Annotated in this window: 33 protein-coding genes and 3 pseudogenes (2 of these 36 running past the window's edge); 22 read left to right on the top strand and 14 right to left on the bottom strand. The window is 67.8% G+C overall.

The window, feature by feature from the left end:
* Nucleotides 1-787 carry the 5' portion of an aldo/keto reductase family oxidoreductase gene (locus tag CGL27_RS37330; protein ID WP_119992112.1) on the bottom strand. Its footprint begins 86 nt before the window's first position, so 787 of the gene's 873 nt are visible here — the first part of the coding sequence; its start codon is at nt 785-787; its stop codon lies off the left edge, out of view.
* A 208-nt stretch (nt 788-995) separates the two neighbouring features.
* On the opposite strand from CGL27_RS37330, the gene CGL27_RS37325 reads away from it, so the two are divergent.
* Complete coding sequence (locus tag CGL27_RS37325; RefSeq protein WP_119992111.1) at nt 996-1,859, top strand: LysR family transcriptional regulator; 864 nt, start codon at nt 996-998, stop codon at nt 1,857-1,859.
* 497 nt (nt 1,860-2,356) lie between these two features.
* On the opposite strand, the gene CGL27_RS37315 is transcribed toward CGL27_RS37325, so the two are convergent.
* Complete coding sequence (locus tag CGL27_RS37315; protein ID WP_119992109.1) at nt 2,357-3,055, bottom strand: FCD domain-containing protein; 699 nt, start codon at nt 3,053-3,055, stop codon at nt 2,357-2,359.
* Between the two features lie 601 nt (nt 3,056-3,656).
* On the opposite strand from CGL27_RS37315, the pseudogene CGL27_RS37310 reads away from it, so the two are divergent.
* The 13 genes and pseudogenes from CGL27_RS37310 to CGL27_RS37250 all read left to right on the top strand — a co-directional run.
* Nucleotides 3,657-3,922: pseudogene (locus CGL27_RS37310) on the top strand (transposase); the annotation flags it as partial.
* Between the two features lie 212 nt (nt 3,923-4,134).
* Entirely contained in the window at nt 4,135-5,109 is a 975-nt protein-coding gene (locus tag CGL27_RS37305) for a zinc-binding alcohol dehydrogenase family protein (RefSeq protein ID WP_162953150.1), read from the top strand.
* A gap of 10 nt (nt 5,110-5,119) precedes the next feature.
* Nucleotides 5,120-5,974, top strand: coding sequence for a fumarylacetoacetate hydrolase family protein (locus CGL27_RS37300; protein ID WP_119992107.1), 855 nt, complete (start codon nt 5,120-5,122; stop codon nt 5,972-5,974).
* A 33-nt stretch (nt 5,975-6,007) separates the two neighbouring features.
* On the top strand, nt 6,008-6,556 hold the full coding sequence (locus tag CGL27_RS37295; protein WP_119992106.1) for a nuclear transport factor 2 family protein: 549 nt from the start codon (nt 6,008-6,010) through the stop codon (nt 6,554-6,556).
* A 159-nt stretch (nt 6,557-6,715) separates the two neighbouring features.
* Nucleotides 6,716-8,242 (top strand): long-chain fatty acid--CoA ligase, encoded by a 1,527-nt coding sequence (locus tag CGL27_RS37290; protein WP_119992105.1) that lies wholly within the window; start codon nt 6,716-6,718, stop codon nt 8,240-8,242.
* A 202-nt stretch (nt 8,243-8,444) separates the two neighbouring features.
* Nucleotides 8,445-9,104, top strand: coding sequence for an NADPH-dependent F420 reductase (gene npdG / locus CGL27_RS37285; protein WP_119994746.1), 660 nt, complete (start codon nt 8,445-8,447; stop codon nt 9,102-9,104).
* A gap of 22 nt (nt 9,105-9,126) precedes the next feature.
* Nucleotides 9,127-9,588 (top strand): hypothetical protein, encoded by a 462-nt coding sequence (locus tag CGL27_RS53645; RefSeq protein WP_346345793.1) that lies wholly within the window; start codon nt 9,127-9,129, stop codon nt 9,586-9,588.
* Between the two features lie 400 nt (nt 9,589-9,988).
* On the top strand, nt 9,989-12,574 hold the full coding sequence (locus tag CGL27_RS37275) for a bifunctional FO biosynthesis protein CofGH (protein ID WP_276147932.1): 2,586 nt from the start codon (nt 9,989-9,991) through the stop codon (nt 12,572-12,574).
* Nucleotides 12,555-13,340, top strand: a complete 786-nt coding sequence (gene cofC / locus CGL27_RS37270) for a 2-phospho-L-lactate guanylyltransferase (RefSeq protein ID WP_346345756.1) — start codon at nt 12,555-12,557, stop codon at nt 13,338-13,340. The genes CGL27_RS37275 and cofC overlap by 20 nt, the downstream gene beginning before the upstream one ends.
* Nucleotides 13,341-13,882: 542 nt before the next feature.
* Entirely contained in the window at nt 13,883-15,235 is a 1,353-nt protein-coding gene (locus CGL27_RS37265; RefSeq protein ID WP_119992103.1) for an amidohydrolase family protein, read from the top strand.
* A gap of 40 nt (nt 15,236-15,275) precedes the next feature.
* Complete coding sequence (locus tag CGL27_RS37260) at nt 15,276-16,265, top strand: TIGR03619 family F420-dependent LLM class oxidoreductase (protein WP_162953149.1); 990 nt, start codon at nt 15,276-15,278, stop codon at nt 16,263-16,265.
* Nucleotides 16,266-16,294: 29 nt separating this feature from the next.
* Entirely contained in the window at nt 16,295-17,134 is an 840-nt protein-coding gene (locus CGL27_RS37255; protein ID WP_119992101.1) for an MBL fold metallo-hydrolase, read from the top strand.
* 87 nt (nt 17,135-17,221) lie between these two features.
* Nucleotides 17,222-17,632 (top strand): limonene-1,2-epoxide hydrolase family protein, encoded by a 411-nt coding sequence (locus tag CGL27_RS37250; protein WP_119992100.1) that lies wholly within the window; start codon nt 17,222-17,224, stop codon nt 17,630-17,632.
* A gap of 869 nt (nt 17,633-18,501) precedes the next feature.
* Here the strand turns inward: CGL27_RS37250 and CGL27_RS37245 are convergent.
* Nucleotides 18,502-18,573: pseudogene (locus tag CGL27_RS37245) on the bottom strand (recombinase family protein); the annotation flags it as partial.
* Nucleotides 18,574-19,072: 499 nt separating this feature from the next.
* Nucleotides 19,073-19,405 carry a helix-turn-helix transcriptional regulator gene (locus CGL27_RS37240; protein WP_119992099.1) on the bottom strand — a complete coding sequence of 111 codons (333 nt, stop codon included), beginning with the start codon at nt 19,403-19,405 and terminating at the stop codon, nt 19,073-19,075.
* A gap of 197 nt (nt 19,406-19,602) precedes the next feature.
* On the opposite strand from CGL27_RS37240, the gene CGL27_RS37235 reads away from it, so the two are divergent.
* Nucleotides 19,603-20,241: a DJ-1/PfpI family protein gene (locus CGL27_RS37235; protein WP_119992098.1), complete on the top strand. Its 639-nt coding sequence runs from the start codon at nt 19,603-19,605 to the stop codon at nt 20,239-20,241.
* An 82-nt stretch (nt 20,242-20,323) separates the two neighbouring features.
* On the opposite strand, the gene CGL27_RS37230 is transcribed toward CGL27_RS37235, so the two are convergent.
* Nucleotides 20,324-20,599: a hypothetical protein gene (locus tag CGL27_RS37230; protein WP_119992097.1), complete on the bottom strand. Its 276-nt coding sequence runs from the start codon at nt 20,597-20,599 to the stop codon at nt 20,324-20,326.
* Nucleotides 20,600-20,818: 219 nt separating this feature from the next.
* Here CGL27_RS37230 and CGL27_RS37220 point away from each other — a divergent pair, with 219 nt between their 5' ends.
* Complete coding sequence (locus tag CGL27_RS37220; protein ID WP_162953147.1) at nt 20,819-21,508, top strand: hypothetical protein; 690 nt, start codon at nt 20,819-20,821, stop codon at nt 21,506-21,508.
* A gap of 352 nt (nt 21,509-21,860) precedes the next feature.
* Here the strand turns inward: CGL27_RS37220 and CGL27_RS52490 are convergent.
* Nucleotides 21,861-22,010: pseudogene (locus tag CGL27_RS52490) on the bottom strand (IS3 family transposase); the annotation flags it as partial.
* A gap of 504 nt (nt 22,011-22,514) precedes the next feature.
* On the opposite strand from CGL27_RS52490, the gene CGL27_RS37210 reads away from it, so the two are divergent.
* Nucleotides 22,515-27,806, top strand: coding sequence for a hypothetical protein (locus tag CGL27_RS37210; RefSeq protein WP_119992095.1), 5,292 nt, complete (start codon nt 22,515-22,517; stop codon nt 27,804-27,806).
* Between the two features lie 725 nt (nt 27,807-28,531).
* Here CGL27_RS37210 and CGL27_RS37200 read toward each other — a convergent pair.
* On the bottom strand, nt 28,532-30,049 hold the full coding sequence (locus CGL27_RS37200; protein ID WP_119992093.1) for a serine/threonine-protein kinase: 1,518 nt from the start codon (nt 30,047-30,049) through the stop codon (nt 28,532-28,534).
* Nucleotides 30,050-30,207: 158 nt separating this feature from the next.
* On the opposite strand from CGL27_RS37200, the gene CGL27_RS37195 reads away from it, so the two are divergent.
* Nucleotides 30,208-32,361, top strand: a complete 2,154-nt coding sequence (locus CGL27_RS37195) for an AIPR family protein (RefSeq protein WP_240450767.1) — start codon at nt 30,208-30,210, stop codon at nt 32,359-32,361.
* Between the two features lie 312 nt (nt 32,362-32,673).
* Here CGL27_RS37195 and CGL27_RS37190 read toward each other — a convergent pair whose 3' ends face one another.
* From CGL27_RS37190 to CGL27_RS37175, 4 genes are all read right to left on the bottom strand, one after another.
* Nucleotides 32,674-35,970, bottom strand: coding sequence for a type I restriction endonuclease (locus CGL27_RS37190; protein ID WP_119992092.1), 3,297 nt, complete (start codon nt 35,968-35,970; stop codon nt 32,674-32,676).
* Nucleotides 35,967-37,283, bottom strand: a complete 1,317-nt coding sequence (locus CGL27_RS37185) for a restriction endonuclease subunit S (protein WP_119992091.1) — start codon at nt 37,281-37,283, stop codon at nt 35,967-35,969. Before CGL27_RS37185 ends, CGL27_RS37190 begins: the two co-directional genes overlap by 4 nt.
* Entirely contained in the window at nt 37,280-39,298 is a 2,019-nt protein-coding gene (locus CGL27_RS37180; RefSeq protein WP_119992090.1) for a class I SAM-dependent DNA methyltransferase, read from the bottom strand. Before CGL27_RS37180 ends, CGL27_RS37185 begins: the two co-directional genes overlap by 4 nt.
* Nucleotides 39,299-39,396: 98 nt before the next feature.
* Entirely contained in the window at nt 39,397-41,607 is a 2,211-nt protein-coding gene (locus tag CGL27_RS37175) for an N-6 DNA methylase (RefSeq protein WP_162953146.1), read from the bottom strand.
* Between the two features lie 227 nt (nt 41,608-41,834).
* Here CGL27_RS37175 and CGL27_RS37170 point away from each other — a divergent pair, with 227 nt between their 5' ends.
* From CGL27_RS37170 to CGL27_RS37155, 4 genes are all read left to right on the top strand, one after another.
* On the top strand, nt 41,835-43,502 hold the full coding sequence (locus CGL27_RS37170) for a PD-(D/E)XK nuclease family protein (protein ID WP_162953145.1): 1,668 nt from the start codon (nt 41,835-41,837) through the stop codon (nt 43,500-43,502).
* The gene (locus tag CGL27_RS37165; RefSeq protein ID WP_205587811.1) at nt 43,489-44,700 is read left to right on the top strand and encodes a hypothetical protein; all 1,212 of its coding nucleotides are present in this window, start codon (nt 43,489-43,491) and stop codon (nt 44,698-44,700) included. Before CGL27_RS37170 ends, CGL27_RS37165 begins: the two co-directional genes overlap by 14 nt.
* Entirely contained in the window at nt 44,693-48,232 is a 3,540-nt protein-coding gene (locus CGL27_RS37160; RefSeq protein ID WP_119992087.1) for a signal recognition particle, read from the top strand. Before CGL27_RS37165 ends, CGL27_RS37160 begins: the two co-directional genes overlap by 8 nt.
* Before the next feature lie 104 nt (nt 48,233-48,336).
* On the top strand, nt 48,337-51,117 hold the full coding sequence (locus tag CGL27_RS37155) for a DUF3962 domain-containing protein (protein ID WP_119992086.1): 2,781 nt from the start codon (nt 48,337-48,339) through the stop codon (nt 51,115-51,117).
* 554 nt (nt 51,118-51,671) lie between these two features.
* Here the strand turns inward: CGL27_RS37155 and CGL27_RS37150 are convergent.
* The 3 genes in view from CGL27_RS37150 to CGL27_RS37140 are tightly spaced (at most 7 nt apart) and all read right to left on the bottom strand, a layout consistent with a single transcriptional unit that may run on beyond the window.
* The gene (locus CGL27_RS37150) at nt 51,672-53,084 is read right to left on the bottom strand and encodes a DUF6177 family protein (RefSeq protein ID WP_119992085.1); all 1,413 of its coding nucleotides are present in this window, start codon (nt 53,082-53,084) and stop codon (nt 51,672-51,674) included.
* On the bottom strand, nt 53,081-57,088 hold the full coding sequence (gene eccCb / locus CGL27_RS37145; protein ID WP_119992084.1) for a type VII secretion protein EccCb: 4,008 nt from the start codon (nt 57,086-57,088) through the stop codon (nt 53,081-53,083). Before eccCb ends, CGL27_RS37150 begins: the two co-directional genes overlap by 4 nt.
* Before the next feature lie 7 nt (nt 57,089-57,095).
* On the bottom strand, nt 57,096-57,671 hold the 3' portion of the coding sequence (locus CGL27_RS37140) for a type VII secretion protein (RefSeq protein ID WP_346345755.1). Its footprint extends 240 nt past the window's final position; 576 of the gene's 816 nt are visible here — the last part of the coding sequence; its start codon lies off the right edge, out of view — the gene reads right to left on this strand; the stop codon is at nt 57,096-57,098.

The following is a 57,671-nucleotide window of genomic DNA, read 5'->3' as shown; positions in this document are numbered from 1 at the left end:
CTGACGAGGTGCCGGAAATGAGCAGGATGTTCGGCGACCGGTGCAGCAGCCAGGCCAGGGCGACCGACATCGGCGTCGCGTCCAGCCGGGTGGCCACGGCAGAAAGCGCCGTGGACTCCAGCGGGGTGAAGCCGCCGAGCGGGAAGAAGGGCACGTAGGCGATGCCCTTGTCGGCGAGTTCGTCGATCAGCTCGTCGTCCTGGCGGTGGGCGAGGTTGTACATGTTCTGCACGCACACGATCGGCGCGATCACCTGCGCCTCGGCGACCTGTTCCGCCGTCGCGTTGCTCACGCCCAGATGCCGGATCAGGCCTTGCCGCTGGAGTTCGACAAGAGCCTCGAAGGGCTCGGCGAGCGAACCGGGCCGAGGGCCCTGGGCGTCGCCGAGCCGGAGGTTGACCACATCAAGCACGTCGAGGCCGAGGTCCTCGAGGTTCTCGTGGACGGCGCGGCGCAGGTCCTCGGGCTGCCGGGCAGGCGGCCAGCCGCCCTGCTCATCGCGGACCGCGCCGACCTTGGTCACGATGTGCAGCGATTCGGGGTAGGGGTGCAGTGCTTCACGGATCAGCTCATTGGTGACGCGCGGCCCGTAGGCGCCGGAGGTGTCGATGTGGGTGATCCCGAGGTCGGCGGCCTCACGCAGGATGGTGAGTGCGCCGTCGCGGTCGGCAGGCGGGCCCATGACCCCAGGGCCGGCGAGCTGCATGGCGCCGTAGCCGAAGCGGGTGACGGTCAGATCGCCCAGGGGCCAGGTGCCGCCGGGGAGTGACGCAGAGAGTGTGTTCATGGCTGTGTCTTTCCTGCTGAGCCGGATACTTCATGGGCTGCGTGTCACGTGGTCCGCCGCTCGTCGACGGCACCTCGTCCGCGCCGGCTACCGGCGCGGATCTCGCTTCGCCCGTGCCGTTGATGTTCGCTCGCCGACCAGCGGCGCATCCAATACCGGCACAGTGCCCGGTGATACCCGGAAGGTATCACCGGGGTATGCTGTCGCCATGGACATCTTGGAGACCCGCGAGCTGAGGTACTTCCTGGCCGTGGCCGAGGAACTGCACTTCGGCCGTGCCGCCGAGCGCCTCGGCATGGCACAGCCACCGCTGTCCCGGGCGATCCAGCGGCTCGAGCGGCGCCTCGGTGTCTCCCTGCTGAGACGCAACCGTCGCGGAGTCGCCCTGACTGGCGCCGGGGAGATGCTGCTGTACGAGGGCCGCGCGGCCCTCGACGCGATCACCGCCGCCGCCCGCCGCGCCCGCCGCGCCGGTGGCGCTGACGACCCGAGAGGCCCCCGCAACCGCCTGGTGCTGGCGGTGAAGGCCGCCGCGTCCCACGAGTTGCTGCACAAGCTCCTCGACGCCTACGCGGCCGAGCCGGACGCCGCCGAGATCGACGTGCTGCCGAGCGGTACATGCGAGCAGGAAGAGATGCTGCGCGATGGCCGGGCTGACGTGGCGCTCATGCACAAGCCGTTCAACTCCCTCACTGGGTTCGACAGCGAGGAACTGATGACCGAGGGGCAGATCGCCATCCTGCCCGCCGGGCACCCCCTCGCCGCGCACAAGACTCTGTCCCTGGCCGACGTCAGCGACATCCCCGATCTTCCGCTCGCCCGTTGGTCCCGTGACGGCGTCTACCCACCCGGTCCGGGCCCCGAGATCCACGATCAGACGCAACTGGCCCAACTGATCGCCCTCGGACGCACCGTGGCCGTCTTCCCCGACTCCGCCCGCGCCTGGCTATGGGCCGAGCACACCGCCGTCCCCCTGACCGACGCACCCCCCGTCGTCACTCACATCGCGTGGCCCGCGCACAGCCGCTCCCTCGCCCTCGCGGGGCTGGTCCGCGCAGCCACACGGCTATGACCCCCTCGTGCCTTCCCACCGCGCCGTCACCCTGATGCCCCTCCGCCTGACCGTCGGCGCCCACACTTCACTGCCGCCCGCCCATGGGCGCGTGCACTGCCGACCTTCATGCCGGCAGAAGGCGTGCCGGGCTGGTCACGGGACGGGCGGGTCGGCGCAGCGTCACGGCCCCGGCCCGCGAGATGGCCACCGGAACCCTTCTGGGCTGCTGACCAGCACGTACGCCGTGAACAAGATGGTCACGACCACGACGAGCCGATGATGCCGTACGGCAGTGCCGCGTCACTCGTCGTCGGTGGCGTCCCTGTCGCGCAGCGGGCGCAGACCGCCGGGCAGGTCGGGGAGCTGGAAGGCATACCTGCCGAGCTCAGCACGCACGGCGTGCTGTGCTTGCTGCGTGCCGTGACGCTGGGCTGGAGGGATGGGTCCTCCGGCCGTTGAGGAGTGAGGAGTGCCCCTGCGTCGGAGGCGCTGAATGAGTCCCCGTCCTCGACCTGTCATTCCTCGGGTGGGGCGTGCAGCTCGTGAAGGCCGTCTGCTTGCAGCAGTCGTGCCGTGTGCTGGAGGTGCTCGCGGAGCAGGAGTGCGGCGCGCTCGGCATCCCGGTCGACAGACGCATCGAGGAGTGCCCGGTGTTCGGCTGCACCGTCGCGATCCGGTTTCCGCTGGAATGAAACCGACCAGAGCTGGTAAAGGCCCGCCTCCTCGCGAAGACTCCGGGCCACCTGCAGTATGCGTCGGTTCGGGCACCCTGCGATCAGGGCGAAATGGAACTCGGTGTGAACTCGCGCCCACTCGTCCGTTGGGCGGCTGGGCTGTTCAGATGAGGTGAAGGGTGTCCGGGCAAGCAGGTGATGTGCGGCGACCGCGTTGGCCTCCCACTGCCGGTCACCCTTCTCGATCGACATGCGCAGAGCCATGCACTCCAGCTCCACGCGTGCGGCCGTGAGATCCTCGAGATCTTCGAGGGACAGCGGTGTCACCATGTAGCCAAAATTGGGCTGCGAGCGGACGAGTCCCTCTGATGCCAGTCGGGTCAGTGCCTCGCGCGCGGCACCTACCGAGGTTTTGTAATCCTCACAAATCTGCTGGAACTTCAGACGTTCACCAGGGCGGAACCGTCCCCCTAGGATGTCGTCCCTCAGCCTCTGATGCACAGCGGCCGCGCGTGTCGCCGATCGACCTTCTTTCGCCATGGTCCATCATTTTACCTGGCTCATGGGTAAGCCGCGGTGACTTTCGAAACCTTAGTGCATATCGACTAAATGGAGGCATATAAACATGTTTCCGCGTCGCTACACTCAGGCTCGCCTGTCCGCCGAGGACCCGGCGCGCCCCTCGGCGGGCCATCACGTGTGGTTGGCCGCGTAACCGACCTACGTCCAGGCTGCCGCCGGAGACATAGCGAGCCTTGCCTGAAGGCCAGGAACACCGCAGCTTGTGCGATGTCCTCTGGTGGCAGGCCGCGACAGGCATGTGGTGCAACCCCAGCGACATAACCTTGCGGTCCACGTCGGCGTCGGTCGGGTGCGCCCCAATCGCGGCTTTCGTCATCCGCCATGTCCGGCACGCCGTGGCGAGCGGCACCGGAGGCGATGGCGATGATCCGTCCGGACTCGCGTTCCGCGCCGCCGACGGCTCACCGCCCGACTGCCGGCTGCTCGCCCAATGGCCGGCCGACGCAGCCGAGCCCACCGACTACTGGCTGTCCACGCTGCCTGCCGAGACCCAGCTACGCGAACTTGCCCGCATCGCCAAGATCCGCCGCCAACCCGCCCCCACTAGAAGGGCCACCACCTGGTCGTGCGCAACGGCTACCACCTGCCTCGCACGGTCACCACGGCGGCCGGGGCGGTCGAGGTGAAGGCGTCGCGGGTGAACGGTTCTCCTCGGCGATCCTGCCGTCCTGGTGCCGCAAGTCCCCCAAGATCAGCGAGGTGCTGCCGCTGCTCTACCTGCACGGCCTGTCCTCCGGCGACTTCGTACCGGCACTGGAGCAGTCCCTGGGCTCGGCGGCCGGTCTGTCGCCCGCGAGCGCCACCCGGCTCATCCAGCAGTGGCAGGCGTAACTTTCGAAAATTACATTGACATGCTCGAATGAGAAGCGTATGAACATATCAGTAGAGCGGAGCCGCCGCTCTCCCAACGACGGGAGAAGCAGTTGACGATGGGACGGCAGGCCGCCCGTGCTTCCGGCGCGGACCAGGCTCCCTCGGCCGGGACGCCCGCCGGTGTGATGCTCGGAGTCAGAGCGGTTTCCTCGATGGAGCCGGCGTTGCTCCAGGTCGAGGACATCCCGGTACCGAGCATCGACGGTCCGGACCAAGTACTGATCGAAGTTCGTGCCGCCGCGGTGAATCGAAGCGACGCACTCGCCTGCCGCGGAATCCTGCCGGGGCCGTTCCCTCGCGTTCTCGGGCGAGCCTTCGCCGGCGTTGTAGTCGCGGGCACGCGCGAGCTCCTGGGCCGTTCCGTCTGGGGAGCGGGCGGCGAGATCGGCCTGTCCTGCGACGGCGCCTACGCCCAGTACCTCGCGTCGTCGAGAACAGCGGTGACCCCGATGCCGGCAGGGCTGTCTTTCGCCGAGGCCGCAGCCTCCGCGCTGTCCTACCTCACTGCCGCTGCCGCGCTACGGCTGGCTGGTCCGGTCGGACGCGAGTCGACGGTGATCGTGACCGGTGCCGTGGGAGGAGTCGGAGCGGCCGCCGCTGATGTGGCCCGCTGGCTCGGCGCACGACGCGTGATCGGCGTCGTCAAAGGGGCCGACGAACTCAGCCTGGCAGTTGCCGCCGGAATAGACAGGGTGATCGACGCTGATCTGTCACTGGGAGATCGTCTTGTGGACGCCGCAGGACCGGCAGGCGCCACATCCGCCGTCGACGTCGTGGGTGGCCCCCTGACAGCGGACATCACCCGCGCCATGGGCGCGCGCGGCAAGATCTGCCTGCTCAGCAGCCCGCCACAGGACTCAGTCGCCGCCATCGATCTGCTGGATTTCTACCGCAAGGAACTGCACCTGCTCGGCCTGAACACCGGCCGACTGGCTCCGGCGTCGGCAGCCGCCCGGCTGCGCGAACTCGCCCCCGGTTTCGGGGACGGCAGCCTTCGGCCAACGCCTGTCTACGCCACCTACTCCCTGGGAGAGGTAGCACAGGCGTTCGCCGCGGCCGAGCGTGGCGTACGCGGACGGCCGGTTCTGCTTCCCCATGGTCCAACCGGTGCCGACACCGTCGGCATCGTCACCAAATGATCGGAGATCCATGCGTTTCGCCAACCACGATGGCCGAGCCACCATCGTCCTGAACGACACCACGGGCATCGACGTCGAATCGGCCAGCAAAGGCAAGTTCGGGTCCAACCCCGCGTCGGTCTACGGCGTCTGGGACGTGTTCGTCGACTGGGCAGCCACTGTGAACCCCACGGACAGCGTCCTGACACTCCATCGGTCGCGCCTGGGAGCCCCCTCCCCGGAGCCTCGGCAGATCTTCGCGATCGGCCTGAACTACCGCGACCACGCCGCGGAGTCCGGGTTCGACCTTCCGGACCGGCTGCCCCCGGTCTTCACCAAGTTCCAGTCGTCGCTGACAGGACCCGACACGACCGTCACGCTTCCAGCCAGCGGGAAAACGGACTGGGAAGTGGAACTCGTCGTCGTGATCGGGCGGGAAACCAAGGAGGTCGGTAAGGCCGAAGCCTGGGGCAGCGTTGCGGGACTCGCCGTCGGACAGGACCTCTCGGAACGAATCTCTCAGCTACAGGGACCCGCACCGCAGTTCAGCTTCGGCAAGTCGTACGCGGGTTTCGCACCGGTCGGCCCGTGGTTGGTCACGCCGGACGAGCTGTCCGATCCGGACGACCTCGAGCTCGGCTGCGCGATCGACGGCGACGTGGTCCAGCGAGGCCGCACCAGTGACCTGATCTTCGACGTGCCGGAGCTGATCTCATCGCTGTCGCACGGCGTGACCCTCTATCCCGGCGATCTGATCTTCACCGGCACACCCGCGGGAGTCGGCCTCGCCCGTCAACCGCAGCGCTACCTCCAGCCCGGGGAGGAACTCCGTAGCTGGGTCGAAGGCATCGGCGAGATCCGTCAGGTCTTCACCGCCGATCGCTGAACCGCCCACACTGCATCGCAAGGAGGAAAGACCATGACGACGAGCGAACACACCGCTGACATCGGCAACCTTCTCGAGGTCGATGTATCGACTCTGAGCCGCGAGGAGCTTATTGCGCACAATCTCCGGGTCGTCGAGGCACATTTCCACAACGAGAACCCGGAAAGTGTCGACAAAGCGATCGCGCTTTACACCGACGACATCGTTTGGGAAGCACCGTTCCGTGGTCAGGTGTACAAAGACGCTGCCACCGTGAAAGAAGCCTACCTAGCGATTTTCGAGACAGTGCATTTCAACCGGACCACGACGCTTCGCCGCTTCGCCACCGAGGACTACGTCTTCGACGACCAGATCTGCGACCTCACCGTGGTCGGGGACGGAATGCCGAACCTCGGGTTCAAGCCCGGTGACCGGGTGAGCATGCGCCTCGTTCATTGCTTCGAGATGCGCGGTGGCCGGATCGCGCGGGAGATCGCATACGAGATGTCCCGGGAGTTCCGCGGTCCCCGCGATGTCGACGACATTCCTGAAGGAGCTGTCGTCACCGACTACCCCGACGGCCCGCACTACGGGCAGTGGTGAGATCGGCTCTGTCACCCGTTCAGCCGCTCTCCGCCTTCAGAGCGAAATTACCAGTTGTCTCGTCAAGCTGACTGCTCTGGGCGAGCCCTCGAACCTGAGGGCTCGCCGGCCTGACGGCAATCCATTCAGCTATCACACAGTGAAACCACGGAGAACGCCTTGAACGTCGCCCACCTGCTCGTCGACGGCAGCCGCCGCGCCGGCGGCGCCGACGCCCTTGTCTTCGGGGGCCGCAGGACCAGTTACCCCGAACTTGTCGATCGGGTAGCAAGAGTGGCGGCCGGATTGCGCCGGCTCGGTCTGCGGCCTGGTGATCGGGTCGCGCTGCTCCTGCCCAACCGGCCCGAACTCGTCGAGATGCTCTGGGCGTGTTTCTGGGGCGGATTCGTCGCGGTCCCGCTGAACTGGCACCTCCACCCCGACGAGATCGCCTACATGGTGGAGCAAAGCGGCGCCGCGGCGATCCTCGTCTCGGCGGAGACTTCTGCCGCGGCGGACATGCTTCCGCCGCAGGTCCGGATCATTCGGGCCACGGCCGCCGAGGGGACGAACACGAGCACCGCGTATTCAGCCGTACCCACCGCTCGGCCGCTCGACATGGCGGCTGTCAACGACGCGGATCCAGCATGGCTATTCTACACCTCCGGCACCACCGGCAGGCCCAAAGGTGCCACGTTGAGTCACCGCAACCTGGCTGCGATGACCGCCGCCTACCACGCCGATATAGATCCGGTTGCTCCCGGCAGTTCTTTCCTGCACGCTGCCCCGCTCACCCACGGCAGCGGCCTCTACCTCCTCCCCGCGATCGGCCGCGGGGCGACGAACGTGATCTCGCCTTCCGGCAACTTCTCGCCAGGCGACTATCTCGGGCAGATCGAGAGGCACAAGATCACACACGCGGCGTTCCTCGCGCCGACAATGTTGAACAGGATCGTGCGCAACCCTCAGTTCGCAAAGTACGACTTGTCGGGCCTGCGCAGCATCGTCGTCGGCGGCGCCCCCCTCTACCAGGAGGACTTGCGCGCCGCGGTGAACGCTTTCGGGCCAATCATCACCCAGATGTATGGTCAGGGAGAGGCTCCCATGACCATCACGGTGATGCCCCCTGGGGACGCCCTCGCTCATCCCGGCTCCTGTGGCCGCCCCTTCGGTGGAATAGACCTCCGCATCGTCGCGCAGGACGGTTCTCCCGTCCCCGATGGAAGTGACGGTGAGGTCATCGTCCGGGGCGCCGTGGTCATGAACGGCTACTGGAAGAACCCGAAAGCCACCGCGGAGACTCTCCTGGACGGTTGGCTGCACACCGGTGACATCGGCCATCTCGACCCGGATGACGGATACCTCTACCTGACCGACCGCGCGAAGGACGTCATCATCACGGGCGGATCCAATGTCTATCCGCGCGAGGTCGAAGAGGTCCTGCTCACCCATCCGGCAGTGCGTGAAGTCGCGGTTGTCGGAGTTCCGGACAGCGAGTGGGGAGAGTCCGTCGTCGCTTTCGTCGTAACGGACCAAACCCTAGGCGCAGATGAGCTCGTCGAGCTCTGCAAAGCGCACCTCGCTTCGTTCAAGAAGCCAAGGTCGGTTGTCTTCGTCGAAGATCTGCCAAAGAACGCCACCGGAAAGATTGCCAAAAGGCAACTCCGCCAGGAGACACACCTGGCAGACCGCCAGATCATTCGGTGACGCCACGGGGAAACACCTCAGCACGACCAGGCCCCCTAAACACCTGAAACCAGTCACCACGAGCTGCCGCTTCCGCGCCCCAACTGGGACCAGCTCGCAGCCAGAAAGGACCCCTGGTTCGATGTCGCGAGAGAACCTGACCCGGCCCGTCCTCGACTCCGTCGGGCGACTCGAGAATCACGATGCGACATCAGAAGCAGGGATGGCCTCCATCACCGTCGGTGTGATCGGCGGGACGGGCCACCAAGGGCGTGGCTTGGCCTACCGGTGGGCGAACGCAGGCCTGTCCGTCGCGATCGGCTCACGAGACGTGGCTAGGGCAGCCGCGGCCGCCAATGAGCTGCGAGCGGAGTCTGGATCGGGCACCGTCATTGGTCTCGACAATGCCACGTGTGCGGAGATCAGCGATGTCGTGCTCATCGCAGTCCCCTGGGCCGCTCATGACGAGACCCTGGAGACGTTGCGTCCGGAACTGGCCGGCAAGATCGTGATCGACTGTGTGAACCCGTTGGGATTCGACCGGAACGGGCCCTACGCTGTCGACGTGCCCGGCGTCGCGGTGCGGGCCGCTGATCTGCTCCCAGAATCCCGGGTGGTCGCCGCCTTTCACCACGTCTCCGCGGTGTTGCTAAGCGACCCCAAAGTGTCCAGCATGGACCTCGATGTCCTGGTTCTCGGTGACGACCCCAACGCCAACGACATGGTGTGCAGGCTGGCCGACGCAATTCCCGGTGTCCGGGGCATCCATGGCGGGCGGCTTCGCAATGCGGCCCAGGTCGAGGCACTGACCGCCAGCCTTATCGCGATCAATCACCGATACAAGATACATGCGGGGTTGCGGATCACAGATTCTCACAACTGACCAACCAGGTCGGGGGCTGTCCATGCGTACCAGCGCACCGATCCGTAGGCCGCCCCGCTCGGTGACGGTCACCTCGCGCAGCGGCAGGCCGGTGATGTCCACCAGCGTCGGCGTCGCCCGCACCATCAAGCTCGACACCACTTACCTGGGAGTCGGCACCGGCATGACGGGCGAGCCCTGCGCCGCCTGCAAGGCCGACACCGAACTGCGCCGCGAGGACTTCACCCTCACCTGGCAGAAGATGCTCGCCCACCGCGTCGCGGCCATCGGCACCACCATCCGCGTCGAGCTGGACATCCAGGTCGTCCGCGGCACAGATGGACAGCCCGCCCGCGGCCAGGTGAGACCCCGAAGCGTCGCAACCGGTTCTACAGCCTTGTCCTTACGAGCGGGCCGTGACGGGGACGATGCCGTCATGGCGAGCCCATCCCCACAACTTGCCCCACACTCCAGCGGCTGCCGCAGCATCAAAGCCTGCCCCTGACCACAGAAAACGACTCGCCAGCATGCAACATGACAGTACCGCTGACAGGAGTTGGACGCTCCGTGAGCTTGTGGAGAGCATCCCCGAGATCCGCTTCGCCCTCGTATCGACCTGACCACCATGACACCTCACTGACTGGCTGAAGCCTGGGCAGTTCAGTGTTGGTCTGTCGGGCGGATCAGTTTGCGGCTCGCGCCGCTTGGCTGGCCCGCCGGCATTTCACCGAGGTGACCGACGCCAGCTCTCTCGTACCTCCTTCGCACAGGCCCGAAAGGTATCGCATCACAACGCCCCTCCCAGCAGCCAAGCCGCCTACACCTCAGTAAAGATCATTCGCAGGAAGCGCTTCACCCGGCAAGAGCAGTGCCCTTCACAGCAGACATGATCGCAATCTGGAGAAATACCAGTGGTCCTCACCGAGAACTCCATGCGTCGCGCTCTCAAACGCGCCCGGGACGGCGCCGCCCTGGACGTCACCGAGGCCGCCGTCCTGCTCCAGGCGCGCGGCGAGGCCCTCACCGGCCTCGCGGAGTCCGCCGCCCGGGTCCGCGACGCGGGCCTCGACGCGGCGGGCCGCCCCGGCGTGATCACGTACTCGAAGAGCGTCTTCATCCCGCTGACCCGGCTGTGCCGGGACAAGTGCCACTACTGCACCTTCGCCACCGTGCCCGGCAAGCTGCGCCGCGCCGGGCACGGGATGTTCATGTCGCCGGACGAGGTCCTCGACATCGCCCGCAAGGGCGCCGCCCTCGGCTGCAAGGAAGCCCTGATCACCCTCGGCGACAAGCCCGAGGAGCGCTGGCCGGAGGCGCGCGAGTGGCTCGACGCGCACGGCTACGACGACACCATCGCCTACGTCCGCGCCATCTCCGTGCGCATCCTGGAGGAGACGGGCCTGCTGCCCCACCTCAACCCGGGCGTCATGTCGTGGACGGACTTCCAGCGCCTGAAGCCGGTCGCTCCCTCGATGGGCATGATGCTGGAGACGACCGCGACCCGGCTGTGGTCCGAGCCCGGCGGCCCGCACCACGGCTCCCCGGACAAGGAACCGGCCGTCCGGCTGCGGGTGCTGGAGGACGCGGGCCGCTCCTCCGTCCCCTTCACCTCCGGCATCCTCATCGGCATCGGGGAGACCTACGAGGAGCGGGTGGAGTCGCTGTTCGCGCTGCGCAAGGTGGCGCGGGCGTACCACGGCATCCAGGAACTGATCATCCAGAACTTCCGCGCCAAGCCCGGCACCGCGATGCGCGGCATGCCGGACGCCGAACTGGACGAGCTGGTGGCCACGGTGGCCGTCGCCCGGCACATCATGGGCCCGAGCGCATGCCTACAGGCCCCGCCCAACCTCGTCGACGCCGAGTACGAGCGGCTGATCGGCGCCGGCATCGACGACTGGGGTGGGGTCTCCCCGCTGACCATCGACCACGTCAACCCCGAGCGGCCCTGGCCGCAGATCGAGGAGCTGGCGGCGAGGTCCGCGGCGGCCGGCTTCGAGCTGCGTGAACGCCTGTGCGTCTACCCGGAGTTCGTGCGGCGCGGCGAGCCCTGGCTGGACCCGCGGCTGCGCCCGCACGTGAGTGCCCTGGCCGACGCGCAGACCGGCCTCGCCCGCCCGGACGCGGTGGTCGAGGGCCACTCCTGGCAGGAGCCGGAGGAGGTGTTCGTGCCCTCCGGCCGTACGGATCTGCACACCGCGATCGACACCGAGGGCCGCACCTGCGACCGCCGCGACGACTTCGACGAGGTCTACGGCGACTGGGCCGAACTGCGCGCCGCGGCCGCCCCCGGCATGGTCCCCGAGCGCGTCGACACCGACGTCCGCCAGGCCCTGGCGACGGCGGCCGACGACCCCACCCGGCTCACCGACGCCGAGGCCCTGGCCCTGCTGCACGCGGACGGCCCGGCGCTGGACGCGCTGTGCCAGGTGGCGGACGAAGTGCGCAAGTCGGTGGCCGGCGACGACGTCACGTACATCGTCACGCGCAACATCAACTTCACCAACGTCTGCTACACCGGCTGCCGTTTCTGCGCCTTCGCCCAGCGCCGTACAGACGCCGACGCCTACACCCTCTCCCTGGACCAGGTCGCCGACCGCGCCCAGCAGGCGTGGGACGTGGGCGCGGTGGAGGTCTGCATGCAGGGCGGCATCCACCCGGACCTGCCGGGCACGGCTTACTTCGACATCGCCAGGGCGGTCAAGGAGCGCGTGCCGGGGATGCACGTGCACGCCTTCTCCCCGATGGAGGTCATCAACGGCGCGACCCGCACCGGGATGTCCATCCGCGAATGGCTGACGGCGGCGCGTGAGGCGGGCCTGGACTCCATCCCCGGCACGGCGGCCGAGATCCTCGACGACGAGGTCCGCTGGGTCCTGACCAAGGGCAAACTGCCCACGGCCACCTGGATCGAGGTGATCACGACCGCGCACGAGCTGGGCATCCGCTCGTCGTCGACGATGATGTACGGCCATGTCGACCAGCCCCGCCACTGGCTCGGCCACCTGCGTACGCTGGCCGGCATCCAGCAACGCACCGGCGGTTTCACGGAGTTCGTGACCCTGCCCTTCATCCACACCAACGCGCCGGTCTACCTGGCGGGCATCGCCCGCCCGGGCCCGACGATGCGGGACAACCGGGCGGTTACGGCGATGGCGCGGCTGCTGCTGCATCCGCACATCCCCAACATCCAGACGAGCTGGGTGAAGCTGGGCACCCAGGGCGCGGCGGAGATGCTCCGCTCCGGCGCCAACGACCTGGGCGGCACCCTCATGGAGGAGACGATCTCCCGGATGGCGGGCTCCTCCTACGGCTCCTACAAGTCGGTGCGGGACCTGATCGCGGTGGCGGGGGCGGCCGGCCGGCCGGCGAGGCCGCGTACGACGCTGTACGGCGAGGTGCCGGAGGAACGGCAGCGGGCCGCGGCGGCGTCCGACGGGCACCTGCCCGAGCTGCTGCCCGTCCTGGAAGGTGATCGTGCCCCACACTGACAGCACCCGCTGGACCGTGCTGCTACCGGTCAAACCGTTCGCCCTGGGCAAGAGCCGCCTAGCGATCTGGGCTGGTGCGAGCCGGGCGGAATGGGCGCGGGCCTTTTACTTGGACACCCTGGACGCGATCTTCCATACCCCGCTGGTGCAACAGGTCATTGTCGTGACGGCCGACAGCGAGGCACACGTTCTGGCTGCCCGGGCCGGAGCGAAGGTCGCCGACGACACCCCTGTCTGTGGCCTCAACGCCGCTGTTCACCGTGGCGCTACCCACGCTGCGAGCAGCCCCACAGGGGGCCCCGTGGCGGTCTTGACCGCGGACCTACCGGCCCTGCGGCCTGAGGAACTCATGCAGGTCTTGACTGACGCGCGGCATCACCCCCGAGCCTTCCTCACCGACCACACAGGCTCTGGCACCACGATCTTGACAGCGAGCACACCGCGAATGCTCCTACCTCGCTTCGAGGGTGCCTCCCGCACCCAGCACGCTGTCACGGGGGCCCACGAACTCATCATCGCCAACGTTCCCGGCGCCCGACTGGACGTTGACACACCGATGGACCTGGGTGCAGCGCTTAGCTTGGGCGTCGGTCCGTACTCCACAGCTCTGCGATCGAACATGCGCGAACTGCCCCTACCAGCCGGGTCTGTCAGGGTCACCCCGGGCCGGGGAGCCACCGTGGCGCCCGCCGTCCCCGTGCCGCCCTGGATACCCCCTGTGCTCGCCGCGGAGCTATTTTCGAAAGTAGCATTGACATGCTACTAGCGAGTCATTATAAACAAATCTAGCTGTGGCAGAACGGCCTGTCACCCCGACGGCGGGAGAGCTTCGTGATGACACGACGAGACGCGGTCTGCTCTAGTTGTCGGGGACTCGTCGAGGTGGTGGAGGCCGGACGGCGGGGCACCAGTCCTCGATCAGCTCACCCGGGCAATGGGTGCGGAGGGTGCGACCGGGGCGGTGGACACGGTCGGCGGTGCGCTCACCCCGGTAATTCTCAACGCGATGGGAGTTCGTGGCCGGGTCTGCCTGATCAGCATCCCACCGCAGGCGGCGGTAGCCGGTGTCGACCTCCTCGCGTTCTATCGCACTCGGTGTTCGCGACTTATCCGCTGGAGCGGGCGCCGATGCGTACACGGCAGTTGAGCAAGGGGCGCACGGCCGACCGGTTCTGCTGCCCCAGAAACCTTGAACGTTCCGTGTGGTCCTTCGCCATCGACCGGCTGTCAGAACCTTTCCGTCAGCGGCGATCGGCCGACGCCGGAACCCTGTTGCCCCTCTGCACACCGAACAACGGAGGCTGAACGATGCCGTCAAGATTGTTGCTCAAGAACGGATTCGTCCTGACCCTCGACCCGGCACTGGGCGATCTGCCCCGCGCTGACGTACTCGTCGAGGACGGGAAGATCGCTCAGATCGGTCCGGATCTCCCCGTGACAGACGCGGAAACCCTCGACGCCGCCGGAACTGTAGTCGTCCCGGGGTTCGTCGATACTCATCGGCACATGTGGGAGACCGTGCTGCGCGGCGTACTGCCGGCGTGCACGCTGGACGGATACCTCGCCCAGGTGATCGGTGCCATCGGCCCCGCCTACCGCCCCGAGGACGTCTACACCGGGAACCGGCTCGGCGCGCTCGAGGCCCTCAACGCGGGCATCACCACGATCGTGGACTGGTCGCATTGCAACAACACGCCCGAGCACGCGGACGCCGGCATCACAGCGTTGCGCGCAGCCGGTATCCGTGCGATGTACGCCCACGGGACGCCGGCGGGTGGCGAATGGTGGGCCTACAGCGAACTCGGCCATCCAGCGGACGCCCGCCGTATCCGCGAGCAGTACTTCTCATCGGAGGACGACCTCCTCACCTTCGCCCTTGCCGTCCGCGGGCCAGGAGTGAGCCGCCCCGAGGTGTGCGTGCATGACTGGCGGCTTGCTCGCGAGCTGGAAGCCAGGATCTCCGTCCACGTCGGGATGCGGATCACGGGCGTGCACGGGCAGGCGATCGCCGAGCTCGACCGCGCAGGGTTGCTCGGCCCGGACACCACCTACGTCCACGCCAACACCAGTACCGACGACGAGCTCGCGATGATCAAACGCACCGGTGGTTCTGCCTCGGTCGCTCCGTACGTCGAGATGCTCATGGGGCACGGCCATCCACCGATCACGCGGATGCTGGAGCAAGGGGTGACGCCCTCGCTGAGCATCGACGTCGCCACCTCGGTCCCCGGCGATATGTTCACCCAGATGCGGACCGCGCTCGCCCAAGGCCGCATCTCCTCGTTCGGCGACGATGTCGATGTCGCATTCGCGCCGGCACTCACCCATGCGGACGTGCTCGGCTTCGCGACACGTGCCGGTGCCCAGGCCTGTGGACTGGCCGATCGCATCGGGACCCTGGCTCCCGGTAAGGACGCGGACATCGTCTTGATCCGGGCGGATGACATCAACACGATGCCCTTGGTCGACCCCGTCGCCACCGTGGTGACCAGTGCCGACACGGCCAATGTCGACACGGTGATCGTCCGCGGCGAGTTCCGCAAGCGGGCCGGCAAGCTCGTCGGGGTCGACCTCGCCCGGCTCCGGGCCGACGCGGAGCGCTCCCGTGACCACGTGCTGCGTTCGAGCGGCATGACTCCGTCCTGGCTGCCGCAGAACTGAACGATTCTCTTTGCCAATCCACAACTTGGAGGACGAGACCATGAAGTTCGCAGTGGCACTACCACAGTCCAACCGCGTCGGGGACACTGCCGCGATCCGCGATGTCGCCCAGGCCGCCGAGGAACTCGGGTTCTGGGCCGTGTCGATGCAGGACCACATCGTCTTCGATGGCGTGTGGCTCGGCTGCGGTGCCGAGGACGACGAAGGCCGAAATGACCGTCGAACCGTGTTCGAGCAGCTCACCACGTTCGGCTACGTCGCCGGGATCACCTCCACGATCCGGCTGCTGACCAGCGTCATGCTGCTGCCGGTGCGCGAGACCATCCTTGCGGCCAAACAGATCGCCACGCTCGACCAGCTCTCCGGCGGGCGGATGCACCTGGGAATCGGCGTCGGGCTGTCCGGCACCGACCGTGACCCGCAGGTCCTCGAAACGCTCTCCCGCAATGCCACGGTGGAGATGGCCGCGCTCGGCGTGGACGTGACAAAACGTGGCCGGCTCGCCGACGAGCAACTCGAGGCGCTCAGGCGCATTTGGACCGACGACAGCGCTTCCTACGATGGGAAGTTGGTCCGCTTCAAGGAAATCGAGGTATTCCCCAAGCCGGCACAGCCCGGGGGGCCGCCGATCCTGATCGCCGGTAACTCGCCCGCCGCATTGCGGCGTACGGCCCGGGGCGGCTACTGGTGGCTGCCCAACCACGCCACCCCCGATGAGGTCGCCGGCGGCCTGGCCGCGCTCGCCGAATCGGGGCACCGGCCACCGGAGTGCGTACTCGACCTGTTCTGGCGCATGGACAACACCACCGCGGGGGCGCGGGCGGCCTGCCGGGGCACCCTGGAGAACGCCTTCGGTGACCACCTGCCGGTCCGCAACCTGGTCGGCACACCGGACGAGATCGCCGCACGGTGCCGGGAGTATCGCGACGCCGGGGTCAGCGCGATCGAGATGAAGCCGGTCTTCCGCTCGGTCAAGGAGCTCATCGGGATGATGGAGACCCTGATGACCGAGGTCGCGCCGACAGTTTGAGCAATCGTTCCGCAGACCAGGAGGCAACGATGCCTTCCGAAGAACTCAGATTCGAGCACCACCCGTTCCAACGCATCGGACCGGATGTCCACCTCATCCAGGACGTACAGTTCGCGCTCGGCCAGCCCCTCTGCGTTCCCATCAACTCCGCCGTGCTGACCGGCCAGGAGCCCGTCATCATCGACACCGGCTCGCCTCGCAACCGCCGGCAGTGGCTCGACGACGTCTTCTCCATTGTGGAGCCGGAGGACGTTCGCTGGGTGTTCGTCTCGCACGAGGACGCCGACCACACGGGCAACCTGGAAACCGTTATGGCGCGCTGTCCCAACGCGACACTGCTGTGTAGCTGGGCACTGGTCGAACGGTTCAGCTGTGTCTACGATTTCCCGCTGCACCGCTGCAGGTGGGTGGCCGACGGAGACACCGTCGACATCGGCGACCGGCAACTGGCCGTGCTCCGGCCGCCGATCTTCGACTCACCATCCACATTGTCCGTCTTCGATACGCGTAGCCGAATGATGTGGGCCACCGACACGTTCGCCACCGCCATCCCCGGAACACCAGGCAGTGCGCTGATGCAGGACGTCAGCGAACTCGACCAGCAGGCCTGGCGCGACGGGATGACCATGTTCGGGATCCACGGCCTGGCGCCTTGGGTCAGCATGGCGGACCCGCGCCGCTTTGCCGCCAATGTCACCACGCTCCAGAGGCTCGACCCGAGCGTCGTTCTCACCGGCCACAGCCCTTCCATCCACGCCAATCGCGTCGACGAAGCCTGCGAAATCCTCGCCTCGCTGGCTGAAGCACCGGTCCCACCCTGCCCCGACCAATCCGTGCTCGATCTCATCCTCGCGGCCATGGGGGACTGAGTCCGCCGTCTTCGCTGGTCGCGCACCAGCCATTGCCTGCGGACACACAATTTCGCCCATCCCTGGGTCCATCTCCTGGAGACACTCATGCCTGAAAGCAGTACGAACATCACCGTCGTCGACAACTTCTTCCGAGCTGTGGAGCGCGGCGACGTCGACGCCGTCCGCGGCATCTACGCCTCGGACGTTGCGATCTGGCACAACGACGGCGCCGGCGATCAGGGGCTCGAAAACAATCTCGTCGTACTGGGCTTGCTCGGTGGAGCCATTCACGGCATGCGCTTCGACGTTATCCGGCGGGCCGATATCGGCGCCGGTGTCTTCCAACAGCACGTCCTGCGGGGGCAGTTGCCAGACGGGGAACAGGTGGGGCTCGACGCGGCAATGTACATCGCGGTCAACGACCGGAAGATCACGCGAATCGAAGAGTACTTCGACGTCGCCACTGTCAGGCACCTCATCAATGCAGCCAAGAACGCTACGGACGAGGAGGTCTGAGAATGGGTGTTCTCGACGGGTAGGTCGCCTTGATCACTGGCGGTGGCCGCGGCCAGGGCCGCGCCCACGCCGCCATGTCCGCCGAAGGCGCTGAGATCGTCATTTGCGACCTCGATGGCCAGATCGACTGCATCCCGTACCCGATGAACTCACCTGGCGACATGGAGCGGACTGTGTGACACGAGCGGCGCTGCCTCGCCAAGGTTGCCGACGTCCGTGACTTCACCGCGATGCAGGCGGTAGCCGACGCGACGATCGCCGAGTTCGGGCAGATCGACATCCTGGTCGCCGACGCCGGCGCCTGCGTCGGACGGCCGATCGTCGACACCTTCTGCGGACGATCGACGCTGTCGGATCGGTCGAGGAAGTCGCCGAGCGGGTGTTGGAAGCACTCAATGCAATTGCGCGAGCGCGGAAATGACGTACGTACAGGAACTGAAACTACGCGCACCTCTTCGTTGAAGTCGATCAGTCTGAATGACCTGACCGCGCTGTGCCGATCTACACGGCGAAGAACGTCGAGATGCCCATCCTGTTTAATTCGTTACCCAGCGAACTGGTGTGGCCGCCGAAGGAGCGACATGTTCTGGGGCAGCCACGTGTCGCTAGCTCAGTGCCTCGAACAGTGGGGTGTTGTCCACAGTGATCCGCTGCTCGGCGAAGCGGCCGTCGACGACGGTGAAGACGCCGACGGCGTTCACCGGAATGATCCGACCGTCGTGCAGTGTCCAGGTGCCCAAGGTCCGGAAGATGACCACGCCTCCGTCTTCCTCCCAGACAATGGTCAAGTCATGGTGCAGGGAGCGCGCCGTGTGCAGCCCGGCCACCTCGTGGTAGAGGTCCCGGCCCACGGTGTTGGCGCTGCCCGGCTCTCCGGTGCGGGGGTGGCGGGCGGTGAGATCCATCACGGAGAACGTGCCCTCGTGGATACGCAGCGCGACCGGTCGCGCACCCCGAAGTCACCCTCGCCTGGGCTGGCTCCGGCTACTCCGAGGGCGACCTCATCAACTGGTCGCACACCTTCCTGGACCTGATCTCGCAGACCGCCAGAGTGCGCAGGGACAGAGGGGGTTCACGGTGCTGCCGAAACGCTGGTTCGTGGAACGTGCCATCAGTTGGATCACGGGAGCGCGCAGGAATGTCCGCGACCATGAACGCCTTCCCCAGCACAGCGAGGCACACATCGCTTGGACACGATCACATTGATGAGCAGGCGCCTGACCAAACCCCTGGCTCGTCAGGGTCCTGCAGAGCCGGGGGGTCACCTGGCCGATGTGATTTCAGGGCTGGGGGTGAGGGGCGCGGGGGGGGTGCAGGGGAGGTCACCGGTGTTGACCCAAGCTGCGCGGCCAGTTGGCTGAAACGACCAACGCCTACGAATTCTTGGAAGACACGTATTGCGGACGCGCTGCTCGCGTGGAAGTCGAACGGCGGCCGGATTCAGTCCCGGTGAATGGGGACTACGGTCACCTGCTCTGCGGCCAGGATCGCTTGCAACAGACCCGGGAAGCGGGCTTCCAAGTCGTCTGCACGCATCTGGTTGAGGATCTTGTTGCCGCGGTAGTACTGCGTGATGACGCCCGCCTCGCGGAGCACCCGGAAGTGATGGGTCGACGTCGATTTGGTGACCGGCAGGTCGAACGCACCACAAGCTTGCGCCTCGTCCCCTTCGGAAAGCTGACGCACGATGCGTCGGCGCAAGGGGTCGGCGAGCGCGGCGAGGACCGTGTCAAGCCGGACCGCTTCTGTCGCGGGATGAGGCAGCGTTCGCATGAGTTCAACTCTACCTAGCCTATTCGTGGTACGGTCCCCGCCGTACTACGAAGTGCATCGTACAACTCTGTCCTCTCGGGCGCTCGCAGCCCCTGCGACCGCGGGACAAGCGTTGCCCCGCGCCAGTTCCGGGACTTCGAGTACGTCACCTGCCAGCTTGCCGACATCGATCCGGCCGAACACGAAAGAATCCCCAAGTGAACATCGCCGTCGTTTTATTCCCTCGCCTCACCGCCCTGGACGCAGTCGGGCCCTACGAAACGTTGCAGCGACTGCCTGACACCACGGTGACCTTCGTGGGCCATCAGCGTGGAGAGGTCCGGACCGAAAACGGATACCTCGGCCTGACCGTCGACAAGACCTTCGACGAGGTCGTCGCGCCGGATGTGGTCATCGTGCCCGGTGGGATCGGCGTTCTCGACTTGCTGGAGGACAAGGTCCTGCTCGACTGGCTGCGGTCGGTCCACGCCACCAGCCGCTTCACCACCTCGGTCTGCACCGGATCTCTGCTCCTGGCGGCCGCAGGACTGCTGCCCGGTCTCGAAGCGACCACCCACTGGGCCTTCATGGACAAGCTGACCGAGCTCGGTGCCGTTCCGACCTCCACCCGAGTGGTCGAGCACCTGGAGCAGCGGACCATCATTGCCGCTGGCGTCTCCTCCGGGATCGACATGGCTCTGCGCTTGGCAGAGCTGCTCACCGACCAGGTGACAGCACAGGCCATGCAGCTCATGGTGGAGTACGACCCGCAGCCGCCCTTCGACGCGGGCAGCGTGGTGAAGGCCGGCCCGCTGGTCACGGCCCGAGCCAAGGAGCTGTTCCAGGAAAAGGACTGAGCGCGCGGTGCGCGGGCGACCCTGGCGATGTCGCCCGCGCACCAGCCTCGCTTACCCGGGACCGGTCAACCCAGGAGAACAATTATCCAGCGTCCACCGCACCGGCGCCCAGACCCCGCACCTCACGCGCGCGGTCCAGAGCAAGTTCCATCGCCCTGCCCGACACCCCCATCGGGCCCAGCCGCAGCCGTTCCGGCTCCGACACCCGCTTCTTCTCCGGTACTTCGAGCAGCCGGACCACCTCGGTGCGCAGATCGTACGGAACCGCCTCGTACAGCGCGGCATGCAGCCGGTCGTTCTCCTCCGACCGTGCGGCGGCCACCATCCGGGCCAGCGTCGTGACCCCGGGCAACAGCACCCAACGAGGCCCACGATCTCGTCATGTCCGTCTTCGGCGGCATGAGCAAGGGCGAACGCAACCGCATCAAGATCCGCGTACGCACTGCCATGGCCTCCCAGGCCAAGATCGAAGGCCGCTACCTCGACGGCAGACCCCCGTACGGCTACCGGCTTACCGAGGCGGGCCCCTACCCCAACCCGGCCAAGGCCGCAGACGGCAAACGCCTCCACCGCCTCGATGTCGACGATGTCACTCTGGGCCATCGCATCAAACAGGCCTGGAACCCTCCTGACCAACGGGAAGCCCCACTACCGCTGCCGCTACGCCGCCGAGTATGCGCGCAGCGCCGCAGTGGACCATCCACTCTCCGTGTACGTACGCGAGGAAGTCATCCTGCCCCCTCTCGACCAATGGATCGCCACGGCCTTCGCTCCCGGACGGCTGACAGCCACTCTCCATGCACTACAACAAGCCCAGGAAACAGACACCGCGCCCCATGCGGCCGCCGAAACCGCCCGCCGTGCTGTTGCCGACTGCGAGCGCCGTATCACCCGGTACCGGGCCGCACTCGACGCAGGAGCCGATCTCCAACTCGTCGCCACGTGGATCAACCAAGCACAGAGCGAGAAGACAGCAGCCCAGCAGGATCTTCTCGCCACGACACGAAGCCAGACGACGAACCTCACGGCCGAGCAGATCCAGCGGATGGTCACCGAGCTCGGCTCCGTCAAGGACCGGCTCCTCGCCGCCGCCCCCGAACGCAAGCAGCCCCTGTACGAGAGCCTCGGACTCGCACTGATCTTCGACGTGAAAAAGAGGGCCGTGATCGTGGAATCACAGCCCTCATGTACGTACGGAGAGTGTCCGAGGACCGACACGCACCATACGTACACGCCTATCTTGCGGGGCGAGCTGCTCCTGCCGTAGTCCCCGGGGTCAAGCCGTCGGCGGCGCGCCGTGACATCGACGACACGCCGCCACCTCCTACGGCGCGGCGGAGATGAGATCGCCCAGGTCGTCCGCTCAATCAAGGACCTGGCCACCGTGGTGCGCCAGGCCGGGTCCGAGGACAGGGCCGAGATCTACCGGCGGCTCGGGCTGCGGCTCACCTACGACTCCGGAACACACAAAGCGTCGGCCGAAATGAGACTCGACCAGCACTCTCACAAAGCTCGTGGGCTATCAGTACGCACCCCCAGGAGCTATGTGGGCCGATGCCCCACGGTTTACGCCCCATACGACGGTGCTGGCGCTGGTGTAGCCGCAGGTTCGACACGTGCGTTGTCGTCCCCGGACGCTGTCCGGAGCCGATCTGATCCTGCCGGACCCACTTGCGCAGCGTCTCGCGCGAGCCGATGCCCAGCCTGACCATGACCGCGTTGATCGCGGTGGACTCGGTCGGGTAGTCACCACGGACCTCGACGACCATACGCACCGCGCACTTGCGCAGCTCAGGTGGGTAGGTGGCGGGGTGATGGGACGGTCGGAGCGGACACGCTCGACCGGTAGCCGCCTGCCGTGAACACCAGCCGGGCATTACGGTGAGACACGAAGACCTCCGTGCGGTGCGGTCCTAGACAGCTCCACCACGCCTGAGGTCTTCGCCATGATCAAGCCCGACTGGTGTTAACAACGTTCGTGATCAGTACAGCTATGACGCACGCACCGCCGTAGCATCCGCCACTGACAGCCAAGGCGTTTGAAGCATCTCTTTGAGTCATCCCATGCCGCTTCTAACCGGATGACTTCTGACCCGGAGCCGCCGCGCAGTTGCCTTTGGCCGACCCATGAATCACCACAAGGTTGGCCGGAAAGAGCGAGCGTTACTGCAAAAGGCCCAGGGCGAGCGCCATGGTTCCTGGCACGCACCCGTTGTGTGCGTGGTCACAGAGGGGGATAAGTGATTCCATCCATGCGAGATGGGGAGGCTGGCATGGCCTTCCAGGACATCATCACGGGGCTGACCCGGCGGCGTATCCAGATCTACGACCAGGCAGGCGAGGACTGGCGCTTTGCTGAGAGCCTGAAGTCGGTCAGTGAGGACACGGCCCAGGAGTACGAGGGTCGCGCCGTATTGGAGCTCATCCAGAACGGGCACGACGCGCTGGCCGAGTGCGGCGCTGGAAGGATCGCTGTCCTGGTCTGCCCGCATGCGGGCGAGAATGGTGTCCTGTACGTTGCCAACGAGGGCGCGGGATTCACCAACAGCAACTTCCGCGCGATCACGGAACTCGCCTTGTCGGACAAGGGCGCCGGGGAGGGCATCGGCAACAAGGGGCTCGGATTCCGCAGTGTGCTCCAGCTGACGGACTGGCCCGAGGTCTACTCCAAAGCGTCTCCGTCATCGGCGGAGTTCGACGGCTTCTGCTTCCGGTTCGCGCGGCCTGAGGACGTACGCGGGCTAGTGGACGACCCGGAGCTGGCCGATCGGGTGATCGAGGACATCTCGCCCCTGGCCTTGCCGGTCCCGGCTAAGGTCACCGATGCCGAGCTCACGTCCCTGGCCGCAGAGGGATTCTCCACAGTCGTACGCCTGCCACTGCGCAACAAGCACGCGGTGGAGGCCGCGATCGCGCAGGCCACAGAAGCGATCAGTGGCGAGGCACCGCTCCTGCTCTTCCTGGACCGGGTCGGTCAGCTGATCGTAGACGTCCAGGACGGCGGGGACCGGGGCGGTCGCCGCGTACTGGCCCGCTCCGTGGCCCCGTCCACGTTGGTTGCCCGGGAGGAGGGAGGGTGGGTCGAGGAGGTTGACCTCGCGGAAGGGGGACGCTATCTGCTGGCCCGCCGCACGCTCGCCCCCGAGGAGCTGCGACGAGTGATCGAACGGAGCGTCGAGGCACGCGAGATCGACGCGAAGTGGCTGAAGTGGGAAGGCGAAGCCTGGGTCGGACTCGCGCTCCGGCTGGACGAAGACCTGGAACGCGGTCTGCTGTACACCTTCCTCCCGATGTCGGATGCGGCCTGTGCGCCCTTCCGCGGCCACGCCCATGCTCCGTTCTTCACCAAGCTGGCCCGGCTTCACATCAGCGAGGCTGTGGGCCTGAACGCGTTCCTCCTAGACCAATTAGCCGAGCTATGCCTGCGGTTGGTGTCAGCACTGCGCGCTCAGGGGCCGTGTTCCGCGGTCCGGCATCTCGTCCTGGACCTCGTGTGCTGGGACGCCCCGGCCCGAATCGACAGGGTGCTCGACGGGAAGCTGGCGGACGAACCGATCGTTCCCCTGGTCGAGGCCGACGCGTGGGGCACGCTTCGGGCTTCGTTCGCATGGCCTGACGGGACGCGCCCCTGGACGGTCCTCACCGCCAAGGCGCTGGCCGAGGCCGGAGGGCCCCTCCTCGATCCTTCTGTCGGGCCACTCAGGGAGGCCCGTCTTCTCAAGCTCCACCAGGACCTTCTCACAACGCAGATGCTCCCTTCGTCGCAGACGGCTGCGGCGTGGGTGGAGCGCGTCGCCGAACGGTTGCAGCCCGCTGGAGAGGCCCAGCCGGTTCCCCTGTGGGCAAACTTCTATGACGACCTTGCGCGGGCGTTCGCCGACCACCCCGAAGACCTTAGCGGCCGGCGGATCATCCTCAATCAGGATGGTCGGCTCTGGCCCGCGCTCGGTGGTGCGGAGACGGCCGGCAAGAGCGAGCAATCCGTCTTCTTCCATCCCGAGGACGAGGGCGGCAACGGCACCGCTGAGGTGCCGAAGGCGCTGAAGGCCCTGCGTCGGCGTATGGCCTTCACCCATCCCGGCATCGCTTGGGAACGTCCCGGGCGTACCTTCCTCGAAACCCACCGGCTGGTACGCCCGTATCGGCCCGGCCGGGTCTTCGAGGCACTGAGAGATCTCCTCGCCAAGAGCCCCTCGGACGCCCTGTGCCGGGATGCCTTGGCCTTCGCCCTCCGCCTCTTCCCCTCACTCACTGCGGTCGAGCGCCGTCGGCTGCCCCAGACAGGCTTTCGCCTGCCCACTGGTGACGGCGACTGGATCAAGGCGACACGTTGTCTCTTCTCCCCGGCTTGGGGCACCGAGGGAGGGCGACGCCTAGCGAAGTTCCTGGACGCGGGTGGCGACGAGATCCCGTCCCTGGCCGCCCTGCGTCAACGCTGGCTCAGCGACCCGGACGACTGGCCCGTCCCGGTCAGCGACCTCGCAGCCTACGTCGACTTCCTCAAGGCCATCGGTGTCGGCGACGGCCTGCCCCTCTCCTGGGTCGGCGGCAGGCTCGGGGCTGCCAACGGCCGGGACATGGAACCGAGAGTCGTGGCCCGGAGGCTGCCGCTCGGCGACGAGCTCGGACGAGCCTGGGCGAAGGACGTCGACCGTACGTGGAGCGGCTTCGCCCACCCGTGGACGCCGTACGAGTTCCGCCGACAGTTGCCTCACCTGCCAGGTGCCGTCGAGGTCGCGGGGCTGGGCCTGGCAGCTCGCCGAGAGTTCGCGGAGTTGTTGCTCATCGGGCTCCGCACCTGGGGGGACATGGCCTTCGCTGTCCCCCTTCACCGGCCGTACCACGACCGGAATCCCGACCCCCATACCTGGCCGAGCCCACTCGCGTCCTTCCTGCGCTTCATGCCCTGGCTCCCGGTGGAGGGCAGAGACACCGACGGTCCGGCCTTCGTCCCGCCGAACCGTGCCTGGTTCAGCGCCGAAGGAGATCTTCCGGCGTTCGTTCCATCACTCCCCCTCTCGATCCGTCGGGCTCTGGCCGACAAGGCGGTACTCGAACGTCTGCGCCGCTCCGGTCTGCGGTTCTGGGACGAATCCAGGCACGCCGGGGCGGCCGTGCGGGACCTCGGCGATATTGCGGCTGCGGGTGGGGTGCCCGACCACCTCAGCGTCTCGTTCAAGAAGCACTACGGGAGGGCTTGGTCCCACGTGGCGGAAAGCGAGCGCTGGCCCTGGCCGTTCGGAGAGCCGGTACATCTGGCGGTGGTCCGCGAGCACACCCTGACCACCCTCACGCCCTCCTCCGAGGAGGAGCCGGTCTACGTCTGCGACGAATCTGACCCGCTCAAGGAGACACTTGTCGAACTGGCGGGCCATCCCATCCTGATCGCCGGATCCGACGACGGCGCGAGGATCGCGAAGAAACTGGAGTCGGGCGGAACGCACGTGGCCCGGCTGTCCGACGCGACGGTGCAGGTGAACAACCGTGACAAGGAGCCGATCAGGCCGTCGGACGACCATGCCCGGCTTACCGAGGGCCGGGAGTGGCTGGTCCTGGTCGTGGCCCTGGTGGTGGAGCTCAAGTCCGGCGCGTTCCTGCGCCGTAGCGAACGCACTATGCGCTCCCTGCTCGACCGGTTGCGCGGGGTCCGGATCGTCCGGGCCGAGGAGATCGAGATCATGATCGCCGGTGAGCGCGTGGAGCCCCCGCCGACGACCCGCAGCCTGCCGCTGCCCCATCCCGTCCACCCGACGGTCGTCGTCTGGAACAGCGACCGCGATGGCGACGGTGACTGGGACGAACTGCAGGCGTCCACGTCGGCGGTCACGCAGCTCCTCCACCAGCCGTCCTTGCAGGACGCCTTGGAGCTCGTTCTCGTCAAGCTGCAGCGGCACTTGGGCGGTGTGATGCCGGACGACATCGACGACCGCACGCTGGCACTGTCACTGGACACCACCGAGTCCAGGATTTCGGAACTGCGGCGCAGCCTCACGAACGACCTGCACCACACGGTCCGGCAACTGCGCCCCGTCCTGGTGTGTTTGGCGGACATCGACCGCGCCGGCGCGGTTTTCAAGGACCTGGACGAAGTCAGCGGCGAGGAGGAGCTGATCGCCGTCCTCGACCGGTTCCCGTACACCCTCCCGGTCCCCGCTGCCGAGCTGCTCGCCGTCGCCCGTACCTCCACGACGCCCGCCGAGCTTCGCGAGGCCCTGGCGCTGGACTACCAAGCGTTCAATGAGGCGCTCGCCGCGCTCGGAGCCCCCTACAAGCCCGTCTGCGACCCGGACCTCCACGAGCGGACGTTCAGCGAGTTCGTCCGCACCCACGCCGATGCCGTCCTGGACCGCCTGCGCGAGCGGTACGCACCACAGGCCGAGGGAGGAGGCGACGTGGCCGCGTACGCGTCGGCCCGCCATCTGGACGACCTCACACCCGACCCGGACTGGCTGCCCCGCTTCGCCTCCCCTCCCGAGGAGGAGATGCGGGCACGGGTCGCCTACTGGCTGCGGTCGCACGGTGCCGACGACGACCTCAAGCGCGCGGGCGATCTCGAACCCCTCGACGAGCTACGCAGTCTCAACACAGCAGCGCTCGAACGCTTGGTCTCCGTGCTGACGAAACTGGTGCCCGCCTGGTGCCGTCGTCACCGCGTCCCCACGCCGACCGGCTGGAACAGCACCCCACTGATGGAGGCGCGGACCGCAGTGCACGGTTCCGGATTGGCCGACCTTATCCTCCTGAGCGACGAGCGCCTCCTGAGCGAGGTGGCCCGCGGCGTGGGCTGGCCGGCTGACATGCCGCACAGCGCCGATCCCGGCGTCCTAGGGCTCACGGCCCGCGACATCGCACAGCCGCCTGTGCCATCGCCCGGCGTCGTCGGATCCCGCGGATCGGTCCAGCCCACGATCAAGATCGGCGAGGAAGAGATCGTCGTGGGGCGCGACCACTTCGCAGCCCTCGCCGAACTGGCCGCGCGGACTGTCGACGAGACCTTCCTCGCGCAGTCCGGGAAGGTGCGCCTCACCACGATGGCGTCCGTACCGCAACCTCGCCGCGCACCGGACACGCGGACACCGAGGATCGTCCTCTCGCGCAAGGCCCAGCTGAGTGAGGAACAGAAAGCGGCCATCGGCCTGGTAGGCGAGGTCTACGCACGCGCCTGGCTGGAGCGCCGGTACTCCGAGGTCCACTGGGTCTCGGGCTACGCCGCAGTCCTCAACGAGGACGCGGCAGCGTCCGATGGCCACGGCTACGACTTCGAGGTTGCCTACCGCAGCACCACACGCCTGTACGAGGTGAAGGCGACCAGCGAGTCGGACACGGAGCGGATGGAGTTCGAACTGGGTGTCTCCGAGGAAAGGGCGGCGCGAGAGTACGCCCGTGGGACCCGCTATCGGATCTTGCTGATCACCTCTGCCCTCGATCCAGAACGGCGACAGGTGCTCGAACTGCCAAACCCATTCGCGGCGGCCGGGCGTGACCGGTTCCGAGTGGTAGGCCGGGGTCTGCGATACCAGTTTTCTCCAACCCATGGAGCATCCCGCCCGATCTCGAAGAAATAAGAGATCAAGTACGCCGGTCACAGTGCGGTGCGGGAAGGCCCGTGTCTACTTCTCTGGTTGATCTACGACATCGAGCGATCGTTGAGGCAGAGTGGATCGCGGGGCGCGCGTGGGCATGCCCGATGCCTGAAGCTGGCGAGTGCCGACCCGCGATGGCGGATTTCAGAACCTCTGGTATGGAGATAAACCTGAGGACACCGGGCGGCGGCTGCATGTGGCATGCGCGGGCTCACACGCTGCTTAAGCGGCGGGACGGAATCCCGGCCGAGCATCGGCGGCAAGCTCGGTCCGGGATTCCGACGACTTCCACCGTCACGCCCCAGGGCTCGAGCAGCTTGGCGGTCTGCGCGAGCGTGACCTGGGAGAAGGGGAAGCGCGTGTCGGGGAGACTTGTACCGGGACCCTACGGATCGCGCCACTCAGCGCCGAACTAGAGCTGGCGCTGCCGAAGCCGCCGACCGGAGTCCGGGCGAGGGGAGGAATCGGTTGTGCCTCCGCGCAGCTGCAACCGCGCGTTCTTCGCCCGCAGCGCAGCGACCTCGGCTCGCAGCTCATCGATCACGCCGACCTGCACAGCGACCAGCGCGGCAGGCTCCTCGTACGACGGTCCCGGCCGCGATACGACCAAGAAACTACAAGACCGTCAGATTGCCGAGATCACCGCGTCCCGCCGCAGGTCAGCACCATCCGTGAATGGACACGCCTCCACGCTGCTCACCAGCTCCTTATTCGGTCGCTCCTCCCGCGAGTCGGATGCGGTTGAGCAGCTCGCGGGAGCGCACCGCGGCGGGGTGTTCCGGAGGAAGTTCGCTCACAAGGCTTCGCAGCAAGTCGGCCGCCTCGCTCGCGCGATGCAGTGCCAGCAGAAGGTCAGCGATCTTCTGCCGAAGCGTGACGACCTCGGCGTGCGGGGCGTCTGGCAGCAAAGAGCGGTACTCCTCCAGTGCCTGTTCGTGCTCGCCGAGTGTGGCCAGGCACAGCGCGATGTGTTGACGGTATTCACGGAGGTCACTGCCGTCCGTCGCTTCGGCTGCCAAATGCCGGAACGCGCCGAGAGCACGGCGAAAATCCTCTCCTGCGAGCAGGACGCCCGCGTGGATGCGCCGAGTCTCCGACAAGCGCGGGTCGAGCGGGTCGGCTTGGTCGAGCAGCTCCTCCAGTACGTGGGCGGCCTGCGTGAAACGCCCCTCCTCGAACAGCCGCACCGCTTCCTCCTCCCCCTCCTGGACGAGCGCGTCGGACAGTGCGGCGGGCGGTGCGGGACGCCCCGGTCCAGGCACGGCGCGTACGGCTGGGCGGCTCTTGGGAGCGAGCGGGGTGCGATAGGGGAGGGTGGGATCCGCCAGGCCGGACGGGCCTCGCGGTGTGGTACCGGAGCCCAGTGACGGAAGGTGTGGGACAAGCCAGTCGTGGACGGCATGCGCATCAGTGGGGCGGTCGTCGGGATTCTTCTCCAGGAGGTCCAGGACGAGCCGTTCCAGCTCGACGGGGACGTCGGGCCGCAGGGAACGCAGTGGTTCGGGGCTGTCGTGGACGTGCCGCAGCGCGGCATCGCCCGTCCCGGTGAACACCCTGCGCCCGGCGAGCATCTCGTGCAGGACACACCCCAGGGCATAGAGGTCGCTGCGCGGGCTGACGCCGACGCCCAGGAACTGCTCGGGGGCCATGTAGTCCCGGGTGCCGACCGGGCGACCGGTCTCGGTCAGCTGGGCCGTGTCGGTTCCGAAGGCAGAGGCCACACCGAAGTCGAGGACCTTCACCGCCCCGCTGCTGTCGATCATGATGTTGCTCGGCTTCAGATCCCGGTGGACGACGGGTACGGCGTGCGCGTATGACAGCACGGAGCAGACCTGCGCGGCTACGGCGGCCGCCCACTCGACGGGCAGGGGGCCCTGCTCGGCGAGGATGTCCCGCAGGTCCATGCCCCGGATTAGCTGCATCACCACATACAGTTCGGCGGCCTCGTCGGGCGAGTCGGCGCTCTGGTCGATGGCCGCGTCGTACACCGCGGGCACGCCCGGGTGCTCGATCCGCGCCGTTACGCGGGCCTCCCGCCTGAACCTGCCTACCAGCACGGCGAGTTCGGCGTGCGTGCGTGCCTTCTCGACGCGGATCTGCTTGATGGCGACGGGCCGGTCGAGGACGATGTCGTATCCCTCCCAGACCAGGCCCATGCCGCCGGGCATCGGCAGCGCGCTCAGCTCGTAGCGATCGGCGATGCGTCGGGTCTGGCCCACGGTCATGTGGTGGCGTCCTCCTGAGGTATGGGGCACCCGGTCCTCGAAAGAGCGTACGTCAGGTCCACGCGGACACTGACTCCCGCTCATGGTGAGCGAATGGTGCCGGGCTACGCTGGCCCGGCGCACACAAGCGGGGTGGCGACGAGGGGTCGAGGAGAAGCGTGAGCGGTACAGGGCGAGGGCCGTCGAGGACGACGCGTCAGGAACTGCACCAGATCGAGGAGGGACTCAAGCGGGGCTATCGGGGACTCATCGACGAGAGTGGCCTGGAACAGAAGTCGGGCCGCGACCTGGAGCGCGCATGGCTGTCACGGGCAGTGGCAGCGACAGCGCTGCGCCGCAAGACCGGCCTGGACCACGAGGCCTGCGCGAAGGCTGTCATCGACGGGTACGAGGACGGCGGGCTCGACGCGGTCGCGGTCACCGACGGAGCTCAGGTGTGGCTCGTCCAGGCCAAGTGGAACGACAGGGGGAACGCGGGCTTCAACCAGAACGCGGCCCTCGCTTTGGTCGACGGGCTCAGCCTGTTGGAGCAGCGTAAGTTCGAGGTGTTCAACGACAAGCTGCGGCCCTTCACCGCGCAGCTGGACTCCGCACTGGCGGACGCCCGCCTGAAGATCCACCTGGTGATCGCGCTAGTGGGGGACGACCCGCTCAGCAAGCACGCCACGGACGTCCTGGACCGTGCAGTCGAGGACCATCGCGGGCACGGCCCCATGCTCGGCTATGAACTCCTGGGCGCGGGTGAGCTGTTGCAGCAGCTCAAGGACGACCGGGCGCCCGCCCCGGTGGACGTCACCGTGCGGATGCAGAAGTGGATCAAGCGAGACACGCCATTCACCGCCTTCCAGGGCACGGTAGCGGCTGGCGAGGTGGCTGAGTGGTATGACAGGCACGGTCCGCGCCTGTTTTCCCAGAACATCCGGAACTCCCTCGGCCTGACCACGATCAACTCCGGCATCCAGAAGACACTGGCCGAAGAACCCGACAACTTCTGGTATTTCAACAACGGCATCACGGTACTGTGCGACAGCATCGAGGAGCGCTGGATCGGGCGCCGTCGCCCCGACGAGCCGGTGGACCTCATCTTGGGCAACGTCAGCGTCGTCAACGGCGCCCAGACAGTCACCTCGATCCACGAGGCACGTAGCCTGACACCGGACACCGTCGAAGATGCAGACGTCAGCGTCCGGGTGATCGCCCTGGGCGACCTCGGCGACGAGCGGGCCACCTACGCGAAACGCATCACGCAGACCACCAACACCCAGAACGATGTATCGCTACGGGACTTCATCGCCCTGGACGACACCCAGGCGCGCATCCGCGAGGACTTCGACCTGTCCCTCGGCAAGCAGTACGTGTACAAGCGCGGCGAGGCCGATCCGGCGCCGGAGGCGGGCTGCTCGGTGGCGCATGCCGCCGTCGCGCTGGCCTGCGCGCACCGTACGCCGGAACTGGCGGTTCGCGCCAAGAGGTCGACGGATCTGCTCTGGGAGAGCGGCCGGCTCGGCAACTACGCGCGGCTGTTCGGCGAGGAGCCGAGCGCCCTGCGTATCTGGCGCTGCGTCCTGGTTCACCGCGAGGTCGGCGAGGCGCTGGAGCGGCTGCACGAGCAGGTTCGCGGCCGGGCAGCCGACACGACGCTCCGCGGTGACCTGCTGATCAGCCATCTGGTCTTCCAGCTCCTCGCCCCCGGCATGGAGGACGTCGACGACCCGCACTTCGACCTCGCGCCGCTCCTCGCTCGCGTCCCGGACCTGGTCAGACCGGTCGTGGAGTGGCTCATCCACCAGATCGACACGGTCTACGGACCGCAGTCGTTCCTCACCAGCACCTTCACCAACGAGGACCGCTGCAAGGAACTCGTCGGCCTTGTCCTGCCGATGGTGCGGGCCGAGCGGTCCGTCCCGGAGGTCCCCGACACCTACCAGCCGCCCGCCCCGCAGCCCCGACGCCGACGCCGCCCGAACGCGGTGCCGACCCTGGTGACCGCCCGGCTCCTGGCGGAGGGCACCCCCGTCCTGTACGTCCCGATGAACGCCCCGGAAGAGAAGGCCGTACGGGCCTGGCTGACGGCCGACCCCCGCAGGGAACAGGCGAGTTGGACGAACGACCGCTCCAAGCCGCTGGTGTGGGCCTACGACGGCAACCCCTACTCGGCGAGCGGCCTCGTCAACCGCATCTGGGAGCTGGCTGGCTGGGAACAGGCGCCGACCGCTGTGCAGGGACCGGCACGCTGGGTCGTCGGCGGCAAGAAGTCCCTGTGGGACATGGCCGTGGAGTGGCTGGCCACCGAGGAGGAGACGGAGGGCTGACAGCCACCGTCATCCTGGGGGCGCCTGGCACGCATCGAGCTCCGCCCACCGTCTTGCCGACGGATCGGCGGGGCTCGATCCGCAGGCGGTCGGTCGGCGCTTCGACGAGGAGGAGCCCTTGGGCCCGAATGGCATACTGACCGGCCGACCGGGCCCGCAGCTCGCCGTGGACCCGGCGTCCTGCACCGTGTTCGCCGGATACGCGGCCTCGGCCGGGCACCTGAGGGCGCGAACAGTACACGTGGAAGGGGCGGCTCCTGGTGGGCGTCTTCCGGTAGCCGCCCCTTCGCCTTACGTACGCCAGCAGTGGGCTCAGCGGGTGTCCGGGAGGTTGTGGCGGCGCCGGATCAGACGGTACGCGGCCGTGCGGGCCTCCTGAAGAAGCTGCCCCTGAAATTCGGCATCGGAGAAGTAGCGTTCGGTGAACTTGGTGTCCGCCTCGGCCCGTTCGATCATGATGTCGCGGAACCTCTTGTTGAAGGGGTGCTCGAAGTCGCCCTGGTTACGGGCGGCAACGGCGGCGTCCTCCAGATCCGGATCTTCTGCGGCGGCGACGATGCGCTCCTCGTACATCACACGGTCGGCTTCGCTCAGCCCAAGGCCGTAGCGGACGTTGAACTCCTCGATGAGCTCGGAAAGGAGGATCTTGTCCGGGTCTCGGTGGCCACCCGCGCCTTCGGCACCGTATGGGGCGAGGTCCTCGACGTCGTCGTCGGTGAGGCTGATGTCGTAGTCGCCGACCTTGGTGACCCGCATGTGCGTGAGGTCCATCTCCCCTATGTCGAGGGAGGGATCGTACGGGGGCGGGGGCAGGATATTGGCGAGGTGCTTGCCATAGAGATAGAGGCGCTCGAGGCCAGTGTCGACGCGCGGCATCAGCTGGGACAGAAAGCCGTACTGACGCAGGAAACCGCGCAGGTCGGCGCGGAAATCCTCGGCGGCGTCCCCGTCCTGTTCCTGGCGCTCGACGAAGCGGGCGCGGGCGGCGTCGGTGTGGCGATAGAGGCCGGCGTGGGCCTTCTCCCAGCGGCGGGCGCCCGGCTCACCTACGGAGGCGGACCCGTCGGCCGCCTGCGCGGTGGCCAGGGCCCGGACGAAGGCGTCCATCTCCTCCTCGTACAGCAACCGGTGGTCCATCACCTCGCGCTGGGAGGTATAGAGGAGGTTGACGTCGGCGGGTTCGGTGCGGGCCTCCTTGAAGTAGGGGGCGTACTCCTTCTTGATGTCCTCGGGGTCGTTGACGAAGTCCAGGACGAACAGATCCTCCTGGCTCTTGCGAGGGTGGGTGCGGTTGAGGCGGGAGAGCGTCTGGACGGCGGCAACGTCGGTCAGCGGCTTCTCGATGTACATGTGGGTGAGGAGCGGCTGGTCGAAGCCGGTCTGGTACTTCTCCGCGACGACGAGAATGCGGTACTCGGTGCGCGGGGGCGCTCCGCCCGGCTTTCCGGTGCGCAGAGCGGCGTAGCGGTCGTCGGCGCGGGTGTAGGCCAAGGCATCAGGGAGTTCTTTCTCAGAGACGCCGTTGAGTTCAGCCTCGGTGACCTTGACCTTTGTGATGACCCCGTCGATCTCCTTCTCCACCTCCAGCTCCCCGGAGAATGCGACGAGGACGCCAAGGTCCGCGCAGTCCAGGTCCTTGGTGGCCTGCACCAAATGCTTGTACATCTTGTACGCGGCCTGCCGGGATCGGGTGACCACCATTGCCTTCGCCCGCCCGCCGAGTCGGCGGCGGCCGTGTACGGCGAAGTGCTCGACGATGATCTCGGCGTGCTGGGCGAGAGTGGTCGGATTGAGATAGACGAACTTGGCGAGCTCGCCCTTCGCCTTGTCCTCGTCCACCTCGATCTGCTCAGCACCGTCCTTGGCGACCCGCCAATGGGTCGTGTAACGGGTGTAGTTGCGCAGGGGATCGAGGATGAAGCCCTCCTCGATGGCCTGCTTCATCGAATAGATGTGGAACCCGCGCTTGAGCTTGGTGTCCGGGTCGGTAACACCGAAGAGGTTGAGGGTCTTCTTCTTAGGTGTCGCGGTGAAGGCGAAGTACGACAGCATCGGGTGCATCTGGCGTGCGGCAGCGGAGGAGGTGAGGAACTCCTCCTCGTCCTTGCCGGCCTTCTCCTCCGCTCCGAGTCCGCGCAGCACCTTGCGCATCTTGGGCACGGAGCTGCCGGTCTGGCCGGAGTGAGCCTCGTCCACGATGATCGCGATCCGCTTGTCCTGCAGTCCGGTGACGCCTTCGAGGATGTGGGGGAAGGTCTGCGCCGTGACGATTATGATCTTCGTGCCGGTGTCACCGAGGGCTTGGGCAACCTGCTGTGACTTGGCGCCTTCGGTTCCCTTGACCCGGCGGACCACGCCCGGCGTGTGGTCGAACTGGTAGATGGTGTCCTGGAGCTGGTCGTCCAGGACGGTCCGGTCCGTGACGACCACAATCTTGTGGAAGACAGGCTTGTCGGCCTCGATACGCCGTTCGGCGACCGCTTTCGGATCGAGCGTGCCCGGCTCGGCGGAACCGTGCAGCACGGAGAGGTGGTGGGCAAGCCAGCCGATGGTGTTGGACTTGCCAGAACCGGCGGAGTGCTCGACGAGATAGTTCTGGCCCGAGCCGTGGTACGCGGCGTGAGTGGTGAGGCGGCGGACGGCGTCCCACTGGTGGTAGCGGGGGAAGATCAGAGTCCGGTTGTGCACGGACACGCGACGCGGCCGGCCAGTCTTCGCGGCGCCCTTCTTGTTCCTGGGATCCTCGACGTGCAGGAACCGCTTGACAATCGCCATCCAGTTGTCCGGCTGCCAGACCTCCTCCCAGAGGTAGGCGGTGCGGTAGGCCGGTCCGTTCTCACTGTCGGGAAGGGGCGGGTTGCCTGCGCCTCCAGGATTGCCGGGCCCCTTGGACCCCTGGTTGAAGGGGAGGAAGCGCGTTTTCTCGCCCTGGAGGCGGGTGGTGAGGAAGACGAGCATCTCGTCGACCGCGAAGTGCACAAGGGCCCGCTTGGCGAAGATCAGGTCTTTCGGGTCACGGGTGGTGCGGTACTGGTGCTTCGCGTCCTCGACGTTCTGAGGGTTTTGGGACGCCGAGCTCTTGAGTTCGGCCGTCGCGAGGGGAAGTCCGTTGAAGAACAGGACCAGGTCGAGTTCACGGGTGTGGTCGGGCGCATAGCGCAGGCGGGGGGTCACCGTCAGGCGATTGCTCCGGTAGTTGCGGAACGCGTCCTCGGCGATGGTGTGCGCGGGCCGGAAGTAGGCGAGTTCGATGTGCAGGCCGCGGTCCTTGACGCCGTTGCGCAGCACGTCGAGCGTGCCGCGCGCGTCGATTTCGCGAGCGAGTAGCTTGCCGAACTCACGCATGGCGATGCTGGCGGCCTCGAGGCTCTCCGCCTCGCCGGTGAACTCCTTGAGTCGCTCCAGGACTGCGGGCTGCGTGGCGCCAAGGAAGGTCCACAACTGGGCCGTGTCGAGGCCGAGCTCGGGGTTGTAGGCGCCCTGCCCCCGCTCGCCTTCGTGCCAACCGGAGGCAGTGAGGGCTTCGACGATGGTCCGCTCGAAGGCGTACTCGGAGTCCGGGCGGGGTTGTACCGGGACGGCGCCACCAGGGGCATTAGTGAGGGTCACGAGGCCTCCACACCTCGGGCGGTGGTGATGTCGAGCTGGCCGGTTACTGCAGCGGTGATGAGGGCCTGGCGGCGTTCGGCGAGCACGTTAAGTTGACGCTGAAGCAGGTCTTTAGCCTCGCGGTCGGTCTCTGCTGCCGCATCGAGAGTCTCAACGAGCTTTCGCTGAGTGGATGGGTCAGGGAACGGAAAGCGCTGCGGGCGGAGTTGCTCGCGGGTGAGGTGGGTCATCGTGCTCGCATTGCCTTGCACAGCGAACACGCGGAGCCGCTCGGCAACCAACAGGCAGTAGTACAACCAGCGCGGAAGATCAGTCCCACGAGGACGGATGCGGTGCAGGGCCTTTTGGTAGTACATCTCGGGAACCCTTCCATCCCAGACGGCGGCTCGGCCCGGCCAACTGCCGCCTTCACACACAAGTACGTCGCCCGCGCGCAGGCGATAGCGCCGCCTCTCGCGCGGGGGGAAATTCATGTGCGCCAATTCCTCCACGTCCACGTGGTCCCACTGCACGTTGGCGACGCGGAGATAAGGGTGCAGATGTTTCCCCTTTACCCGTTCCTCATTGAGCATCTTGCCGAGTTCCACCTCGAAATGGTGAGAGACGGCGGCGACCCGCCATGAGGCAGGGACTGTTCCGAGCCATGAGAGTCCACTTTCCTTGCGGGGGCCATCTACGCGCTTTCCGCGCACAGCAGCGTACGCACGCGAGATCGCGGACTCGTCGATAATGTTCACCTGTCGCTCGCGGAGGTTGTAGATCTGATCCATGAGAGCCGTCTCGGCGTCGAGGAAATCGACGATTCGGCGCTGTTCTTCTAGCGAGGGCAAGGGTACCCTCAAGTGTTCAATGTCTGGCATATAGATCGTCTTGTGGGTGGATCCGGCTGCGATCCGCTTGAGGTCCGGAGCCATCGCTCGCAGTGCATGCAGCAGGAAGCGGGGATCGAGCCGCGGCCCGCAAGTCCAAGTCGCGAAGTCCTGACTTGTGGCCATGTTGCGTCCCATTATTGCCGAAAACCCGACTGACGCTGTACGGGAGAGAATTACAGTGCCTGCAGGATGCCTGACAGCGGCAGAGTTCGCCTCCCCGAGTTTACTGATCTGCTCCTTCGTATCTGTGATGACATCAACCTGATTGCTGCGTAGCTGCCAAACATCAGCCAATGTAATCCACGGAATGGTGCAGTCTTGCCAATACTCAAGCTTGCTTCGGCTTGGGGTGTGGCCAGACCCCAGACGCGCTACAAGCCGAATTGGTACCGTAGGCCAGCGTGAATCGGCGAGCCACGGAGCGATTTGAATGACGCTCACTTCGCTACCCTTCCCAACAGCCCTTGAATTCGCGCCTCAAGCCCGCTCAGCTCCGCGTCGATCTCCGCAAGTGGGCGTGGTGGCTCGTACACGTAGAAGTGACGGGTGAACGGGATTTCGTACCCGATTTTCGTCTTCTCGTGGTCGATCCATGCGTCGGGCACGTGCGGGAGCACCTCGTCCTTGAGGTATTGATCCACGTCCTGGTCCAGCGGCACATTCTCGTAGTCGCGCAGTTCCGGGTCCGGTTCCGGTTCGCCCTTCTTCATCTGAACCTCGCCGTCCGGGTCGCGCACGCCGATGACCTCGCGCAGCGCTTTCTGGAAAGCGGTGTTGCGGCTCCACGGGATGCTGGCTTTGGCGAGGGCCGCGTTGACCTCCGCCCAAGCGGGCTTTTTCCCCGGCCATGTCTTCCCGAGAAGCGGCTTCAGGGCATCCGCGAAGTGTTCGACCCCGGCCTCCCCGAAGTGCTTGATCATGCCCTTCGACTCGCGGGCTTCCTCCAGCGTCTCCTCGGTCACCTCGAAGCGCAGCTTCAGCGGGCGTTCGACGGTGATGCGCTGGTAGCCGAAGTCGTCGTTGTCGAAGACCTTGACCTTGCCGTGGAACGTGTGGGACTCGCTCTCGGCGATCTCCAGGCCCTCGGCATACAGCTTCATCACATGCGTGATCTGCTCCTCGCTGATCACCTTCCGCTTGTCCCCGAGGGACTTGTGCATCTTGACCCACTGATCGCGGGCGTCGACCAACATGACCTTGCCCTTGTGGGCCGAGGCCTTGCGGTTGCTGAGGATCCAGAAGTACGTGGAGATGCCGGTGTTGTAGAAGAGCTGGTCGGGGAGCGCGACCACAGCCTCCAGCCAGTCCTTCGTGAGGATCCAGCGGCGAATCTCCGACTCGCCGGAACCCGCCGCCCCGCTGAAGAGCGGCGAGCCGTTGAAGACGATGCCGATGCGACTGCCCCCCTCCTCCACAGGCCGCATCTTGGAGATCATGTGCTGGAGGAACAGAAGCGAGCCATCGCTGATGCGCGGGGTGCCCGCGCCGAAGCGGCCTCGGTGGCCCAGGTTGTCCCGCTCGTCCTCGACCTCCTTCTGGACCTTCTTCCAGGCCACACCAAACGGCGGGTTGGAGAGCATGTAATCGAAGCGGAGGTCCTCGAACTTGTCGTCGCTGAGGGTGTTGCCCAACTGAATGCGCTCGATGTCCTGGTTCTTGATCATCATGTCAGAGCGACAGATAGCCCAGGACTCGGGGTTGAGTTCCTGCCCGAACACATACACGTCGGCCTTTGTGTTGTGCTCGTGGATCACGTCCTGACCCGCGTTGAGCATGCCGCCAGTGCCGGCCGTCGGGTCATAGATGGTGCGCGTGGGTCTGCCGACCTTGAGTTCCCCGAGGTCCGGGGTGATGAGGAGGCGGGTGATCAGCTGGATGACCTCCCGCGGTGTGAAGTGCTCACCAGCCGTCTCGTTGGACTCCTCAGAGAATTTCCGGATGAGCTCCTCAAAGGCATATCCCATGATGTGATTGGAGACTGTCTTGGGGTGAAGGTTGTAACCCGCGAAAGCGGACATGACCTTGTGGAGGAGCTTTGTGTCCACAAGGTGTTGAATCTGCTCCTCGAAGCGGAATTTCAAGAACACGTCGTAGGCATCCGGTGAGAATCCCTGGACGTACTGCGGAAGATTGGCTTTCTCTTCCTCATGGCCGCCCACGATAGAGGCAAGCGTGAGGCGCGTCGTGTTGTAGAAGGAGTGGCCGGACTTGGCCGGCAGGAACGGGTGAGGGTTTCTCCCCTTGCCCGCGATGCGCTTGAACTCGGCGACCACCTCGTTCCGCGTCGGCGCCAGCACGCATTCAAGGCGTCGCAGCACGGTGAACGGCAGGATCACCTTGCCGTAGTCCGAACGCTTGTACTCACCCCGCAACAAGTCCGCCACCTCCCAGATGAGGTTCGCTAGCTTCGTCGCCTGTGCGTACTCCGCGGCTGCTTGGGCCTTCGGATCGGTCACCACGTACGTACGTCCTTACACTTCTTGGGAGTTGGGGTTAGAGGAACTCAGCCCTGGTAAAGCCGGAGGGGGAGGCCGGTGGTAGCAAGAGCGGGGGTTCACCGAGCAACGTTGGCCCGTGCACCGGCCGGTGCGTCGTGGGCCTCCGCACCGCCCCGGCCGCGCAGCGCCCCCGCTACTGCCTCCGTGGCAACTCTGGCCAGATCCTGCCCCATGTCGTGCGCCGTGCGCAGGAGGCGGCTGAAGTCGGCCACGGCGCGGAACGCCTCGCCGTAGGCGCGCTGCCGGTCAATGGAGAACAGAGGGACACGGACGCGGCGCGGGTCCAGGCGTGTGTGGGAGCCGAGACCGCTGGTGGTGGAGGCGGCCTGGTGCGCGCCTTCCACGCTGGAGAGGAAGCCGGCCAGGTACCAGGGATCCAGGATGTCGGTGTTGGCCACGCGGATGTGGTGCAGGGTGGCCGCCGGGTAGGCGTCCGCATCCTCAGCCGTGGCCACGCGGGCTACGACGGTGCGAGCGGTGACGGGCAACAGGACGTCACCGACGCGCACCGGCTGGTGCTGGACGATGTCGTCGGGGGCCGGACCGACCTCGGATGGCGGCCGACCGGTCACGACGTCTCGCGCGGTGAGGAAGAGAGCCTCCCCGGGGCCAGGGGCGGGGGGCGGAGCGGAGCCGGTCTGCCCACGGTGAACACCGGCGGCCCCACCGTGGCGCTCCGTGTGGGCGGGGCGGCGCAGCACCACAACGCCGCTCTTGGCCAGCTCGGCGAGGGTGGCGACGCGAACGCCCGCGCGCGCCGCCTCGGTCAGGTCCGGCAGGCTAGGGAGCGCGCCGACGGTGGGCAGCGCGGACCTGAGCGCGCGCAGGGTTTCGTCCACGGCGGTGCGGCCCGCGTCCAGCGTTTCGGCGCTCACGCCGAGTGTGGCGGACTGGGGCAGATGGCGGCGGGGGGTCAGGTCGATATCGTCGTCGAGGAGATCCATCACGGGAACCAGTCGAGTCACGCCGGGGCGTTCCGGAAACGAGGTGGCGTCGTCATCAGCCGCCGCCACGTATCGCGCCCAGAGATCCTGGATCAGCATGCGCGGGTCCTGCTCCCCCCTGCTGTCTGCCAACAGGACGCGGGCAGGCGGAAGTTCACCCGGTTCGGGGCGGCGCAGAACCCAGATCTGCAGGGCGAGTGCGTAATGGGCCGCGTACCCGGCGGGAAGCGAAATCACCGCGCGTAGCGCTCCGCGTCGCAGCAGTTCCTGGCGGATGCGGCGACCGGACGGACGGAAGGCGACCGCCGGGGGCAGCAGCAGGACCACGGGCGCGCCCGGGGCTGCGTGGGCCAGGGCCTGCTGGATCCAGGCGAGTTCCGACTCGCCGCGCGGTGGGATGCCGTACTCCCAGCTCACATGGTCGACGAGCTCTTCGTGACCCCAGTTGCGGTCGGCGAACGGCGGGTGACCGACGACGGCCGCCGCGCGCCCGGGGCGGAACGCGGGGCGGCGCAGGAAATCGTCGGTGTGCACATCGAAGGAGACGGCAGTCGCTGCCGGACCGGCGTTGCGGAAGGCCAGGCGGAGAGCGGCGAGGAAGGCGAGGGAGTGGCTGAGCTCCTGGCCCTGGACACGGGTGACGCCCGCGTCGGCGGCGGCGAGGAGGAAGGCTCCGCTGCCGCAGGAGGCGTCGAGGACCGCGCCGTCGGTTGGCGGCCCGGCGAGGGCGACCATCAGGTCGGCGAGTTCACGGGGGGTGGCGGCGAGGCCGGAGCGTGGGCCCTGGTGCAGGAAGCGGGCGCACAGGTCGTCGAAAGTGGTGCGCGCGCCGTCGGCCGCCGCGGCCTCAGCGGCGGTGACTAGGAGGGAGCGCAACCGGGCGCCGAGTTCGTACTGAAGGGGGCTGAGAAGTTCGCCGAGACTGCCGACCGTGCCGCCGGGAGCCTCGGCGAAGGTGCGCTCGGCGCGCTCCATCAGATGGAGCAGACCCGCCTTGTCGCGCGGGCTCTGTACGCCGGGATGGCGGTGGAGGTGGAACAGGAGCAGGCCGGTGAGGGCCAGGGCGTCCTCGGCGGCACTGCCGGCCCTTGCGGACTCGAAGCTCTGCCACAGCCGCTCGGCCACCGCGATACGTCGGGCCTTGCCCTGGCGCCCGAGCCACTCTTCGACCTCGGCGAGGTCGAAGCGGGGACTGCGGTTGCTGCCGCCCACGGGCTGGGGGAAGTCGTCGTGCCGCTTGCGCCAGTTGCTGACGGCGGTCGGTTTCACCTCGGCGAGCCGGGCGATGTCCGCCGCGGTCACCTCCACTCGGCCTGTCGTCATGCTCCTCGGCTCCTCGTCTTCCGGCAGCTCGGGGTGTGGTGCGCGGTCGACCCTACGTGAATTCGCGCGCAATGAACAGCATCACAGCAGCGCAGAGCCTAGATCACAAACTCTGGTTGGTTATATTCACAGTGATATCTGGTACGGTCTCATCACGGTCACTCCGGGTGGCCGCAGCGACGGGTGGGATGTGCCGTGGGCACCGCATTGGCCGAGGGAGACGGACCGTGCAGGACAGAGGCAGGGGCGGGGCGGCAGTGCCGGAGTGGCCACCCCCGGAGGGGATGACCGGCAGCGGCGCGTTGATCCGGGTGCAGGCGTCGCACGCGGCAGACGAGCAGTACACCTGCCTGCGCTTCGCGGAGGGCAAGACGCGGCCGAACGCCTGGCCGGGCCACCGCGTCGAGCGGCCGAAGCCATATCTGGAGAACTTCGTCCTCGGCCTCGTCCTGGCCGCTGTGCGGCTCGTCGAGTGCGAAGGCATGGCCCCACAGGACGCCGTTCGGCAGGCCGAAGACTCTGCCGGGCGTTCCCTCCACCGGGCCCAGCGCCGCTTCCTGCGGCACGCCGTCGAGCGGTGGCTCGAACGCGACCGGCCCAAGGAGGCGCCGCCTGTGATTCCCGCTCCCGGCCCGTGGGTGCGGATGCGGGAGGTGGACGGGCGGACGTGGGAGCTGACCGGATGGGGGGCCTGCCACCACAACCCGGGACGGCGGCTTCGCGAGTTCTCCTTCCTCTGCTACGGCAGCGCCGACCCCCGGTCCGTCCCGAAGGACCGCGTCGCGATCGCCGCCCTCGCCGCCGCCTGCGGGGTACCCGCACGGCAGGGCGCCAAGCCCTGGCACCCGTATCGGCTCCTCGGTGCCGAGCCCGTCGACCACGTGCGCGTGGCCCTCACCGGGCTGCACGACGGCTCGTACCGGCTCCTCTTCGAGGGCAGGCCCGACCAGGTCCGCGCCTACTACGAACAGCATGCCGAAGCACGCGTCAAGGAGATCGTGGGCGGCGGCCCTGCAACGCCCGGCGGCAGCTGCGCGGGCTGCCGCCGGCTGGAGACCTGTGACGCTCCGGTTCGTTTGCCCGGCCTGCTCGGCATTCCCGCCGGCCGAGGCCCCTTCCCGCTGCGGGAGCTGTCCGCCAGCAACCTGCGCTACTACCGCAAGTGTCCGCAGATGTACTTCTCCTACGCCCAGCACCTCCCCCGCACTCGCGAGTACTCCCCGGAGAACCAGCTCGGCAAGGCCGTCCACGCCCATCTGGAGGCCAACCACAGGAGCGGTCTCCTGACGCCATGTGGGGGCGCGGACATGCCCTGGGGTGACACCGCCTGGGGTGACGGGGAGCTGCGCATGACCGGCGAGTGGGCTCGCATCGGGTCCAGGATGCTCGCCCAGCACATCGACATGTGCCCGTTCCTCAACGACGGCGTCACGACCGTGCTGCCCGAGCCCCGGCGCGCCTTCTACGATCCGTACGCCCATGCCGTCCTGATCGTGAAACCGGACCTGCTCTACCTGGAGCATGGCTCGTGGGTGTGGCGCGAGACCAAGACCACGCAGAGCGCGGACGCCTGGATGGGCCGGGACCCGTTCACCACCGACCCGCAACTCGCCCTCGCCGTCGTCCTTCTTGCCGAAGGGGCCTTCGGTGGCGACCCGGCGGGCTCGCGGGTCGAGCTGGAGGTGCTGCGGCCGGACAGTGGCGACCCCTCATACATCGAGCCGTGCAACGAGCCCGAGCGCGTCGAGGCTGCCCGTCGGCTTGTGCGGGAGTACGTCGATGCGTGGCGCGGCGACGAGGTCTTCACGCCCAGGCCCGGCGCCCACTGCCACACCTGCCCCGTTACCGAGTGGTGCGCGAGCGCCCCCGAGGAGGTGCGTCGTGGCCGCCGTTGATCCCCCGGACGTCGCAGGTGCCGAGTCCGAGCGGCTGCTGAGGCTGGTCGCCACCGCCTTGGTGCGCCTGTCCCGGCTGCGCACGCCCGGCGATCCCGTCTACCCCGACGTCGTGCAGGCCGCCTACAACCATCTCGTCCTCGTCTGCCTGCGCACCGGGCGTCCGGCCCCCGGCAGTGTGCCGCAGCTCGCCCGGTGGGCGGCTGCACGCCCCCTGGCAGACTGGTGGCCGTACCTCCTCAAAGACCAGCACATCGGTGACCTGCGGCTGGTCGACGCGGACACCGGCGTCCCCGCCCAGGAGTGCCTGGAGTGGGCCGTCTTCGCGCCCGACCCGGCTGCCGAGCAGATCGAGAACGCACTGCTCAAAGAGGCGCTCACCCTGTGCCGGGCGGCCAAGGCCCCCGACTCCTACACCGCCTTCCGTAGGCTGCTCATCGAGCGCCCCGTCCTGACCGGTGTCGAACTCGCCCTGCTCAGCGTTGACTTGGACCTGTCGCTGCTGCTCGACACTGTGAAGCGGTGCTACGAGCCGGTCACCGCCGCCTATGTCAGCCAGGGGCGGTGCACGCTGTGCGCCGGTTGCGGATGTCTGCTGGTGCCCTTGAGGGACGGCGGTTACGCCTGCACGCTCGACCGCTGCCGCAGGAAGCCTGTGGTCGTCAGAGAACGCCTCGAGCCCGGGGCCGATGGCGGCCTGTACCTCCTCACCAGGCCGCTTCGCGTCTTCATCACCGGCCCCGGACTGGCCGAGACCGGCCTGGAGCGGCGGCTTGTGAGACTCGGCCTCGACGTCGCGATGTGGCCCAACTTCGACGCGTACGACCTCCGTGTCGTCTTTCCCGACGGCCGGGCGTGGGGCATCGACGTCAAGGACCGCGCCAACCCCGCGCTGCTGGGCCGGACCACCACCGCCCTGCGCGGCGAACCGCCCTACGACCGGGGACTGCTCGTCGTGCCCTTCTACAGGTTCAAGGAACGGGACGGCTACCGCGAAGTCTTCCACCACCATCTGCCCGAGGGAGTCGAAGGCCACGTCAGCCTGCTCACGGACGAGGAGGTCGTGCGGCAGGCGAAAAGCACCCTGGCCCGCACCGTGCGGCGCACCGAGCCCGAAACCGCCCGGCCGGCGCCCCGGACAGCGCGGATAGTACTGCGAACGACACCGAAACCCCAGGGAGGAGAGCTCGATGCGTGACCGCAGCGGTTGGCACCGCGGGCTGACCGCCCCCTTGAAGGATGCATGGCAGGACGGACCCCGCTCCTTCAACCCCGGCGATCTACTAGATGTGGAACTCGGCCTGTACCTCCTGGAGTCGGTCATGCCGGGCCGGGCCGCCATCGACACGTGGACACTCATCAGTGGCTACCCGTTCGGGGAGGCGTTCGGCGATATCACCACCGACGCGCAGCGATTGTGCGTCCGGCGAGCCCGGCACTACCTGCTGCCCCTGCGCAGGCGCCGGGAATGGCTGCTCGCCCTCGAGTCCTACCTCGCCGTTCCCCAGGAACTGCGCGGATACGATCTGGCATCCGCGGAGTCCGTGCCCGTGCGTCGCTCGCCCGCGCGGGCCGCACGCCGCTTCGAACGCTACGAGAAGGTGCTCGGCGAGCCGCCCCCGTACGCGCGCCACCGACTGCCGCACGCCCAGGCCGGAGACTACGTCTTCCCCGTCCGTGACCGTCGGTACGCCGTCACCTTCACCGAGGACCTGCTTCCGGACGGACCGACAGCCGCACATGACCTCGATGCGCCGCTGCCCGGCAAGGGTGAGCCGATCACCGTCGAGTGGCGTGAACTGGAGTCCTCCGCGCGCCGTATGGACGCGATCGAGTCAAAGACCTCGGACATTGCGCGTGGCCACTGGCTCCAGCGCCTGAGGCGCGTCGAGCTGTTCGTACGCGACGAGAGACAAGGAAAGTTCGAGCAGAGCGACACCCTGCGCATCGACCGGCTCCTCCATCTCGTCGGCATGGTCGGCGCCGGCAAGAGCACCCTGCGCGACATCCTCACCTTCTGGGCCGTCACCGAACGCGGGCTGCGGATCACCGTCGTCGTCGGCGATGTCGCCGAAGCCCTGTCCGTCACCGGACTCCTGGACCGCCTGGGCGTGCCGACCGCACCAGTACTCGGCCACTCCACGCGCGAGCGCCACATCCAGCGACTCCACCGGCGCATCGCGTCGAGCGGCACCCCGAGCCTGCTCACCCACTGGCACGACGGTTTCGACCACGTCAACAGTGCCTGCCCACTCGACGCCCTGCGCGGCGTGGAGGCGGAGCGACCGCTGCGCGTCGGCGAGGCGCCGTGCGGAAACCTCTACGAGGTGCGCCGGACACCCACGGAGGCGGCGGACCCGCGGGAAGGGCTGCTCGGCGGGGAGGGTTCCGAGGCAGATCCCGATGATGATGGGGAGGCCCTCGACGGGGCAGCGGCCGCTGAACGCGCTGCGAGTGCCGCGCCCACGGACGACGAACGCCCGCGGCGTCACGGCTGCCCCCTGTGGTCCCGCTGCCCTCGCCATCATGCGGCCCGTCAACTCGTCGACGCCCGGGTGTGGGTGGCCACTCCCGCGAGTCTCGTCCACACTGCCGTGCCCGAACAGCTTCAGCAGCAGCGGCTGCGTTACCTCGAACTCGCGTGCCGGATGAGCGACTTGGTCGTCGTGGACGAGGCGGACCGGGTGCAGATGCAGCTCGACACGGCGTTCGCCCCCGCCACCACTCTCGCCGGACGCGCCCCGAACTCGTGGATCGACGAGGTCGCTGCCCACGCCCTTGCCGAACTCGCCGGTCAGGCGCGACTCCAGCTCTCGGCACGGGACATCGACGACTGGACGAACGCTACTCACACCGTGCGCCACGCCACCGACCGGCTGTACTCGCGCCTCATCCAGAACCGCGCGCTGCGCCACTGGATCACCCAGGACTACTTCAGTGCGGTCACCCTCCACCAGTGGCTCATCAACGCCTGGTTCCCCGACCTCAAGGACGTGGACGAGAGCACCGTGTCCGAGGGGATGCCCGAGGCCCGGCGCCTCGCGCAGCGCGAGCGGATCGACGGCGTACTCAACCGCTTCCGTGACGACCCGCTCCAGCCCCGTACCGCCGGTACCGAACCCGAGACGGACCCGGCGGAAACCGTGCTCGTCAACGAGCTCGTCCATCTCACCCTCGGTCTGCTGCACGCCCCTCACGGCTCCGACACCCGCACCCAAGTCCGGCCCGTGCTGGAGCGGCTCCTCAACGGCGCCGTACGACTCGACGACGGAACCGACCCCCACGTGCCCCGGTTCGAACTCACCTTGGTCCTCGCCGCTCTCCACCATCGGCTCAACTTCATGACCGGGCTCTGGCAGCGCGTCGAAGCGGCCCTCAACCTGGAGTCCGCCTCCAATGTGCTCTCCCGTCGCCCGCCCCGTGACTACGAGCCCGTGATGCCCGAGTCGCCCATGGGCAACGTCCTCGGCTTCCAGTTCCAGCTGGACGAGAGGAGAAAAGAGGGCGAGCAGAGTGGCGAATTGCGCTTCTTCCGCTGCAACGGTGTGGGACGCGAACTGCTGCTCGGTCTGCCCGACCTGCCAGCCGTCGACGGACGGCCCGGCCCGCACCTGATGCTGATGTCCGCCACCAGCTGGGCCGGGACCTCCAGCCGCTACCACGTGCACGCCGATGTCGATGCGGTGTTGCGCCCGCACAAGGAGGAGGTGCGCGCCATCCTCGACACCGAGTTCCGCAAGGAATTCCTGTACTGGCCCGGAAGTACAAGACCACTGCGGCTGTCCGGCTGCGACCCGGAGGAACGCCCGGCCGCCCTCGTCCAGATGCTGTACCAGCTCGCCGAGCCCGACCGCGGCCTCAGCGGCTCGGTCAGCGCCCTCCAGCAGGAACTCGACGACATCGAAGACCCCGAGAGGCGCCGCCTGCTACTCCTCGTCGGCAGCTACGAGGAGGCCCGCAGGGCCGCCGCATACCTCAGCTCGATCCCCGAATGGGCCGGTCGGGTCTCCCGGCTCGTCTCCGACGACGCCGACCTCGACACAGCTTGGAGCGCCCTGCCACGTACCGCCGAGGCGAAGGCCCTGCGCCGCGGTGACATCGCGGGCTGGGCGGGCGGCGGCCAGGCCGACGGGGAACTCCTCGTCGCCCCACTCCTCGCCGTCGAACGCGGCCACAACATCGTCGTCCCCGGAGGCAAGGCCGCCATCGGCACCGTCTACTTCCTGGCCCGCCCACACCCCCGCCCCGACGACATCGCACTCGCCGTGCAGGCCGTCAACGACTGGGCGGTACGGCAGACCCGCGGCCCGGGCGAGGGCCTGCGGCGCCTCGCCCGCCGGGAAGGCACCCCCGACCGAGCGGGGCTCGCCTTCCGGCGCGACGCCCGCCACGCCTGGAACCGCTTCCTGACCCGCCGACTGTCGTGGACCAGTCTCCCGAAGACCGAGAAGGAGTCGTTCGCCTGGGACCAGTTGGTCGTGATCTGGCAGGTCATCGGCCGCCTCGTGCGGGGCGGAGTGCCCGCACGCGTCGTATTCGTCGACGCTGCCTTCTCACCACGCGAGGCTGGCCTCGCGGCCACCGACACCCCCGCCACCAGCCTGCTGGCGAGCATGCGCGTGCTCCTCGCCCCCTATTTCAGTACCGACTCCGCCGTGCCCTCGATCGATAAGTCCCTGGTCGAGGCCCTATACGAGCCGCTGTACAAGGCACTGGCGGACATGGACTGAGGCCCCCGCCGACACTCCCGCGCCGACGCATCGACGCACTCTCACGCATCGGAAATGACACTCACTGACGCTTCTCACCGATCCGAACGGAGACCCACCCCGTCATGGCCTACGACCACATCCAGCCCGCCGCCTTCATCCCCACACCGGGGGGCGATCCCTTCCTCATGCCCCACTACGCACTCGCCTTCCCCCGAGCCTGGCGGGACCCTCTCAAGGACCACTGGCAGCACGGTAAGCCCGAGCGGCGCGATCGCGGCAAGGTGTCGGTGCCCATCAAGCGGCTCAACCAGGTGATCGCAGCCGTCGCTCCCGACTTGGTATCCGTGGCCAAGAGGGCCCCACTCGACGACGGTCGGCCCTGGCTGTACGCGAACGCACCCTATCCAAAGGCGGTGATGAGCACCTTCATCCACGCCTGGCTGCGCGATCTGCAGCCAGGCCCCGAGGGACACGCCAAAGTCAAGGAAACCGCCTCTCTGCTGGACATCAACGGCCTGGAGTGGGATCTCCTCAGCGTCGACATGCTGGAGCAGACCGTCAGTGACAGCGGCACCGCCGTGCCCGCTGACCACCTGTGGCGGCTTTTGCCCGAGGTCCTCGCCGCTCGCATCGCACGACAGGAACCGGCCTACGAGCACTTCGGCGAGCGGCTCACGTTCCGGCAGGTCGCGATGGACGCGGGAGCTCCCGGGGCCGAGCTCGTCTCCTGGCCGCCGCTGGAGCACCCCACCGGACGTGGTGCGAAGGCCAACGTGTGGAACTACTCCGCGTACATCCGGATCTGTCTGCGCACCGCTCCCTTCGGCCCGACTCCCCGTATCCACCTCTCCACCGGTGTACGCCGATGGGTACGCGGTCCCGTCTGGCTGCCGCAGCGGGGAAGCGCCTCCGTCTACCTGCTGGCGGACCAGAGTCTTGTGCCCGACGGACCCGCCCCGGAACGGTTCGCGGTCGGCGGCCTGCGCTGGGTGCCCCAGGCCGGGGGCTACGCGTGGGTTCAGGGCGGGCCGGAGGGGATGCTGAACCAGATCTCTGCCGTCCCCCGCTTCCCCTCACCCGACCTCATGGCCAAGGAGCCGGAGACCTGGCTCACCAGCCGGGACGGCGTCACCGCCGCAGTGGTGCACCACACGATGATGGGACGACACGGGGTACAGGCCGGAATCGCGCCGCAGGAGCGACGGCGCCTGACGGAGTGGGCCGCAGCGTCACTGTCCCCCGAGTTCACGCGCGTCAGCACATCCCGGCGCAGCGGAATCCGGCGCCAGACCCCGCACAACGTGCTCGAGTCCACCGCCTCCGTGCCGAAGAACGCCACCGACGAGGACAAGGCAAGGATCGACCGGGAGAACGCTGAACGGCAGGCGCGCAACGCTGCCCGCCGGCGCCCCCTTCTCTCTCGCGCAGTCGGCCCCTCGGGGCTCACTGCCGTGCTGCTGCACCAGACCGACATCATGCGCGACCACCTGGTCGCGGCGGCCGAGGAGAACCTCGGCCTCGCGCGGTACCGCACGGCCGGTGGCCCTGACCTGTGGCAGTGGGACCATCCCGACCTGACCGTGCGTCTCCACGTCCGGCAGGCCGCGGAACTCGTCGGCCCCCTGGGTGAGGGCAGCACCCTGCGGCGCGGCGATGAATGGGACGCCGCCATGGATGCGCGACGGCGTGCGGTGCGCGACGAACTACGCGTGTGGACAACCGAGTTGGGTACACACCCTCAGCTGGCATTCGTCGAGTTGGAGGGCAAGGACGGCTTCCGGCGCCGCACGAGTGACCCCAAGTCCGCGCTGCGTGTGGGGCTCGCTGATGCCAGCCTGGTCAGCCAGTTCCTGGACCTCCCGGACCCGGGCAGCGCCAAGCCAGAGGCTGTTTCGGACCCGCACCGGGCCAGGGCTGCCTGGAGCGATGGCCTGCGGCAGCTCGGGATGCGGTTCCTGCCCGAGCACTCACTCGGTGCGGCCATCCCGGAGGACCTGAACCAGCTCGCCTTCTGGCTCGTCAAGCGCAACGTCAGCCGTGACAACAAATACCCGCAGTTCACCCCGATCGCCGTACTCATCCGTCCTGGCCAGGACTGTGTGCTCGGCCGTACGGCGGAAACCTCAGACTGGGTGCCGTACCCCGAGCTGCTGCGCAGCCTCACCGGAAAGATCCGCAGCACGGATCTCAGGACGCGGAAGCAGCAGGAGGACGCAACCGCCCTGTTCGTCAAGCAGACGCTGTACAAGCTGCGCGGCGAGCCGACCCTCGTCCTCACCCACGCACAGAACACCCGCCAGCGCTGGCCGTGGCTGACCAACCCCGGGCTGGCCGCCGACCGCCTGAGCCTGGGCGCCGGACCACTTCAGCGGCTCGCCGCGCACGGCCGCCGCCTGCGGGTTGTCCGCATCGCGAGCAACGACCGGGAGGAGACACCGCAGTGGTGGGCACCCGACGGGGACTCGGGCGCCGGGGTTGCCAAGGGGCTCTGGGTACCCGCTGACGCGCCACAGGACAATCGCCTCTTCCAGAGCACCTCGGACAAGGCCAGCCAGCACGGCCACCCCCGTGACATGAGTAAGTTCACCGAGCACCGCAACGCAGCCGGACGGTCCCTACGCATGCCAGGTACGCCGGCGTGGAACCCCGAAATCCTGGACCTCTGCATGGCAGCACTCCAGCCAGGCGACGATCCGGAGCAGTGGGCCATGTACGTCCACCAGCAGCGCTTCCCGGACGACTACGCCAACGCGCTCCAGCTTCCACTCGCCCTGCACCTCGCCCGGCTCGCCGCGAAGTACGCCGAGCCCATGGAGGACACGGAGCAAGCCGATCCGGGGACGGCCTCGATCGGGGCCACGCCCGAGCACGGCGAGGAGGACGAGTCTTTGGGCGAAGCGTAAGCAGTCGTCGTGGCCGGGGGGTGGTTGGACACACAGTGTGAGTCGTGGGGAGACCTGTCCTGTGCTTGCGCGATGACCCGATCGTCCGCCTCGGTCGTTTTGAGGTTCCCCCGCTACGCGATGCGGCTGCCGTGTTCCGGGCCACGGCCATTACCGGTCCTGATGTTGCCTCCCCCTCAGATTTCAGGAGGGCATCGGCGCGCACCCTCTGGTGTGTCGACGGCGATCCCAGCTGACGGAAACCATCCGTACGCGGTGCCGTGTTCCAGGAGCCGGAGCATCTCGACTTCCTCGGCCTCCTCAAGGGGACCTTGTTCGAGGTTGCGGAAGGCGTCGAGTCCTTCCTTGGTGAAAGCGTAGAAGCCGAGTTGGCGAAGGTACGTCGCTTGACCGCTGCGGGGGTAGGGGATCGGCTGGCGGGAGAACATCAGAGTGCGCAGGGAGCGCGTCGGGGAGTGTGGCGAAGAAGTGCTTCACTGCCGTCATCACCGCCTCGGATGTGCCTCACCGCTCGCCGCGAGCATGTCGTGCGGTGAGGAGGCTGATCGGCTGGGTCAGGTTCCCGTTCGCAGGTGTTGGGTGAGGCGTTTGAGGGTGGTCCAGGTCTGGTCGTTGGTGGCGTCGCCGAGGGGGTAGTGCAGGGCGGGGCGGGAGGTGGGGCCGAGTTGGGTGGGGGTGAGGCTGAGGGGTGGGTGCTGGGCGTGGTGAATGCCGATGTCGTGGACGGTGTCGGGGCCGAGGGTGAGAGCGATGGGGGCGGGGGTGTCGCGATGTGTGGGGAGGATGGTGAGATCGCGCGGGCCGTGGCGCAGTGAGGTGAGCATCGACGTCAGGCCGTGGTCGGCGGTGGTGAGGGCCTCGGCCAGGCTGGGGATCGCCTCCAGCGGTGGGGGTTCGTGTTCGCCGTAGCCGAGGGAGAGGGTGATGTCCTCTTCGACTCCGGCGGTGGTGCGGGCGATGCGGATGGTGGCGAGTGCGGGGCGGTCGGGGTGGCCGATGGCGATCAGCGAGGTGGGTTGGGGTGCGTGCCTGCGGGCGAGGTCGGTTAGTTGGCGGGTGGACCAGGGCAGGTTGATGGGCTCGGCGGTGCTCCATCCGGCGGGTGGGGTGCCGGTGAGGTGGTGCCAGGTGGTTTCTAGGACGTGGCCGAGGATGAGTTGGTCGTCTGCGGGGTGGTGGGTGCGGATGGCGAGGATGAGTTGGCGGTCGCCGGTGTCCGTGGTGTTGGTGAAGGCTTTGGCGACGGGCGTGGTGCCGGATGCGGTGCGGGCGGGGGTGAAGGTGCCGTTCTGCCAGTGCAGTACGGCGCCGGAGAGGCCGTCGTAGTAGCCGTCGTGTGGGTCTTGGACGACCCAGCGGTGGGGGTGTCCGCCCAGGGCGTTGCGGGTGGGGAGGGTAAGGCGGGCGGTGTTGGGAGTGACGATGTGAAGGGCGCGGTCGCTGGTGATGGCGGTGCGCAGGGCGTCGGAGAGCCAGCTCGTCATGGCGACGACAGGGCGGTCCTGGAGGACGACCGCTGTCGTATCGGTGAGGACGTCGATCGCTGGGTGGGGAGTGGTGTTGGCTGGGGTTGTGGTGGTGTCGGTGGTGAGGGGGACGACGTCGGTGGTTGCCGCTTCCGGTGGCCAGGTGGTGCCATTCAGCACCGTGGCGAGGCGTCCGGCGAAGGAGCCGGCGAGTTGTCCGGCCTCGGGTATGGCGGTGGTGGCGCGTGCTTCGGTCCACCAGACGGGGGTGTCCGGGGTGGTGGTTTCGGTGCCGAGGAGGCGGGCTGGTTCGCCGGGGGTGTGGATGAGGATGGGGGCTTCGATGGAGACGAGGGTGCTTCCGTCCGGGGCGCAGAGTTGGACGAGGGCGCCGTCGGCGGCGGTTCGTACGCGGAGGTCGGGGCCGCCCGCGTAGAGCCCGGCCAGCAGGGTGCGGACGTCGGGCATGGTCGGGGTGAGGGCGATGACGTCCTTGGTCACGTGGCGTCGTCCGGGGTGGTGGCGGGGATGGCCTCGGGGGCAAGGGCGGTCTGGATGAGCTGGTTGAAGCGGCCACGGCGGACGAGGGTGCCGCGGCCAGGCGGTTGGGCCGAGGCGTAGAGGCCGGGGAAGAGTTGGCCCTCGGTGCGGTCGCCGGTCATGACGAGGGCGGCGGTCCCGGTCTCGCGCAGGGTGGTCAGCAGCGGCTCGTACAGGGCCCGGGAGGATCCGGCGGCGCGGCGGGCGATGACGAAGTGCAGCCCGATGTCCTGGGCGGAGGGGACGTAGGGCAGGAAGTCGGCCAGGGGTTGTTGCCCTGCGGTGGTGAGGATGTCGTAGTCGTCGACGAGGATGACGATGCGTGGGCCGCTGAAGGCGGGTTCGTCGGCGAGTGCGTCGTGGTCGACCGTCGCGTCCGGCAGGCGCTTGTCGAGTTCCTTGGCGATTCCCGTGGTCAGGGCTGCGGAGAGCTTTGCGTTGTGGGCGTAGCCGCCTCGGTAGGGCTCGGGGACGACTCCGCGCAGGCCCCGGCGGGGGTCGAAGACGGCGAAGACGAGTTCCTCGTCCGAGTAGCGGTCGGTGAGCTGCCGGGTGATGAGCCGCAGGAGGTTGGTCTTGCCGCATTCGTTGTCGCCGAGGATCAGCAGGTGCTGGTCGTGTCCGAAGAGGTCCAGGTGTACGGGGGCGAGGGCGTCCTGGTCGAGGCCGATGGGGATCCGTGATGGCTCGACGGCGGGCGAGGGGAGCTTGGCGGAGGGTAGGTGGGTGGGCAGGACGCGTACCGGGGCGGCGAGTTCGCCGTGCCAGGTGGCGCGGACTGCGCGCGCGGCCTCTTCGAGGGCGGTGGCGAGGTCGCCCGTTGCCGGGTGGGCGTCGATGCGGGGCAGGGCGACCTGGGCGAAGAGTTTGGCGTCGGTCAGGGCCCGTCCCGGGGTGTCGGGGCTGAGGGTTTCGGAGAGTTTGCGGTCGATGCTGGAGTCGGCGGGGTCGTTCAGCCGCAGTTCGACGCGGGTGCCGAACATCGACTGGGTGGCGATGCGTACGTCGTTCCAGCGCAGCATCCCGGCTACCACGTGGATGCCGTAGCCGCTGCCGCGCTTGAGCAGGTCGGTGATGGCGTCCTCGAGGTCGGCGAATTCGTCGCGTAGCGCGCCGAAGCCGTCGATGAGCAGCACGATGTCGGTGGAGGAGAGCCTGGGCAGGCGGCCCTGGGAGCGCAGGGCGCGGAGTTGGGCGATGGAGTCGATGCCGTGTTCGCGGAAGAGCTGTTCGCGTTCGCCCAGCATGGCGCGGACTTCGGCGACGGCGCGGGTGGCTCGTTCGTGGTCGGAGCGTCCGGCGATGCCGCCAACGTGCGGGAGGTCGGTGAGGGCGCTGAGTCCGCCGCCGGCCAGGTCCAGTCCGTAGACGGCGACCTCGCGGGGGGTGTGGGTCAGGGAGACGGACAGGGCGAGGGTGCGCAGGAGGGTGGTTTTTCCGGTCTGTGGGCCGCCGATGATGGCCGCGTGCCCGCCGGCGACGGTCAGGTCGAGCAGCCACTGGTCCTGCCATTGCCTGGCCGGGTCGTCGAGGACACCGAGTGGCACGCGCATGGGGTCTGGACGGCTGGTGAGGTGTAGTCCGCGGTCCGATGCCTGGACCGGTCCGGCCGCGGTGTCGAGTGTGATGGTGTCCGGCAGTGGCGGCAGCCAGATGCGGCGTACCGGCTCCGCGGCCCCGCGCAGCTGGTCGACCATCACCGACAGCACCGTGGGCCCGGTGTCCCGTTTGGTGCTCTCCGGCTCGGGAGCGGCCGCGTGCTCCGGGGCTTGATGGGTGTTGAAGGTCGGGTACGGCAGGGCGAGTGGTTCGTCGTCCTTGGGCTTGCGCAGGGATGGGCCGCGGTAGCCGCCGGAGACGTAGCCCGCTTTGAAGCGCTCGTAGGTCGAGGTGTCGACCTTGAGGTAGCCGAAGCCCGGGAGGGGCGGTAGGTGGAAGGCGTCGGTGGTGTCCAGGACCGTGCGGCTCTCGTCGGCCGAGAAGGTGCGCAGGCCCAGGCGGTAGGACAGGTAGGTGTCCAGGCCCTTGAGCTTGCCGCCCTCGATGCGCTGGCTTGACAGCAGCAGATGGACGCCGATGCTGCGGCCGATGCGGCCGATCGACAGGAACAGGTCGATGAAGTCGGGCTTGGCGGTGAGCAGTTCGCCGAACTCGTCGATGACGACGAACAGATGCGGCAGCGGCTCCAGCTCCGGCCGCTGTGTCGCGCGCAGCGCCGCGTAGTGGCCGATGTCGGCGACGTTCCCGGCGTCTTTGAGCACCTGCTGGCGGCGCTTGACCTCACCGGCCAGGCTCGTGTGCACCCGCTCGACCAGCCCGGCCTGGTTCTCCAGGTTCGTGATCACACCGGCGACATGCGGCAGATCGTCGAACGGGGCGAAAGTCGCGCCGCCCTTGTAGTCGACCAGCACCAGCGACAGGTCCTCGGGTGGGTGCGTGGTGACGAGGGCGAGCACGAGGGTGCGCAGCAGCTCGCTCTTGCCGGAGCCGGTGGCCCCCACGCACAGGCCGTGCGGCCCCATGCCCAGCTCCGAGGACTCCTTCACATCGAGGAGCACGGGCTCGTGGCGGTCGCTGAGCCCGATCGGCACGCGTAGGAAGGCCCGTTCGCCTCGCGGCGCCCATAGCCGGTCCAGGTCCAGGGTGGCCGGGTCGTCGATGCCGAGCAGTTCGGGGAAGTCCACCGGGCCGGATACGGGTGCGCCCTCGGGCGTGGACGTGGCCGACAGCCTCAGCGGCGCGAGCTCGCGCGCCAGCCCTTCCGCGCCCGGGAGCGTGACGGCGTCCACGGTGCCTGTGGAGCGTGCGGGTTCCGGCGTGCGCAGGTCTTCGACCTCGATCCGCTCACCGTCGACGGTAATGCGCACGCTCACCTGGTCCGGCTCGTGGACTTGCCGCTCCAGCAGGTGCAGCACGGTGATGCCCATGTCGCGCAAGGCGACGGCCTCGTCCGGACGCGGTAGCTCACATGCCGCCTCCCCGTATGCGTCGCTGATCACCAGGAGCCGATCGGTGAGCTGTAGCGCGTTCCGGTCGGACAGACCACGGCGTACTTCGGCGGCGTACGAGGCGCGGCGTCGCAATTCTGTGGGCAGCAGTTTGGCCAGCTGCGGCAGGCCGGCCGCGATACGGCGGGTGGCCACCGGCCCGTCGCCCTCGTCGGTGTCCAGCACGTGGGGCAGCCATTTGCCCCAGGACCAGTCCTCCTCCCGCTCCTTGGGGAATGCGAGACCCATGGAGAGGTCGTCCGGTGCGTGGGCCACGGCGGCCTGGAGCAGCAGTGCTCGGGCGACGCGCAGTACGCCGTCACGGTCGCCGATGATCGACACATCGCCCGCCCGGTCCAGCGGGACCGTGAGAGGGAAGTCCGTGGCGGTGGCGAACCGGCCCAGCAGTGCACGGGCCTCGTTCAGCATGAACGGGTCCGGCGGGGTCAGAACGCTGCCCGAGTGCTGCCCCACCGTCAGCTCCTGCGCCGGCACCTCTCCGACGCCCACCCGCACCTGGAGGAAATCCTCATCCAGTCGGCGACGCTCCCACAGCCGTGCCGGATCCCGCACGATGTCGTACAGAGCCTCCGGCGGCGGGTTCAGGGTCCGCGCGCCCTGACGGCGCTCCCGCTCCAGCCGCGCGAACTGCTCGCGTAGCTCCTCCAGATACTCCAGGTACCGTTCCCGCTGCGTGCGGCGTGTGCGCTGGGCCTTGCCGCGCTGGGACCAGAAGAGGGCAACGGCTCCCAACAGGGCGAAGATCAGGACGATGGCACCGAGTGCGGCGAACTGGCTGTTGCGGATCACGGTCATCATCACGACCGAGCTCATGACGCCGGCCAGCGGCAGCATCGTGGTCGCCGCATTGCCAATCTTGCCCTCGGGCAGGTTGGGCGGTGGCTCGACGGTGCGCGGGGAGGCGGAAGGAAGCGGCCGGGTGGCGCGGGCGGGCCGGTGGATCACACGCTGGGTCATTCCGTCCTCACCGCACCCTTACCGCACGCCGCATCACTTCGGCGGCCAGCGTGGTGGCGGCCTCCCGGGTGTCCCGTCCCAGCATGGTGTTCAGAATGGGGCCTCCTCCGCCCAGATGGCGGTCGTATGGAACGGACACGACCGCCGCTCCCGTCTCCCGCAAGTACGCGCTCGCCGCCCGTACATCAAGTGTCGTGTCCGGGGAATTCGCGGTGAGCGCCACCACCGTGCTGTCCAGGGCCGCGTGCGGCAGCTGAGCAAGCCAGTCCAGGACGACGCGCGTGCCGTTGACGCCCTCGGCGGTCATCGGCGCGGCGACCACGCGGGCGTGGGCGGTGTCCATCGCCGTGCGCGCCACCTCACCCGGCAGCGTCTCGCAATCGACCACGGTCACCGCGAAGTACCGGCGCAGCGCCATCGTCACCGTGCGGTATGTGCGGACATCCAGCGGTGCCCCCACCCGCCCCTGACTCGCGGGCAACAGCCAGCCGCCGTCGGTCACCGGCACCAGGTAGCCGATGACATCCGTCAGCTGCATTGAGGGGGTGAGAATCTGCGCCAGATCCGAGCACGACCAGCGCAC

The organism is Streptomyces sp. 11-1-2 (genome assembly GCF_003595545.1).
GTDB lineage: Bacteria > Actinomycetota > Actinomycetes > Streptomycetales > Streptomycetaceae > Streptomyces > Streptomyces hygroscopicus_B.
This window is presented reverse-complemented; position numbering and strand designations above follow the sequence as displayed.

Excerpts from the sequence above, each read along its gene's own strand:
- CGL27_RS37200 (WP_119992093.1), bottom strand. The coding sequence starts at position 30,049 with ATGACCGTGGGCCAGACCCGACGCATCGCCGATCGCTACGAGCTGAGC.
- CGL27_RS37295 (WP_119992106.1), top strand. The coding sequence starts at position 6,008 with ATGACGACGAGCGAACACACCGCTGACATCGGCAACCTTCTCGAGGTC.
- CGL27_RS37220 (WP_162953147.1), top strand. The coding sequence starts at position 20,819 with ATGTCGACGATGTCACTCTGGGCCATCGCATCAAACAGGCCTGGAACC.
- CGL27_RS37155 (WP_119992086.1), top strand. The coding sequence starts at position 48,337 with ATGGCCTACGACCACATCCAGCCCGCCGCCTTCATCCCCACACCGGGG.
- CGL27_RS37160 (WP_119992087.1), top strand. The coding sequence starts at position 44,693 with ATGCGTGACCGCAGCGGTTGGCACCGCGGGCTGACCGCCCCCTTGAAG.
- CGL27_RS37300 (WP_119992107.1), top strand. The coding sequence starts at position 5,120 with ATGCGTTTCGCCAACCACGATGGCCGAGCCACCATCGTCCTGAACGAC.
- CGL27_RS37315 (WP_119992109.1), bottom strand. The coding sequence starts at position 3,055 with ATGGCGAAAGAAGGTCGATCGGCGACACGCGCGGCCGCTGTGCATCAG.
- CGL27_RS37260 (WP_162953149.1), top strand. The coding sequence starts at position 15,276 with ATGAAGTTCGCAGTGGCACTACCACAGTCCAACCGCGTCGGGGACACT.
- CGL27_RS37255 (WP_119992101.1), top strand. The coding sequence starts at position 16,295 with ATGCCTTCCGAAGAACTCAGATTCGAGCACCACCCGTTCCAACGCATC.
- CGL27_RS37210 (WP_119992095.1), top strand. The coding sequence starts at position 22,515 with ATGGCCTTCCAGGACATCATCACGGGGCTGACCCGGCGGCGTATCCAG.
- CGL27_RS53645 (WP_346345793.1), top strand. The coding sequence starts at position 9,127 with ATGCGTACCAGCGCACCGATCCGTAGGCCGCCCCGCTCGGTGACGGTC.
- npdG (WP_119994746.1), top strand. The coding sequence starts at position 8,445 with ATGGCCTCCATCACCGTCGGTGTGATCGGCGGGACGGGCCACCAAGGG.
- CGL27_RS37250 (WP_119992100.1), top strand. The coding sequence starts at position 17,222 with ATGCCTGAAAGCAGTACGAACATCACCGTCGTCGACAACTTCTTCCGA.
- CGL27_RS37175 (WP_162953146.1), bottom strand. The coding sequence starts at position 41,607 with ATGACGACAGGCCGAGTGGAGGTGACCGCGGCGGACATCGCCCGGCTC.
- CGL27_RS37325 (WP_119992111.1), top strand. The coding sequence starts at position 996 with ATGGACATCTTGGAGACCCGCGAGCTGAGGTACTTCCTGGCCGTGGCC.
- CGL27_RS37240 (WP_119992099.1), bottom strand. The coding sequence starts at position 19,405 with ATGCGAACGCTGCCTCATCCCGCGACAGAAGCGGTCCGGCTTGACACG.
- eccCb (WP_119992084.1), bottom strand. The coding sequence starts at position 57,088 with ATGACCCAGCGTGTGATCCACCGGCCCGCCCGCGCCACCCGGCCGCTT.
- CGL27_RS37265 (WP_119992103.1), top strand. The coding sequence starts at position 13,883 with ATGCCGTCAAGATTGTTGCTCAAGAACGGATTCGTCCTGACCCTCGAC.